The 57,671-nt window shown below is 72.4% G+C and carries 43 protein-coding genes; 21 read left to right on the top strand and 22 right to left on the bottom strand.

Annotation, left to right across the window (positions count from 1 at the left end; genetic code table 11):
* The first annotated feature begins 113 nt into the window (after positions 1 to 113).
* The 3 genes from B056_RS0109305 to B056_RS0109295 all read left to right on the top strand — a co-directional run bounded on the left by B056_RS0109305 (position 114) and on the right by B056_RS0109295 (position 4,701).
* Positions 114 to 1,085 (top strand): alpha/beta fold hydrolase, encoded by a 972-nt coding sequence (locus B056_RS0109305; protein WP_018501596.1) that lies wholly within the window; start codon positions 114 to 116, stop codon positions 1,083 to 1,085.
* A gap of 55 nt (positions 1,086 to 1,140) precedes the next feature.
* Complete coding sequence (locus tag B056_RS0109300; RefSeq protein ID WP_026239503.1) at positions 1,141 to 1,803, top strand: HhH-GDP family DNA glycosylase; 663 nt, start codon at positions 1,141 to 1,143, stop codon at positions 1,801 to 1,803.
* Between the two features lie 279 nt (positions 1,804 to 2,082).
* Positions 2,083 to 4,701 (top strand): HelD family protein, encoded by a 2,619-nt coding sequence (locus B056_RS0109295; RefSeq protein ID WP_018501594.1) that lies wholly within the window; start codon positions 2,083 to 2,085, stop codon positions 4,699 to 4,701.
* Here B056_RS0109295 and B056_RS0109290 read toward each other — a convergent pair.
* Positions 4,685 to 6,778 (bottom strand): ABC transporter ATP-binding protein, encoded by a 2,094-nt coding sequence (locus B056_RS0109290; protein ID WP_063826610.1) that lies wholly within the window; start codon positions 6,776 to 6,778, stop codon positions 4,685 to 4,687. The genes B056_RS0109295 and B056_RS0109290 overlap by 17 nt on opposite strands.
* 326 nt (positions 6,779 to 7,104) lie before the next feature.
* Between B056_RS0109290 and B056_RS0109285 the strand changes: the two genes are divergently transcribed.
* The 6 genes from B056_RS0109285 (at position 7,105) to B056_RS0109255 (ending at position 15,496) form a co-directional block, all read left to right on the top strand.
* The gene (locus B056_RS0109285) at positions 7,105 to 10,206 is read left to right on the top strand and encodes an FAD-binding and (Fe-S)-binding domain-containing protein (RefSeq protein WP_018501592.1); all 3,102 of its coding nucleotides are present in this window, start codon (positions 7,105 to 7,107) and stop codon (positions 10,204 to 10,206) included.
* Between the two features lie 71 nt (positions 10,207 to 10,277).
* Positions 10,278 to 11,642, top strand: coding sequence for an ABC transporter substrate-binding protein (locus tag B056_RS0109280; RefSeq protein WP_020572411.1), 1,365 nt, complete (start codon positions 10,278 to 10,280; stop codon positions 11,640 to 11,642).
* Positions 11,643 to 11,943: 301 nt separating this feature from the next.
* Entirely contained in the window at positions 11,944 to 12,489 is a 546-nt protein-coding gene (locus tag B056_RS0109275) for an NUDIX hydrolase (RefSeq protein ID WP_018501590.1), read from the top strand.
* 38 nt (positions 12,490 to 12,527) lie between these two features.
* Positions 12,528 to 13,127: a sulfite oxidase-like oxidoreductase gene (locus B056_RS0109270; protein WP_020572410.1), complete on the top strand. Its 600-nt coding sequence runs from the start codon at positions 12,528 to 12,530 to the stop codon at positions 13,125 to 13,127.
* Complete coding sequence (locus tag B056_RS0109265; protein WP_018501588.1) at positions 13,097 to 13,891, top strand: ferredoxin reductase; 795 nt, start codon at positions 13,097 to 13,099, stop codon at positions 13,889 to 13,891. The genes B056_RS0109270 and B056_RS0109265 overlap by 31 nt, the downstream gene beginning before the upstream one ends.
* Before the next feature lie 531 nt (positions 13,892 to 14,422).
* Entirely contained in the window at positions 14,423 to 15,496 is a 1,074-nt protein-coding gene (locus B056_RS0109255) for an NAD(P)H-dependent amine dehydrogenase family protein (RefSeq protein WP_020572409.1), read from the top strand.
* A 79-nt stretch (positions 15,497 to 15,575) separates the two neighbouring features.
* On the opposite strand, the gene B056_RS0109250 is transcribed toward B056_RS0109255, so the two are convergent.
* Positions 15,576 to 15,944 carry a hypothetical protein gene (locus B056_RS0109250; protein ID WP_230202915.1) on the bottom strand — a complete coding sequence of 123 codons (369 nt, stop codon included), beginning with the start codon at positions 15,942 to 15,944 and terminating at the stop codon, positions 15,576 to 15,578.
* Positions 15,945 to 16,150: 206 nt separating this feature from the next.
* Here B056_RS0109250 and B056_RS0109245 point away from each other — a divergent pair, with 206 nt between their 5' ends.
* Positions 16,151 to 16,858: a GPP34 family phosphoprotein gene (locus tag B056_RS0109245; RefSeq protein WP_018501584.1), complete on the top strand. Its 708-nt coding sequence runs from the start codon at positions 16,151 to 16,153 to the stop codon at positions 16,856 to 16,858.
* Between the two features lie 110 nt (positions 16,859 to 16,968).
* A complete protein-coding gene (locus tag B056_RS0109240; protein ID WP_026239499.1) occupies positions 16,969 to 18,048 on the top strand; it encodes an acetamidase/formamidase family protein in 1,080 nt (359 codons plus the stop codon).
* Between the two features lie 14 nt (positions 18,049 to 18,062).
* Here B056_RS0109240 and B056_RS0109235 read toward each other — a convergent pair whose 3' ends face one another.
* The gene (locus B056_RS0109235; RefSeq protein ID WP_018501582.1) at positions 18,063 to 19,181 is read right to left on the bottom strand and encodes an acyl-CoA dehydrogenase family protein; all 1,119 of its coding nucleotides are present in this window, start codon (positions 19,179 to 19,181) and stop codon (positions 18,063 to 18,065) included.
* A 24-nt stretch (positions 19,182 to 19,205) separates the two neighbouring features.
* A complete protein-coding gene (locus tag B056_RS0109230) occupies positions 19,206 to 20,408 on the bottom strand; it encodes an acyl-CoA dehydrogenase family protein (RefSeq protein WP_018501581.1) in 1,203 nt (400 codons plus the stop codon).
* 370 nt (positions 20,409 to 20,778) lie between these two features.
* On the opposite strand from B056_RS0109230, the gene B056_RS44280 reads away from it, so the two are divergent.
* Positions 20,779 to 21,873, top strand: a complete 1,095-nt coding sequence (locus B056_RS44280) for a collagen-binding domain-containing protein (RefSeq protein WP_026239498.1) — start codon at positions 20,779 to 20,781, stop codon at positions 21,871 to 21,873.
* Between the two features lie 96 nt (positions 21,874 to 21,969).
* On the opposite strand, the gene idi is transcribed toward B056_RS44280, so the two are convergent.
* Positions 21,970 to 22,653: an isopentenyl-diphosphate Delta-isomerase gene (idi, locus tag B056_RS0109220; protein ID WP_195905874.1), complete on the bottom strand. Its 684-nt coding sequence runs from the start codon at positions 22,651 to 22,653 to the stop codon at positions 21,970 to 21,972.
* Positions 22,654 to 23,226: 573 nt separating this feature from the next.
* Here idi and B056_RS0109215 point away from each other — a divergent pair.
* Genes B056_RS0109215 through B056_RS0109205 form a run of 3 tightly spaced genes read left to right on the top strand, consistent with a single transcriptional unit; the run spans position 23,227 to position 27,993 of the window.
* On the top strand, positions 23,227 to 24,387 hold the full coding sequence (locus tag B056_RS0109215) for an alkaline phosphatase PhoX (protein ID WP_195905873.1): 1,161 nt from the start codon (positions 23,227 to 23,229) through the stop codon (positions 24,385 to 24,387).
* Between the two features lie 35 nt (positions 24,388 to 24,422).
* The gene (locus B056_RS0109210; RefSeq protein ID WP_018501578.1) at positions 24,423 to 26,783 is read left to right on the top strand and encodes a serine/threonine-protein kinase; all 2,361 of its coding nucleotides are present in this window, start codon (positions 24,423 to 24,425) and stop codon (positions 26,781 to 26,783) included.
* A 28-nt stretch (positions 26,784 to 26,811) separates the two neighbouring features.
* The gene (locus tag B056_RS0109205) at positions 26,812 to 27,993 is read left to right on the top strand and encodes a glycosyltransferase (protein ID WP_018501577.1); all 1,182 of its coding nucleotides are present in this window, start codon (positions 26,812 to 26,814) and stop codon (positions 27,991 to 27,993) included.
* 22 nt (positions 27,994 to 28,015) lie between these two features.
* On the opposite strand, the gene B056_RS0109200 is transcribed toward B056_RS0109205, so the two are convergent.
* Positions 28,016 to 28,819 (bottom strand): class I SAM-dependent methyltransferase, encoded by an 804-nt coding sequence (locus tag B056_RS0109200; protein WP_018501576.1) that lies wholly within the window; start codon positions 28,817 to 28,819, stop codon positions 28,016 to 28,018.
* A gap of 152 nt (positions 28,820 to 28,971) precedes the next feature.
* Between B056_RS0109200 and B056_RS0109195 the strand changes: the two genes are divergently transcribed.
* Both B056_RS0109195 and B056_RS0109190 read left to right on the top strand, forming a co-directional pair.
* The gene (locus B056_RS0109195) at positions 28,972 to 29,952 is read left to right on the top strand and encodes a hypothetical protein (protein ID WP_230202914.1); all 981 of its coding nucleotides are present in this window, start codon (positions 28,972 to 28,974) and stop codon (positions 29,950 to 29,952) included.
* Positions 29,949 to 30,758, top strand: a complete 810-nt coding sequence (locus B056_RS0109190; protein ID WP_018501574.1) for an SDR family NAD(P)-dependent oxidoreductase — start codon at positions 29,949 to 29,951, stop codon at positions 30,756 to 30,758. Before B056_RS0109195 ends, B056_RS0109190 begins: the two co-directional genes overlap by 4 nt.
* An 18-nt stretch (positions 30,759 to 30,776) precedes the next feature.
* Here the strand turns inward: B056_RS0109190 and B056_RS0109185 are convergent, their stop codons facing one another.
* The 7 genes from B056_RS0109185 to B056_RS0109155 all read right to left on the bottom strand — a co-directional run bounded on the left by B056_RS0109185 (position 30,777) and on the right by B056_RS0109155 (position 40,852).
* Positions 30,777 to 31,511, bottom strand: coding sequence for a response regulator (locus B056_RS0109185; protein WP_020572408.1), 735 nt, complete (start codon positions 31,509 to 31,511; stop codon positions 30,777 to 30,779).
* Positions 31,508 to 33,010, bottom strand: coding sequence for a sensor histidine kinase (locus tag B056_RS35940; protein ID WP_018501572.1), 1,503 nt, complete (start codon positions 33,008 to 33,010; stop codon positions 31,508 to 31,510). The genes B056_RS0109185 and B056_RS35940 overlap by 4 nt, the downstream gene beginning before the upstream one ends.
* A gap of 70 nt (positions 33,011 to 33,080) precedes the next feature.
* Positions 33,081 to 33,989: an ABC transporter permease gene (locus B056_RS0109175; RefSeq protein ID WP_018501571.1), complete on the bottom strand. Its 909-nt coding sequence runs from the start codon at positions 33,987 to 33,989 to the stop codon at positions 33,081 to 33,083.
* A complete protein-coding gene (locus tag B056_RS0109170) occupies positions 33,986 to 34,924 on the bottom strand; it encodes an ABC transporter ATP-binding protein (RefSeq protein WP_018501570.1) in 939 nt (312 codons plus the stop codon). The genes B056_RS0109175 and B056_RS0109170 overlap by 4 nt, the downstream gene beginning before the upstream one ends.
* A gap of 168 nt (positions 34,925 to 35,092) precedes the next feature.
* Positions 35,093 to 37,357 (bottom strand): family 2 encapsulin nanocompartment cargo protein terpene cyclase, encoded by a 2,265-nt coding sequence (locus B056_RS0109165; protein ID WP_018501569.1) that lies wholly within the window; start codon positions 37,355 to 37,357, stop codon positions 35,093 to 35,095.
* An 85-nt stretch (positions 37,358 to 37,442) separates the two neighbouring features.
* On the bottom strand, positions 37,443 to 38,861 hold the full coding sequence (locus B056_RS0109160; protein ID WP_018501568.1) for a family 2B encapsulin nanocompartment shell protein: 1,419 nt from the start codon (positions 38,859 to 38,861) through the stop codon (positions 37,443 to 37,445).
* Between the two features lie 983 nt (positions 38,862 to 39,844).
* Positions 39,845 to 40,852 (bottom strand): expansin EXLX1 family cellulose-binding protein, encoded by a 1,008-nt coding sequence (locus B056_RS0109155; RefSeq protein ID WP_018501567.1) that lies wholly within the window; start codon positions 40,850 to 40,852, stop codon positions 39,845 to 39,847.
* A gap of 799 nt (positions 40,853 to 41,651) precedes the next feature.
* On the opposite strand from B056_RS0109155, the gene B056_RS0109150 reads away from it, so the two are divergent.
* Together B056_RS0109150 and B056_RS45995 are read left to right on the top strand one after the other, a co-directional pair.
* Positions 41,652 to 43,220 (top strand): ABC transporter substrate-binding protein, encoded by a 1,569-nt coding sequence (locus B056_RS0109150; RefSeq protein ID WP_035750956.1) that lies wholly within the window; start codon positions 41,652 to 41,654, stop codon positions 43,218 to 43,220.
* A 517-nt stretch (positions 43,221 to 43,737) separates the two neighbouring features.
* Complete coding sequence (locus B056_RS45995) at positions 43,738 to 44,322, top strand: superinfection immunity protein (protein ID WP_407672333.1); 585 nt, start codon at positions 43,738 to 43,740, stop codon at positions 44,320 to 44,322.
* 55 nt (positions 44,323 to 44,377) lie between these two features.
* Here the strand turns inward: B056_RS45995 and B056_RS0109140 are convergent, their stop codons facing one another.
* The 7 genes from B056_RS0109140 to B056_RS0109110 form a co-directional block, all read right to left on the bottom strand.
* Positions 44,378 to 47,227, bottom strand: a complete 2,850-nt coding sequence (locus B056_RS0109140) for a patatin-like protein (RefSeq protein ID WP_018501564.1) — start codon at positions 47,225 to 47,227, stop codon at positions 44,378 to 44,380.
* Positions 47,228 to 47,476: 249 nt separating this feature from the next.
* On the bottom strand, positions 47,477 to 49,138 hold the full coding sequence (locus tag B056_RS0109135) for an MFS transporter (protein ID WP_018501563.1): 1,662 nt from the start codon (positions 49,136 to 49,138) through the stop codon (positions 47,477 to 47,479).
* Positions 49,135 to 49,944, bottom strand: a complete 810-nt coding sequence (locus tag B056_RS0109130) for a ribonuclease BN (RefSeq protein ID WP_407672335.1) — start codon at positions 49,942 to 49,944, stop codon at positions 49,135 to 49,137. The genes B056_RS0109135 and B056_RS0109130 overlap by 4 nt, the downstream gene beginning before the upstream one ends.
* Before the next feature lie 438 nt (positions 49,945 to 50,382).
* On the bottom strand, positions 50,383 to 51,063 hold the full coding sequence (locus B056_RS0109125) for a class I SAM-dependent methyltransferase (RefSeq protein WP_018501561.1): 681 nt from the start codon (positions 51,061 to 51,063) through the stop codon (positions 50,383 to 50,385).
* A gap of 84 nt (positions 51,064 to 51,147) precedes the next feature.
* Positions 51,148 to 51,276, bottom strand: coding sequence for a hypothetical protein (locus B056_RS45345; RefSeq protein ID WP_268258364.1), 129 nt, complete (start codon positions 51,274 to 51,276; stop codon positions 51,148 to 51,150).
* A gap of 43 nt (positions 51,277 to 51,319) precedes the next feature.
* On the bottom strand, positions 51,320 to 53,380 hold the full coding sequence (locus B056_RS35930) for a prolyl oligopeptidase family serine peptidase (RefSeq protein WP_018501559.1): 2,061 nt from the start codon (positions 53,378 to 53,380) through the stop codon (positions 51,320 to 51,322).
* 138 nt (positions 53,381 to 53,518) lie between these two features.
* Positions 53,519 to 54,301, bottom strand: a complete 783-nt coding sequence (locus tag B056_RS0109110; protein ID WP_018501558.1) for an SDR family oxidoreductase — start codon at positions 54,299 to 54,301, stop codon at positions 53,519 to 53,521.
* A gap of 207 nt (positions 54,302 to 54,508) precedes the next feature.
* Between B056_RS0109110 and B056_RS0109105 the strand changes: the two genes are divergently transcribed.
* On the top strand, positions 54,509 to 55,381 hold the full coding sequence (locus B056_RS0109105) for a helix-turn-helix transcriptional regulator (RefSeq protein WP_018501557.1): 873 nt from the start codon (positions 54,509 to 54,511) through the stop codon (positions 55,379 to 55,381).
* Between the two features lie 70 nt (positions 55,382 to 55,451).
* Here the strand turns inward: B056_RS0109105 and B056_RS35925 are convergent, their stop codons facing one another.
* Both B056_RS35925 and B056_RS0109095 read right to left on the bottom strand, forming a co-directional pair.
* Complete coding sequence (locus tag B056_RS35925; RefSeq protein WP_230202913.1) at positions 55,452 to 56,300, bottom strand: transposase; 849 nt, start codon at positions 56,298 to 56,300, stop codon at positions 55,452 to 55,454.
* A gap of 164 nt (positions 56,301 to 56,464) precedes the next feature.
* A complete protein-coding gene (locus tag B056_RS0109095; protein ID WP_035750976.1) occupies positions 56,465 to 57,280 on the bottom strand; it encodes a class I SAM-dependent methyltransferase in 816 nt (271 codons plus the stop codon).
* Positions 57,281 to 57,502: 222 nt separating this feature from the next.
* Here B056_RS0109095 and B056_RS40500 point away from each other — a divergent pair.
* Positions 57,503 to 57,671 (top strand): transposase domain-containing protein (locus tag B056_RS40500; RefSeq protein WP_195905872.1); only part of this gene is annotated, 169 nt, incomplete at its 3' end.

The raw sequence follows: 57,671 nt of genomic DNA, 5'->3' as shown, positions 1-57,671 counted from the left end.
GGCCGGTACGCGTCGCGCCGATGAGTCCTACATTCTCCCTTGGCGACCTGTCCGCCGCCGCGTCAGGCGGTACCGGGTGGGCGAACAGGCGGTGACGAGAGCGAGGCGGGATCATGGGCGATCTGCCGGACGTCGAGACCAACGAGATCCAGGACGACAACGAGATCCAGGACGACCGTGCCGACTACGACGAGTTCGGGCTGCTCCACGAGAACGCGGAGGAACTGGGCATCCCCTACCAGGGCCGGCCGGAGGTCACCCGCGGCCACGTGGAGGTCGGACCCGGGCGGCGGCTGAGCCACATCCGGTGGGGGGCGGCCGACCCGGAGATCGTGTTCCTGCACGGCGGCGGCCAGAACGCCCACACCTGGGATTCGGTCGCCCTGGCCCTCGGCCGGCCCGCGATCGCCTTCGACCTGCCCGGTCACGGTCGCTCGTTCCGGCATCCGGAGCGGAACTACGGCCCGTGGGCGAACGGCGCGGCGGTGGCGACGGCGCTCGACGAGCTCGCCCCGAAGACGGCGGTCGTCGTCGGCATGTCCCTCGGGGGCGCCACCACCATCCACCTCGCCGCGACCCGGCCCGACCTGTGCCGGCGCGCGGTCATCGTGGACGTCACCCCCCAGTCGGCGGACCGGAGCCGGGCGATGGGCGTCGCGGACCGCGGCGCGGTGGCGCTGGTCGGCGGCCAGCCCACCTACGACTCGTTCGAGCAGATGGCCGACGCGGCCGTCCGGCTCAGCCCGAACCGGCCGGCCTCGGGCGTGCGCCGCGGCGTGCGGCACAACGCCTACCAGCGCGCCGACGGCCGGTGGGCGTGGCGTTACGACCTGGCCGGTCCCGGGCCGGCGGCGAGCGAGATGACCAGCATGGACCGCCTGTGGGAGGAGGTCGACACGATCACCGTCCCGCTGCTGCTCGTGCGCGGCGCGCTGTCCCGGTTCGTCCATGACGACGACGTCGAGCAGTTCCGGCGCCGGCTGCCCGCGCTGCGCACCGCGGTGGTGGACGGCGCCGGTCACGCGGTGCAGAGCGACCGCCCGCTCGAACTCGTCCGCCTGATCCGGGAGTTCGCCTTCGCGTAGCGCTCCGCCGATTTCGGCCGGGAGTGCGGGGGAGCGTCGCGGGTAGCCCAGTCCCATGGCTGGAACTGACACCGGCGCGATTGTGCGTGAGCTGCTCGCCCGGCACGGCCGCACGTACGCCGAGGAGATCGACGTCGACGTACCCGCCGACACGGCCGAGGCGATGTTCGGGCTGCTGGTGTTCGCGTTGCTCGCGAGCGCCCGCATCCGCACACCGACCGCGGTCGGCGCGTTCCGCGCGCTGCGTGAGCAGGGGTGGACGTCCGCGGCCGTGCTGGGCGAGGCGCCATGGGCGGACCGGACCCGCGTGCTCAACCGCAGCGGGTACGCCCGCTACGACGAGAGCACCTCGCGCACGCTCGGCGACGCCTGCGCCTATCTGCTCGACACCTACGACGGCGACATCCGGCGCCTGCGTGACGCGGCGGAGCACACCCCGGACCGCGAGCGGGCCCTGCTCCAGAAGATCAAGGGAATCGGGCCGGTCGGCGCGGACATCTTCCTGCGCGAGGCCCAGGCGGCCTGGGACGAGCTCGTGCCCTACGCGGACCGGCGGGCGCTCGCGGCCGCGGCCGAGCTGGGCCTGCCGACCGATCCCCGGGATCTGAGCGACCTCGTCGAACGGGAGGACGTCCCGCGCCTGATCGCGGCGCTGGTGCGCACCCGGCTCGAACACGACGCCGACGACGTGCGGCAGGGCGCCGCACCGGGCGGGTGACCGCTGCCCGACCGCCCGGACGTGGGGCGGGCCCGGCGACCGTCACGCCGCCCGCCGCCCGCGGGACGCCGGGCTGGACGTAGCCTGGGTGGTCGAGAAGTAGCCGTGGCCGGCGGAACGCCCGTCCGGAACACGCGGCAGGCCGACAGCGGGACACGTCGTGGTGTGCGCTCCGGCGGGCGGGATGATCCGAGTGTGGTGGGCTGTTGGGCGCCCGTGGCCGCGCGTCAGGATCCTCTCCCGACCCGTCTCCGCCACCCGACCTGAAGGGACATCCCGGTGCCGACGACACGTGACGCAGAGCTCGCCCGTGAGCAGGCCTACGTCGACACCCTCTACGGCCGGTTGGACGAGGTCCGGGAGACCACCAGGGGACAGCTCCGGCAGGTGCTGCTCGAGGCGGGCACCGGCACGCCACAGTCGATCGTGGAACGCGACGTGTTCGCCGCGACACATGCCGACCGGCTGGCCCGGCTCGACGCCGCCGAGGGGCGGCTGTGCTTCGGCGCGATGGACCACGCGGCCGGGGGGCGCACCTACATCGGCCGGATCGGGCTGTCCGACCAGGAGCAGGAGCCGATCCTGGTCGACTGGCGGGCGCCGGTGGCCACCGCGTTCTACCAGGCGACCATCGCCGATCCGCGGGGCCTGACCCGCCGCCGCCACCTGCGCACCCGCGGCCGGCGGGTCACCGGCATCGCCGACGACCCGCTCGACCCACGCGCCTACCTCGCGCGGGCCGGGGCCGACGACGGTGCCGCCGACGACGCCGCGGCCGCCGGGAACGCCGCGGCCGCCGGGAACGGTGCGGCCGCCGGGAACGGTGCGGCCGCCGGGAACGGTGCGGCCGCCGGGAACGGTGCGGCCGCCGAGAGCGGTGCGGCCGCCGAGGCCGGGCTCGGCGCGACCGGGGACACGATGCTCCTGGAGGCGCTGTCCGCCCCGCGTACGGGCCGGATGCACGACATCGTCTCGACGCTGCAGGCCGAGCAGGACCGGATCATCCGGGCGGCCGCGAACGCGGTGCTGGTGGTCGACGGCGGACCGGGGACCGGCAAGACCGCCGTCGCCCTGCACCGCGCCGCCTACCTGCTGTACACCCACCGTGACCGTCTCGTCCGGTCCGGGGTGCTCGTGGTCGGGCCCAGTCCGGTCTTCCTCCGCTACATCGAGCAGGTGCTGCCCTCGCTCGGCGAGACCGGGGTGATGTTCGCGACCCCGGGACGGCTCTTCCCCGGCGTGGACGCGACCGGCGAGGACCCGGTAGCCGCCGCGGCCCTCAAGGGCGACGGGCGGATGGCCGACGTCATCGCCGGCGCGGTCCGGGACCGCCAGCGGGCCCCGGGCCGTGGCGTGCGGATCCGCCACGACGAGCATGACCTGCACCTGGACCGGGACACCATCGTCCGGGCCCGGACCAGGGCCCGGCGCAGCCGCCGCCCGCACAACTCCGCGCGCCGCGTGTTCATCCGCGAGCTGCTCGGTGCGTTGACGAACCAGGTGGTCTCCCGGTTGCCCGGCGGGTTGTGGGAGCCCGAGGAACGCTCGGAGGTCACCTCCGGGCTGTGGGCGGACCCCGGTGTGCGTCGGGCCCTGAACGACCTGTGGCCGCTGCTCACCCCGGCCCGCCTGCTGGCCGACCTGTACGCCTCGCCGGACCTCCTCGCCCGGGCCGCCGGCACCCGGCTCACCGCGCAGGAACGCGCCCTGCTGCGGCGGGCCGGCCCGGTGGACGCGCCAGGGCGGCGCACCGCCGGAACCGGCCGGATCCACTGGACTCCGGCGGACGTCCCCCTGCTGGACGAGGCCGCCGAGCTGCTCGGCGACCCGGAGGAGGACGCCCGTCGCGACGAGGAGCGCCGCGCCGCGGCCGAGCGCGCGGCCGAGCGGGAGTACGCCCGCGGCGTGCTGGAGATGCTCGGCCTCGACGACCGGCTCGACGCCGACACGGTGGCCGAGCGCTGGACCGCGCCCCGGCAGCGCCGCGGCGCCGCGGAGTACGCGACCGGGGACCGGACCTGGACGTTCGGCCACCTCATCGTCGACGAGGCCCAGGAGGTCTCGCCCATGCTGTGGCGGCTGCTGTGGCGACGCTGCCCCGGGCGCACCGCGACGCTCGTCGGTGATCTCGCCCAGGCGGCCCGCCCGCGGCCGCCGGCGAGCTGGGGCGAGCTGCTGGGCCCGGCTGTCGGCGCCCGCTACACCGTCGAGCGGCTCAGCGTGAACTACCGGACCCCCAGCGAGATCATGGACGTCGCGGCCGACGTGCTGGCGGCGGCCGATCCCGAGGCCGCGCCGCCCCTGTCGGTCCGGTCCGCCGGCCGGCGCCCGGACGCCGTCCGGACGCCCGCCGCCGCCGAGGCGCTCGTGCGGGGCGTGGTCGACGAGTCCGTGCGGGCCGCGGGCGAGGCGGCCGGCGGGCGGGTCGCCGTGATCTGTCCGCCGGGGCGGACCGCGGCCATCCGCGCCGCCCTGCGCGCGGCCGCGCCCCAGCTCGCGCTGCCGCGCCAGCCCGACGACCTGGACGACCTGAACGCCCCCGCCGACCGGCCGACCGGGGGCCGGGAGCCGGCGGAGGCAGACCTGCTGCTCGACGCGCCCGTCGCCGTGCTCACCGTCGCGGAGTCCAAGGGCCTCGAGTTCGACGCGGTGGTCCTCGTCGAACCGGCCGAGATCCTGGCCGGCCCGACCCGGGGCCTGGCCGATCTCTACGTGGCGTTGACCCGGGCCACCCGTGTGCTCACCGTGGTGCACACCGGGGAGCTTCCCGGGGTCCTGCGCCGGATGCCGGCCCGCGCCGGCGGGCCGGGGGCCGACGCCGAGCTCGGTGAGCCGGGGGCCGACGCCGAGCTCGGTGACCCGGTGGCCGGCGGCCGGCAGCTCAACCTGCTCTGGTGACCTCTCGGCGGAGCTGCCGGTGGTACAGACGGGCGTAGGCGCCGTCGGCCTTGATCAGTTCGGCGTGGGTGCCGTGCTCGACCACGGAGCCCTCGCCCATCACGTAGATGCGGTCGGCGTCGACGATCGTGGACAGCCGGTGCGCGATGACGAGGCGGGTCCGCCCCGCTCCGAGGCGGGTCAGCGCCTCCTGGACGGTGTGCTCGGTCGCCGCGTCGAGCTGGGAGGTCGCCTCGTCGAGGATGAGCACCGGCGGGTCGGCGATCAGGACCCGGGCGAGCGCGAGGCGCTGGCGCTCCCCGCCCGAGAGCTGGTAGCCCCGGGCACCCACCTTCGTTCGGATGCCTCTGGGTAGGCGCTCCAGCATCGGACCGAGGCCCGCGTCGACCACCGCCGCGGTGATCGCCTCGTCGGTGGCGTCGAGCCGCCCATAGCGGACGTTCGCGGCGATCGTGTCGTTGAACAGGTGGGGATCCTGCGGGACGACGCCGATCGTCGCCCGTAGGGCGCTCCAGGTGAGGTCCGCGAAGTCCGTGCCGTCGAGCAGGAGGCGGCCGCGGTCGGGGCGGTGCACCCCGGACAGGAGATAGCCGAGCGTCGTCTTGCCCGCGCCGCTCGCGCCGACGATCGCCGTCTTCTCGCCGGCCCCCGCGGTGAGCTGGACGTCGCGCAGCGCCCAGTGCTCGGTTGGACCGGGGCCGCCGGCCGGGGTGGCCTCGCCCGAGGTCGCCCGCCGGGATTCCTGCTCCTCGTCCTCCTCCTCGTCGTCCGCGACGTACCACCAGCGGCGGCGTACGTCCCGGCCGGCCGAGGACCAGGCGTTCTGCCGGCTGCCGGCATAACGGAACCAGACAGCGTCCACCACGATCTCGGGCGCGCTGGCCGCCCCCGGTGTCGTGGCGCTTCCCGCGCCCGCGCCCGGCCCGGTGGCCTCCCGGGGAGCCGGAACCCCGACCGGCCCGGCGCCCGGTCGCGCCGCCTCGGGCGCCCCGGTGGTGGTGGTGGGGAGGTCCCGCGGGTCGGGCACCAGGTCGAGCAGCCCGAAGATCCGGTCGAAGGCGACACCCGCCTCGATCAGGTCGGCCCGGCTCTCGGCCAGGCCGGTGACCGGGCGGTAGGCGAAAAGGAGCGCGCTCGCGAACGCGACCAGTGTGCCGACGGTCGCGCGCTGGGTGCTGACGAGCCAGATCCCGACGCTCATCACGGCGACGATGGCGAGCGCGGCACCAGCCGACGACATGAGCTGCGCCAGCGCGGAGACCCTGATCCGTTTCAGGGAGATCCGGCGGGTCTGGTCGGCGATCGTGGCCAGCCGGCCGGACTCGTGCAGGCTGCGCCCGAACAGCCGCACGTGCAGGGCTCCCGAGACACTCGTCGTGTCGGTGATCAGGGCGAAGTGCGCCGAGCGCAGTTTGATGTGCTCCCTGGTCAGCTCCCGGCCCCGGCGCCGGCCCAGCGTCATCAGGCCGAAGACCAGCGGAGACAGGAGGACGGCGACCAGCGCGAGCCGCCAGTCCAGCAGGACGACGCTCACCACGCCCACCACCGCGGTGACCCCGGCGCTGATCGCGCGCGGCACGGACAGTGACACCGCGCTGCGGACCTCGGCGATGTCCCCACCGAACAGGGTCAGGACGTCGCCGTGCCGCTGGCCGGGGAAGAACGAGAACGGCAGGCGGAGCAGCTGGTCGTGGATCGCGACCGTCGCCCGCATGTGCACCCGTTCACCGACACCCGAACCGACGAGGGTCGAGACGGCACCCAGCATCGCCTGGAGGAGGAAGGCGGCCAGCAGCAGCGCCACCTGGCCGATCAGCGCGGCCCTGTCCTGGGGGGCGGACCGGTCGATCAGCCCGTCGTCGACGACCGCGCGCAGCACGAAGGGCGTGACGGCCACGGACACGGCGCCGACGAGATCCAGCGCGACGATGGCCAGCAGCCGCCCGCCCTGGTCGTCGAAGAAGCGGACCCCGCGCCGCGCGGTCCGACTCGCGGTGAGGCGGGCGAGCAGGAGCGCCATGAGAGTGGGAACCAGCGGGGCGCCGCGATCCGCCCCGCGGCGGTCTTCGGACGACATGTGCACCTCCCGCGGACATCCGATAATCGCCTGGCCGAGTCGGCGAGATCCTGACTTCTGGCGGTGAGTCGGGGCCTCGCCGGCCGCCGCCGGCACTCGCGGTGCCGGCACTCGGCGATCGTCTCCCAGACCTACGACAGATCCCGGCCCACCGCCGGGACGACAACACGCGGACACGCGCCGTCCGCGCGGCACCGATCGAAGGAGGCGGCCGGGGGCGGGGACGATCTGGGCGTACAGGGGATAGAGCAACCGAGGGCCGGGGCGCCCCGACTCTCGGGCCGGCTCTCGACACGGGTGCGGGTGCGGTGCGGACGGGAGGCACGATGCGCGACGGCGCGGCGGGGCAGGGCCAGGCCGGGGCGGAGGTCCGGGACCTGGTGGCGCGACTGCGGGCGGCCACGGGCTCCGCGGCGGCCAGCCCGGCGCGCGGCGCCGCGCGTGGCCTGACGCCGGTGGTCGACCACTCGGCGCGGCGGCGCGCCGAGTACTCCTCGGACGCCTCCAACTACCGGGTCACGCCCGAGATCGTCGTCCTGCCACGCGACGTCGACGAGGTCCTCGCCGTCGCCGCGGTCTGCCGGGAGACGGGCACCGCGCTCACGGTGCGCGGCGCGGGGACGTCCATCGCCGGCAACGCGGTCGGCCCCGGGGTCGTCATGGACCTCAGCCGGCATCTCACCGCGACCCCGACCATCGACCCGGACTCCAGAACGGCCCAGGTCGCCCCCGGCCTGATCCTGGACGACCTGCAGGCCGCCGCCCGCCCGCACCGGCTGAGGTTCGGCCCCGACCCGTCCACCCACGGGCGCGCCACCCTGGGCGGCATGATCGGGAACAACGCCTGCGGAGCGCGCGCGGTGGCCTACGGGCGGACCGCCGACAACGTCGTCTCCCTCGACGTCGTCGACGGCACGGGCCGCCGCTTCACCGCCGCCGCGGCGGCGACCGGATCACCCCGGCCCGGATCACCCCAGCCCGGCACGGGGCCGGTGGTGCCGGGCCTGGACGCCTTCGTCCAGGCCAACCTCGCGGTGCTCCGGACCGAGTTGGGGCGGTTCGATCGGCAGATCTCGGGCTACTCGCTGGAACACCTGCTGCCCGAGCGCGGCGCCCATCTCGGGCGTGCTCTCGTCGGCACCGAGGGCACCTGCGCCGTCGTGCTCGGCGCGACGGTCCGGCTCGTCGAGGTACCGCCGGCGACCGCGCTCGTGGTGCTCGGCTACCCGGACATGGCGACCGCCGCCGACGCCGTCCCCGGGCTGCTCGGCCACCGCCCGCTCGCCCTCGAGGGCATGGACGCCCGCCTCGTCGACGGGGTGCGCCGGCACCGGGGGAGCAGCGCCGTCCCCACCCTGCCCGACGGCGGGGGCTGGCTGTTCGTCGAGGTCGGCGGGGTGACCGGGCCGGCGGCCGCGGCCGCGGCGGCGGCGGTCGTGGCCGACGCGGGCGCGGCGGCGTCCATGGTGCTGCCGGCCGGGTCCGCGGCGGCGGCGCTCTGGCGGCTGCGGGAGGACGGCGCGGGCCTGGCGGGGCGCACCCCGGACGGCGCCCCGGCCTGGCCGGGCTGGGAGGACGCCGCCGTCCCGCCCGCGAACCTCGGCGGGTACCTGCGTGAGTTCGGCAGGCTGATGCTGGCCCACCGGCTGGACGGCGTCGCCTACGGTCATTTCGGCGACGGCTGCGTGCACGTGCGGATCGACTTCCCGCTCGCCGAGCACCCCGGCCGGCTACGGACCTTCCTCACCGAGGCGGCGCACCTGGTCGTCGCGCACGGCGGTTCGCTGACCGGCGAGCACGGGGACGGGCGGGCCCGCGGCGAGCTGCTCCCGATCATGTACTCGCCGGACGCCCTGGCGGCCTTCGCCGCCTTCAAGTACATCTTCGACCCGGACGACCTGATGAACCCCGGGGTCGTCGTGCGCCCGCGGCCGCTCGACGCCGACCTGCGCCGCCCGCGGGCCCGGCCGCTGCCGCGGGTGGCGGGGGGCTTCGCGCTCACCGCGGACGCGGGGGACCTCACCCAGGCCGTGCACCGCTGCGTCGGGCTGGCGAAGTGCCGAGCGGACACGTCGGCGTCCGGGGGCTTCATGTGCCCGTCCTACCTGGCCACCCGGGACGAGAAGGACAGCACCCGGGGCCGTGCCCGGGTGCTGCAGGAGCTCGCCGCCGGCGGCCCCGCCCGCCCGGCCGCCGGCCCGGCCACCCTCGACCTCGACCCCGCGACCACCCACGCGACCGCGACCGCGACCGCGACCGCGACCGCGACCGCGACCGCGCCCGCGCCCGCGCGGCGGGAGTGGCGCGACCCGGCGGTCCGCGAGTCGCTCGACCTCTGCCTGTCGTGCCGTGCCTGCGCCCGGGACTGCCCGGCCGGTGTCGACGTCGCCCGGTACAAGTCCGAGGTACTGCACCGGGCCTACCGCCGCCGCCCCCGCCCGGCGGCGCACTACGCCCTCGGCTGGCTGCCCCGGTGGACGCGTCTCGCCGGGCGGGCGCCCCGGGTGGTCAACGCGGCGCTGCGCACCGGCGCGATCCGCCGTCCACTGTTCCGGCTCGGCGGCCTGGACGCCCGCCGCGGCGCGCCGGAGTTCGCCACCGAGCCGTTCCGTCGCTGGTGGCGGCGAACCAGCCGGGACACGGCGTTCGCCGGCGCCGGCGAACGGACGAACCCCCCGGTGCTGCTGTGGGTCGACACCTTCACCGACGCGTTCACCCCCGGCGCCGCGCGGGCGGCGGTGGAGGTGCTCGCGGCCGCCGGCCACCGGGTGCTGGTCCCGCCCGGTCGGCCCGCCTGCTGCGGCCTCACCTGGATCACCACCGGCCAGCTGGACGGGGCGCGCCGCCGCCTGCGCCGGACCCTCGACCAGCTCACCCCCTACGCGCTCAGCGGGATCCCGATCGTGGGGCTGGAACCGTCGTGTACGGCCGTGCTGCGCGACGATCTCGTCGAGCTGTTCCCCGGAGACCACCGGGCCGAGGCCCTCGCTGCGGGCGTGCGGACGCTCGCCGAGTTCCTGACCGACGACGGCCCGCCGACCACCGGGGGCGGTCCCGAACGGCGCCCGGCGGGTGGGCGGCGGGTCCCGCGGCTCGACGGCGTGCGGGTGCTCGCCCAGCCGCACTGCCACCAGCACGCGGTCATGGGCTTCGAGACCGACAGCGCGCTGCTGCGGGCGGCCGGCGCGCAGGTTGAGACGCTGGCGGGATGCTGTGGCCTGGCCGGTGACTTCGGGATGCGACGTGGGCACCACGATGTCTCGGTCGCCGTGGCCGAGCGGGCGCTGCTGCCCGCCCTGCGCGCGGCGGACGAGGACACGGTGCTGCTCGCGGACGGTTTCTCGTGCCGCACCCAGGCCGCCCAGCTCGGCGGCCGGACGGCTTATCACCTCGCCGAGCTACTTGCCAAAAAGTTGCGTCCCGGCTGACCCAACGGTCGAATTTCACAGAAACAACGGATAGCTGTGGCGCGGTGACCCTCCTGGGTCACTGTGGTGCTGTGCGCATCTCACCGGTCACGGTAGCGGCAGGCGAATCGTCCGCCGCCGTGCGCCGTCGGTGTGCCCGGCGCCGGCCCCGTGCGGCGAGCCGGCAGGGGACGCGCCGGTGCCCGCGCCTGCCGACCCGCCTCCGGACCCTGCCGACCGTGCTCGCGGCGCTGCTCGTGGCCGCCGGGTGCGTCTCGTGTGTGTCCTGGAACGGCTCGTCCGATTCCGCCGACCCGCACGGTTCGGGTGCCGGGTGCCCGGCCGTGCCGGGAGTCACGGCGGACGAGGTCCGGCTCGGTCTGCTGTTCCCCAACACCGGCAACGCGGCGTCGCTGTTCGACCCGTTCCGGGCCGGTGTCGACGCCCGCCTCGGGGCGGTGAACGAAGCCGGCGGTGTGCACGGGCGGCGTGTCGAGTACACGTGGCGCGACGACGAGTCCCAGCCCGGCGTGAACGAGACCGCGGCCCGCATGCTCGTCGACCAGTACCAGGTGTTCGGGATCGTCGAGTCCACCTCGGCGGCGTCCGGCTCGGCGGAGTTCCTGCACGGCCGCGGCATTCCGGTGACCGGAACCTCGCTGGAGGCCTCCTGGACCACCTTCGACAACATGTTCAGCTATTCGAACATGATCGCGGACGGGGTCTCGGTGTCCACCTGGGGTGACTTCGTCGCCGAGCACGGAGGGACCACGGCGCTGATCGCCACCTCGAGCCTCTCGGCCGCCTCCGGTGCCTTCGGCGCGGAGCTGGCGGCCAGCCTGGAGGCCGCCGGGGTGCGGGTCGTCGGCACGGTCGACGCGACCGGGCCGATCAACTTCGCCGACGTCGGCGCCCAGGTGCGTGACAGCGGTGCCGACACGCTCGTCGGGGCGGTCACGGGGGCCGCGTTCGGCCAGGTCGTGCTGGGCGCCCGGGCCGCCGAAGCCAACCTGCGGGTGATCCTCTCGCCCTCCGGATACGACCAGAGCCTGCTGGACGTCTTCGGCCGGGTGCTGAGCGGCGTCTACATCTTCGTCGACTACCAGCCGTTCGAGCTCGACGCGCCGGGGCACCGCGCCTTCCTCGACGCGATGACGCGGTACGCCCCGTACCTGCAGCCGCCGAACAAGCAGGCCGCGCTCTCCGGCTGGATCTCGGCCGACATGTTCCTGCGCGGTCTGACCGAGGCCGGTGCGTGCCCCACCCGGGAGCGCTTCATCGAGGGGCTGCGCGCCGTCCGCGACTATGCCGCCGACGGGCTCCTGCCGGCGCCCATCGACTTCACGGCCTCCTTCGGTCAGCTCGGCCGGTGCTACACCTTCCTTCAGGTGGCGCCCGACGCGAGCCGTTTCGACGTGCTCCGGCCGGCCCCGCGCTGCGGCCGGCTCGAGGGCTGACCCACAGGCTGACCCGGGGCCCGGCCAGCGGTGCCCGAGTCCGTATCCCGACAGCCAGCCCGCTGGCGGCCGACCGTTGCGAAAGAGTCCGGGTGGCGAGTAAACAAGGGACGTGTGACGGGCCGCCCTGGGACCTTGGGCCTGGGACCAATGTCCTAAGTGACGGGACCACACCTGTCCGTCATTGCTGATGTGTGGTCGGCAGTGGAAAGATCTCCCTGTCGCCCGGGGACCCCCCGACCCCGGGCGACGTCCCGCCCCGTCCACGCCGCCATCCGCCGCTCGGCACGAGGGAGGAAACGTGCAGAGCCCCGGCCTCGGCCCCGCGTCCATCGGCACCGCGTCCATCGGTACGACGCCCAACGACACCGAGCCCATCGGCGCCGCGTCCGACGACATCGGACCCGACGGCCCCGCGCCCCGCTCCCTCCGGGTGGCCGCGTACGCGGTCTGTGTCCGTGACGGCGACCTCCTGCTCGCGCGCTTCAGCCCCGGTGACCCGGCGGGGGTCAGGTGGACGCTCCCGGGCGGCGGCCTGGACCACGGTGAGCACCCCGAGCAGGGCGCGATCCGCGAGGTCCGGGAAGAGACCGGGTACGACGTGGAGCTCACCGGCCTGCTCGGCATCGACTCGATCCACTACCAGCAGCGGGACGGCACCGACTTCCACGGCCTGCGCGTGCTGTACTCGGCGCGGGTCGTCGGCGGCGCGCTGTGCCACGAGATCGGCGGATCCACCGACCTGGCCGCCTGGATCCCGCTGGACAGCGTGCCGGAGCTCGACCGGATCGGGCTCGTCGACATCGCCCTCGACCTCGCCCGGGCGGCCGGCGGCCGATCCCGGTAGCGGACGTCGGCCGACGCGATTCGTGGTAAGAGTCTTCAGTGGGCATTGTGTCACCGGGCTTCCAGGGCAGACCGCGGTCCGCCGGGTCGGACCTACCCCCGGGGCAGTACCGCACCGAGGACTTCCCCGTCCTCTCCGCCGGTCCCACCCCGCGGGTCCCGCTGGAGACCTGGGAGTTCACGATCACGACCGAGGCCGGCGTCGAGCACCGCTGGGACTGGCCGGCCTTCCGCGCGCTGCCCGGCGAGTCGCCGACAGTGGACATCCACTGTGTGACCCAGTGGTCGAAGTTCGGCACCCGCTGGGAGGGGGTCAGCCTCGACCTCCTGCTCGGTGAGGTCGACACCGCCGCCGAGTACGCGCTGGTGCACTCCTACGGCGGCTACACCACCAACCTCCCGCTCACCGATCTCCTCGACGGCCAGGCCTGGGTGGCGCACCGCTACGACGGGGCCGCCCTGGAGCCCGAGCACGGGGGTCCGGCCCGCCTTCTCGTCCCGCACCTGTACTTCTGGAAGTCGGCCAAATGGGTGCGCGGCATCCGCCTCCTCGAACGGGACGAGAAGGGGTTCTGGGAGGCCGGCGGCTATCACGACCGGGGTGATCCGTGGCTGGAGCAGCGATACCAGGGCGACTGAGGGAACGCCTCGCCTGGCGCGTCGCCCGCCTCGCCGAGGTCCGGGACGAGACGCCGAGCGCGCGTACCCTCGTCCTCGACGTCCCCGGCTGGCCCGGGCACCTGGCCGGCCAGCGGGTGGACGTCCGCCTCACCGCCGCCGACGGTTACAGCACCCGCCGCAGCTACTCGCTCGCGGCACCGGCGGCGGGTGAGCGGGTCGAGCTGACGGTCCAGCGGGTGCCGGGCGGCGAGGTCTCCCCGTACCTGACGGAGATCTTCTCGGTCGGCGACCCGGTGGAGCTGCGCGGGCCGATCGGCGGCTGGTTCGTCTGGCGCCCCGCCGACGCCGAGCCGGTGCTGCTGGTCGCCGGCGGATCGGGCATCGTCCCGCTGATGGCGATGGTGCGCGCCCGGCGGTCGGCCGGGAGCCGAGTGCCGTTCCGCCTGATCTGCTCGGCGCGTTCCCCGGCCGACCTCTACTACGCGGACGAGCTGCGCGAGGCCGCCCGCACCGACCCCGGCCTGGACGTCACCCGCTTCTACACCCGGGTCGCCCCGGAGCACTGGACGTCGCCGCCGCGCCGGCTGCGCCCCGCCGACCTGGCCGAGGCCGGCTGGCCGCCCGACTTCGCGCCGACCTGCTACGTCTGCGGCCCGACCGGCTTCGTCGAGGCCGTCGCGGACGCGCTGGTCGAGATCGGCCACGATCCCGGGCGCATCCGCACCGAACGCTTCGGCCCGAGCGGTTCGAGCGGTTCGAGTCATCCCGCCGGCACCGCCTGACCTACGCCGGCCCGTCCGGACTTCGAACGTCCGCCCGGTCGGACGTGAGCCCGGTCGGACCGGGCGATATCAGTCCGATGGAGACGGAGCCGCCGTCGTCGCCAGTCGAGCGAATCGAGCGAATCGAGCGGGAACGGGATGTAGCCGGTACCGCTCTTCACCGAGACGAACCCCGGCGTCGGGTAACGCTCGCGGACGCGGCCCAGGATCAGTTCCGAGACGCAGCGGGTGTCCGCCCGCGATTCGCCCTCCACCGGACGCTCCTTCTCCCCTTCGGATTCTTTTCTCCGAACCCGGGGCATCATTCTGTGACACTGGTGAGTGCTCCTGAAACCCGTGGCACGGCGTGCGGGCGAGTGGAGATTCTCCCATGTTTCCAGGCATTCCCGGTCTCTCGGATGCGCCCATCCATCGATCCTGGGCGTCGGAGTTTTTTGGCTGTTACTGTCATTTTCAGTGTCAACCGGCCGGCGGGCTCGGTTGAGGGGCGGCGACCGGGCGACCCGGTCAGGCGAGAGGATGTCGATGGGCATGGGGCAGTCGAACCGGCGTCAGCACTCGGACGAGACGTACCGCGTCGTCCAGTGGGCGGCGGGGCGGATGGGGAAGAAGGCCATCCGCGACGTGGTCGAGCACCCGCGCTTAGAGCTGGTGGGGCTCTACGTGTACTCGGACGGCAAGGTGGGCCAGGACGCCGGCGTCCTGGCCGGGATCGACCCGGTCGGCGTCCTCGCGACCCAGGACATCGACGAGATCGTGGCGCTCCAGCCCGACTGCGTGCTGTACATGCGGGAGGGCTTCGACCTCGACGACCTGACGCGGCTGCTCAGCTCCGGCATCAACGTCATCACCACGCGTAGTGAGTTCTTCTACGCCTCGACGATGGACCCAACCATCCGTGCCCGCGTCGAGGAGGCGTGCCGGCAGGGCGGAACATCGATTCACGCCACGGGCAGCAGTCCGGGCTACAGCACCACCACGATGCCGCTGACGCTCCTCTACCCCATGCGGCGCCTGGACGAGCTGACCATCGACGAGTACGCCGACATCCCGGCCTCGGTGGGGCCCGACATGATCAGGTTGATGGGGTTCGGCACGTCGGTCGTCACCACCGAGGTGCCCGCCGAGCGGATGGGAACCGCCTTCGTGGGCTACCAGCAGTCACTCGCCGCTCTCGCCGACGCGATCGGGCTGCCGCTCGACGGCTTCGAGGTGCGAGCCGAGGTCGCCCGCGCCACCGAGCCCCACACCCTCTCGGACGGCTACGTCATCGAGAAGGGCACCATGGCCGCCCAGCGGGTCACCGTCGCGGGCATGCGCGACGGCAGGCCGTTCATGACCTTCCGGGCGCACTGGTTCTGCACCCAGCATCTTGACCAGGGCTGGAACATGGGCGGCGAGGGCTGGCTGTTCACCACCAGGGGCGACGCGCCCATGCGGGTCCGGGTCACCTACGGGACGACCGGCGAGGGGTACTCCGAGCAGCTGGCCGGCTACACCGCGACTCCGGCCGTGAACACGATCCCCTACATCGTCGACGCGGAACCCGGCATCCGCACGATCTTCGACCTCCCGCCTGTCGTCCCCGTCCTGGGGGCGGAGTAGGCCGGCATCCGGGCCGCCAGGCCGGGCCGAGGCGCGAGGTGAGTGTGGGAGCGCCCGGGAGCGGGCGTTCCCACCGCGGTCAGGACAGCTTGACCCAGTAACCGCCGCACACCCTGAGGTAGGGGACGTTCCTGACGACCTGACGAACTCGGCCGAGCCAGATCTCGGTCGTTGTCACCGTCTTGTAGAGCGCGGAGATGGGCGCCGAACCCGTCACGAGCACTCCATTGGCGTTGTAGACACCGCGGTAGACGCCGTCGAACCAGAAGTTGACATATGTCACGCCGCCGGAGATTGTTCCGCGGAACTGCGCGGAATGCCGGCGGTCGACTCCCAGGTACAAGGCGTTCGAGGAAACCGGCAGTTGGCGGTCCACGCAGGTGGCCGCATGCGCGGTCCCCTGTTCGAAACCGACGACAGCCACCGCCGTGACGACGGCGAGAACCATGGCCACCAGATTTCTGGGCAGCCTTCGAAGAACAAACATGAATTTACCCCCGACTGCACGTCTCGCGCGAGACGCCCCCTTGCGGGCACTTCGGCCCGGAAAAGGGACTATAGCACCGGCGGAACTGTGTCATAGGTGGGTGTCTCTCCCGGTGGCTGTCGTTCATGCGTCGTCACGGTGTCCGCTTCGTTCTGTAGACAGGTGGCGTGGAACCGGACCTGCCGACCTCGCTGCCCGCCCAGCTGTACCTCCTCGCCTACAACCTCGAGAAGGACCGGATGTACCCGAACCGGCGCCTCGGCCGGGCGCTGCGAGCCGCCGCCCTCACCGAGCTGTGGGCGGGCGGCTGGCTCGCCGACGATCACGGCCTGGTCCGGCTGGCCGCCGGGCCGACCCCCGCCGCCGGGCCGGGTGGCTCCGGGCCGGGCGGCGGGTCCGGCCGGGTGGCGCCGACGCCGCGTGGCGGGGTGGGGCGGGCCGATCCGGTGGTCGCGGCGGTGTACCGGCAGATCACCGCCGCGGATGCGCCGCACACCTGGGCGGCCTGGATCGACCTCGACCACCGGGCGGCCGTGGTCGAGACCCGCGACGATCTGGAGGCGGCCCGGTGGGTGCGGGTCGCCCGTGGGCAGGTCCTCGTCGTGATCCCGACAACCGCCGTCGCGCTGCTCGAACGGCCCAGGGTCCGGGAGCTCAACCGGGCGGCCGGCCGGGTCCTGCGGGGCGAGGTCGAGCCCGGGGACGCCGCGCCGGATCTCGTCGCGCTGGTGGCCCTCGCCGCCGCCGGACAGGTGATCACCCTGGTGAGCGCTGGCGAACGCAGGGCGTTCCCCGACCGGCTGGCGGACCTCGTCACCCGGACCGGCCCCGCCGCCACCGCGCTCGCGGGCCGCCGCGAGTCCCCCAAGGTGTGAGACAGCGCGTCCGAGTTGGGCGTGACCAGGTGTTTCCTGGTGAGATGGGCGGTGACGGCCGCGGTCGGCACGGACGGTCCCGGGGCGGTCGGAACAACGAGGAGTGCGACATGTCCGTCCTGCAGTGCGGGTCCGGAGAGGTCCCGGGGGAGCACTACCTGCCCTCGTCGCCCAAGACGGTCACCTGGGGCCGGCTGCCCAGCGCGGCGACCGACCCGGTGCTGGAGGTGGCGGCGGGCGCCACCGTGACCATCGACACCGTCTCGCACGAGGGTCTCATGGAGGACCAGGGCCGCGACCCGGTCGCCTTCTGGGCGGAGCACGCCGTCCCGGCGGAGTCGGTTCTGCTCGACGCGATCGACATCGCCCGGGACGTCTCCCACTACCGCGGGCTCGACGGCCCGCACCTGGTCACCGGTCCGGTGCGGGTGGACGGCGCGCGGCCCGGCGACATCCTCAAGGTGGAGTTCCTCGAGCTGCGCCCGCGGGTGCCCTACGGGCTGGTCTCCAGCCGGCACGGCCGGGGCGCGCTGCCCGGTGAGCTTCCGGTCGGCCCCGACGGCGCGCTCGCCGACCGCTACAGCCAGTTCTGCGCGGTGGACGTCGCCGCCGGGCGGGCCGTGATGCGCTACGGCGAGGACCGGCAGATCGGCTTCCCGATCGCGCCGTTCATGGGCCTCACCGGCATCACCCCGGCCGGGGACAAGGCCCTCAACACGATCCCGCCCGGCGCGTTCGGCGGGAACCTCGACGTCCGCGACCTCGTCGCCGGGGCGGTGCTCTACCTGCCGGTGCAGATCCCCGGCGCGGGCTTCTACACCGGTGATCCGCATCTGGCCCAGGGCCACGGCGAGGTGTCGCTGACCGCCCTGGAGGCCTCGCTGCGCACGACCGTCCGGCTCACCCCGCTTCCGGCCGCCGCGGCGCTGCCCTTCGGCGCGGGTTCCGGCGGCCCCTTCGGTGAGACGCCGGAGCACTGGATCGCCATCGGCCTGCACAACGATCTCGACGAGGCCATGCGGCTGGCCGTCCGGGAGGCGCTGCGGGTGCTGCGCCAGGTCCGGGACGTCCCGGTGATGGTCGCCTACAGCTATCTCTCGGCCGCCGCCGACTTCGTGGTCAGTCAGGTCGTCGACGACGTGAAGGGTGTGCACTGCCTGATCCGCAAGCGGGACTTCCCGGCCTGGTAGCCGCGGCGCGGCCGTCAGACCTGGAGACGGTCGGCCAGCAGGCCGCGGTGGTGCACCGGGTCACCGAAGAGCAGCTCGGAGGTCTTCGCGCGTTTGAAGTGCAGGTGCGCGGAGTGCTCCCAGGTGAAGCCGATCCCGCCGTGGATCTGGATGTTGTCCGCCGCCGCGGCGAAGTACGCCTCCCCGACGTACGCCTTCGCCATGGAGGCGGCGCGGGCCAGCCGGTCGGTGTTCCCGGCGGCGGCGACCTGTGCCGCGTGGTAGGAGACCGACTTCGAGCCCTCGACCGCGACCAGCATGTCGGCGCACTTGTGCTTCACGGCCTGGAACGAGCCGATCGGACGGCCGAACTGCAGGCGGTCCTTCGCGTGCCGCACCGCCTGTTCGAGGACGGCCCGGGCGCCGCCGGTGCTCTCGTTCGCCAGCGCGACGCAGGCGAGCCGGAGCACCTGGTCGATCACCGGTCCGGCCTCACCCTCGGCGCCGATCAGCCGGGCCGGGGTGTCGCTGAACGTGAGATCGGCCTGTTTGCGGGTCAGGTCCATCACCGGCAACCGGGACCGGGTAAGGCCCGCCGCGTCGCCGGGGACGGCGAACAGGGAGAGCCCACCCTCGGCCCACGCCGTGACCAGGATGAGATCGGCCAGCGCTCCGTCCAGGACGAAATGCCGGGTGCCGCGCAGCGTGTACCCGCCGGCGCCGCGGGACGCGAGCAGCCCGGGACTGGTGGGCTCCGTCCGGCCGGTGGGGCCGGCGAGCCCCAGGGTCCCGATGGCCGTCCCGCTCACGAGACCGGGGAGCAGTTCCTTACGGGCCAGGGCGTCGTCCACCGCGAGCAGCGCGCCGGTGGCGAGCACGGCGGAGGAGAGGAAGGGCGCGCACAGCAGCCGGGCGCCCATCTCCTCCAGCACGATGCCGAGCTCCACGTACCCGAAGCCGGAGCCGCCGTACTCCTCGGGGACGTGCAGCCCCTGCAGCCCGAGCTGGGTGGCCATCTGCCGCCAGACGGCCGGGTCGTACCCGTCGTCGGACTCCATCAGGCGGCGCACCTCCGACTCGGGGGAGGCGTGCTCGAGGAACGACCGCACCGTGCGGCGCAGCTCTTCCTGTTCGTCGGAGAACACCAGGCTCACGGAGCTCCTCTCGGCGACGGGCGGTCAGCGCGGTATGTCACGCCAGGACACATCCTTGTCGACGCGGATGTCGCCGGGCAGGCCGAGTACCCGCTCGCCGAGTATGTTGCGCAGGATCTCCGACGTCCCGCCTTCGATCGTGTTGGCGCGTGATCTCAGGAACGCGGCCGCGGTGTCGCGGGGGCCGTCGCCGCCGAGGGGCAGGCCCGGGCGGGTCACCCGGTAGTCCGGGATGATGGTGCCCGCCGGGCCCAGCAGGTCCACCAGGTACGCCGCCGCGCGGCGGCTGTGCTCGGCGCCGGCCAGTTTGAGCACCGAGCCCTCGGGCCCGGGCCGGCCGCTGTTCCCGCCGGCCGCCGCGCGCGACGCGGTCAGCGCGTTGACGTTCGCCTCGATCCACAGCCGGACGGCCTGGTCGCGGCGCACCGGGTTCCCGTCGCCGCGGTCGGCGGCCTCCCGGTAGGCGGCGAGGACCGTGGCGCCCGGGTCGGCGCCGCCGCTGCCGCTGAGCCCCCCGCCGAGGGAGACCCGCTCGTTCATCAGCGTGGTGGTGGCGACCCGCCAGCCCGCGCCCACCGGGCCGAGGCGGTCGGTGTCCGGGATGTGGGCCGCGGTGAAGAAGACCTCGTTGAACTCGGCCTCGCCGGTCAGCTGCCGCAGCGGGCGCACCTCGACCCCGGGCGCGCTCAGATCCACCACGAAGGCGGTCAGCCCGGCGTGCTTGGGCACGTCCGGATCGGTGCGGGCGATCAGCAGGCCCCGGCGGGCGAGGTGCGCGTAGGACGTCCACACCTTCTGCCCGTCAATGATCCACCCGTCGCCGTCGCGGCGGGCCCGGGTGGCGAGGCCGGCGACGTCCGAGCCGGCGCCGGGCTCGCTGAACAGCTGGCTCCAGACCTCGGTGCCGGCGAACAGCGGGCGCAGGTAGGCCGCGCGCTGTTCGGATGTGCCGTGGGTGAGCAGGGTCGGCCCGGTCATGCCGATGCCGATCGGGTTGTACCGGAACGGCGCCGGCGCGCCCGCGGCGGCGAGCCGCCGCTCGACCAGGGGTTGCAGAGCCGGGTCGGCGCCGAGGCCGCCGTCGGCCGGCCCGGCCCAGACCCAGGCGAGCCCGGTGTCGAAGCGCGCGCCGAGGAACTCGTGCGGGTCCGTCGCGGCCGGTGGGTGGCTGCTCAGCAGGTCGTCGACGAGGGCGGTCAGCCCCGCGGCGGTAATGGTCCGGGACATCTCACACTCCTCTCGCCAGCCGGAACGTAACCGACTCCGCCGGATGCGGCAATCGGATGTCATCTGGACAGTGAATCCGGTGGCGGTGCGGCGGCGGAAATAGTCGAACGAGTGCGTGCATCGCTTCGGCCGGACATGCGTGGTCACCTTCTCCGTTTCTGTGACTACGCTGTGTAGCTATCGGCTCGTTCCGGGTGCCGTCGGCCTCCCGACCGCGGTGCCCCCGCCGCTCCTGGAACTGTCCATCCCTTTTGCCGGCCAATCGCCGCGGCCATTTGGCGCGCTGCCGCGGAAGGCCGGTTCTAGCTGCTGTGGTGTCCGGTTCGAGGAGCGAGCGTGTTCAGTTCGGGCTTGCGCGACGCGCGTCGTCGTGAAGCATTCCAAAACCGTCGGGGGAGATGGCCAGAACTATCGCGTCGGGCTGAACAATCCCGGCAGCTACGTCCTGCCCGGGGACAGCGCGCCCACGTCCTTCGTCGTCGGCGGCCAGCTCGACTTCGCCGGCAGCCCGGCGGGCGGCACGGTGACCGTGCTCGGGAACTCGTACGCCAAGGTCGCGAACCTGGCGAACGCCACGGGGCTGCCGCAGGGCGGGGTCACCCAGGTGGTGCCGGCCGGCGGCGGCGCGGGTACCACTCCGGCGCTGTTCATCAACTCCTCGCAGCCGGCGGCCTCGGTGGCGGGCACGAGCGGGTTCAACCTGCCGAGCATGTTCGCGACCTACCGTGATCTCAACTCGCACATCGCCAGCTGCGCCCTGACGATCAGCCTGCTGGACCGGAACGGCCAGGCGCCCTGGAACGGGACCGATCCGACCGCGACGATCCCGCTGCGCACCGGCCAGAACATCCTGAACCTGACCGGCGCTCAGCTCGCCCGGTCGCGGAACATCAACCCGGCGCCCGGCAGCGTGCAGCCGTCCGCGTCCACCACGCTGGTCGTCAACGTGGTCGCGCCGGGCAGCTACTCCTTCGCCGTCCCGAACGTGAGCTGGCAGGGCAACGAGCCGTCGCGGCACGTGCTGTGGAACTTCACCGCCACCGGCACCCTCACCCTCCCGTCGGGCAGCAACACCGTCTGGGGCACGATCTACGCGCCGAACGCGGCCCTGGTCGACCTCAGCTCGTCCAACATCGAGGGCAACGTCGTCGTCCGCACCGTCCAGGAGGGCACCTTCGGGGGGGTGAACGGCGGCGAGATCCACTCCGCCCCGTTCAGCAACCTGGTGACCTGCGCGGCCGCCCCGGCCCCCGCGATCACCGTGACGAAGTCGGTCGCGCAGAGCTCGTTCAGCGCCGCCGGCCAGACCCTGAACTACTCGTACCTGGTCACCAACAGCGGTAACACGACCCTCACGGGCGTCGTCGTGAACGACGCCCGTTCCGGCGTCTCGGCGGTCACCTGCCCGGTGACGATCCTGTCCGCGGGCGCGTCCACGACCTGCACCGCCACCGACGCGATCTGACCCCACGGGCCGACCCACGGGCCCGCCACCTCCCCGCGCGAGCCACCACGAAGGTCATGGCGCTGGCGCGGGGGAGATCGTGGCGCTGGCGCGGGGTCAGCCGGCGTAGTCCGCGCGGTTCTGCCGGGTGGCCGGGGGGAGCTGGTCATCCGGCGCCGCGGGCCAGTGCCGGGGCGACGGCCCGAGCTTGCGCAGCTGCTCCACCTGGAGCCGGCACCACGGCGAGATCGCGAGGGCGCCGCTCAGCACGTCCTCGACGAACTTCGACCACGGGAGCCAGAACGCCTCGGCGACCTCGTCCGGATTGATCCGGAACGGCCCCGACGCCCGGGTGAAGAAGACCGGACAGATCTCGTTCTCCACCATTCCGTCGTCCATGACGCAGCGGTAGCGGAACGCCGGCAGGGCCAGGTCGATTCGCTGGACCCGCAGACCCAGCTCCTCCTGAAGTCGCCTCGAGATGGCCTCCCGGAAATCCTCTCCGGGGGCCGGGTGGCCGCAGCAGGTGTTGGTCAGAACGCCGGGCCAGGTCGGCTTCTCCAAGGCGCGGCGGGTGACGAGGATCCGGTCCATGTCGTCGAAGACGTACGAGGAGAATGCCAGGTGCAAGGGTGTTTGCGGTCCGTGGACGGTGGCTTTCGGGGTGGTGCCTATGATATCGCCGGACGGGCTGAGTAGTATGACGAGCTCCGGCGCCTTTACTGCCGCCCCGCCCGACCTGTGTGAATCACGTGGACGAGAAATCATGTCCTGGGGCCCAGGATGATTCGCGGTAGCCATGCACGCATTTTATCCAGGCCGTGCTGTGGAGCCGCGTGACATTCCGCACCGAGGCCGTCCGAGGGGTGGCGGCAAATAGGCATCCTGCTTCGCCTCGGACGTCGAAGGTCGATGTTTCCACCCACGGGAACCGTGGGTGTGCCCGATGTGTCCGGTCCCGCGGCCAGTCGTGCCGGGTGCTACGCGGAGAGTCAGCACAGGTATCGCACTGGGAGCAGATGAGTGGCACTGCGTGGCCCCGGCTCGCTGGGAGAGGGGCGCGCCGCGCGAGCGTCAGATACCCGACACGGGACCGTGGCCAGCCCGTCGCCAGCCGGTAGCCGGCACCTGACGGTGGTCGGGCACCCGTCGGTGGCCCGGCACACTTGTCGGCGGCCCGGGCCCGGCCGGCTTTCCGCCGCCGGTGCCCGCGCGTCCGGGCGGCGGGGCGAATTAGCGCGATGTTCCGGTTCTCGTCGTCGGCGGTCCTCCAACGTTCACCGAGCTGTGGCTGGTCCGGTCACATTGGTGTCGCTATCGTTCGTCAGTGCGCTCGGCGCTGCGCCGGGAAAGCGGCACGAATCTCTGGGGGTAATGGTGGACAGGCGTCTGTTTTTGCGGTCCGCATTTGTCGGCGTGGGTGTCGCGACCCTTTCCGGCGTCGTTCTGGAAGCCGCTTCGGCGGTTCCGGCGCAGCCCGGGGCCAGCCCCTATGGCTCCCTTCTGGCCGCCGATGCGAACGGAGTGGCGCTGCCGGCCGGATTCACCAGCAGAATTGTCGCCCGTTCCGGGCAGGCAGTGCCCGGAACGAGCTATGTCTGGCACGCCGCGCCGGACGGCGGCGCCTGCTACCCGAACGGCTCGGGCTGGATGTACGTCTCGAACTCGGAGGTGAGTGGCAGCGGCGGGGCCTCCGTGGTGCGCTTCGACTCGGCGGGCACCGTCACCTCCGCGCAGCGCCTGCTCTCCGGCACCAGCTCCAACTGCGCCGGCGGGGCCACACCATGGGGCAGCTGGCTGTCCTGCGAGGAGGCCTCCACCGGCCGGGTCTGGGAGACCTACCCCGCCACCGGCGCCGCGGCGGTCGCCCGGCCCGCGATGGGCCGGTTCACCCACGAGGCCGCCGCCTGCGACCCGGTCCGTCAGGTGATCTACCTGACCGAGGACCAGACGAACGGCTGTTTCTACCGCTTCCGCCCGACCACCTGGGGCAACCTGGCGGCCGGCACCCTCGAGGTTCTGTGCGCGTCGGCGTCGGCCACCTCGGGCACCGCCACCTGGCAGACCGTCCCCGACCCGGACGGCTCCCCGACCACGACCCGCACCCAGGTCGCCGCGGCGAAGCACTTCAACGGCGGCGAGGGCGTCCACTACGCGAACAACACCGTCTGGTGGACCACCAAGGGCGACAACCGGGTCTGGAAGCTGAACTGCGCCACCAACGCCTTCGAACTCGCCTACGACGACTCCCTGGTGAGCGGGACGGCGCCGCTCACCGGCGTCGACAACATCACCGGCTCCAGCTACGGCGACCTCTACGTCGCCGAGGACGGCGGCAACCTCGAGATCTGCGTGATCACGCCGACCGCCGTCGTGGCGCCGATCCTGCGCCTGACCGGGCACAACTCCTCGGAGATCACCGGGCCGGCGTTCTCCCCGGACGGCTCCCGGCTGTACTTCTCCTCCCAGCGCGGCACCACCGGATCGTCGTCCGGCGGCATCACCTTCGAGGTCCGCGGCCCCTTCCGCACCTGACCCAGCTGCGTCACGATCCCCCTATTATCCGGTCAATGCGGACGCTTGACCTTGATCATGTCGCGGCGGTCCTCCCCGGCTACGAGATCGGCGCGGAGCTCGGCCGCGGCGGTTTCGGCACGGTGCTGGCCGCCCAGCACCGCCTGATCGGCCGGAACGTCGCGGTGAAGGCGTTCCTGGACCTGTCACCCGAGGCCGACCCGCCGGGCGGCCCGGGGGCCTCGGCCGGCACCGGGGAGAGCCAGAGCCTCCGCTCCCGGTTCCTCGCGGAGGCCCGGGTCCTGGCCGGTCTGGACCATCCGCACATCGTGCGGGTCTTCGACTACGTCGAACGGGACGGGCTGTGCCTGCTGGTGATGGAGCAGCTCACCGGTGGCACCCTGCGCGCCCGGGCCGCCACCGGGCTCCCGCCGCGGGCGACCTGCGCCATCGCGCTCGCCGCCGCCGCGGCGCTGGACGCGGCGCACGGCCACGGAGTGCTGCACCGCGACGTCAAGCCGGACAATCTGCTCTTCACCGCGGACGGCGTGCCACGGGTCACCGACTTCGGCATCGCCAAGATCGTGGAGACCGCGGCGGCGTCCACGACCGGCATGGTCGGCACCCCGCGGTACATGGCTCCGGAGCAGATCACCGGCGCGCCGCTCGGCCCGGCCGCCGACCTCTACTCCCTCGGCGTCGTCCTGTACGAGCTGCTCGCGGGACGGCCGGTCTTCCCCCGGGGGCTGCCCCTCCCGGCGCTGCTGCACCACCATCTGTCGGTGCCGCCGTCGCCGCTACCGGAGGTGCCGCCGCCGCTGGCGGCCGTGGTGCTGACCGTGCTGGCGAAGGACCCGGCGCTGCGTCCGGCGACGGCGGGTGACTTCGCCCGCGGGCTCGCCGCGGCGGCCACCGCGGTGTTCGGCCCCGGCTGGCTCACTGGCGCCGGGATCCCCGTGAAGCTGCCCGACGACGTGCTCGGCGCGGCCGGGCACCGGCTCGGTGACCCCCTTCCCGGCCCGGTCGCCGGGCACCGTTCCACTTCCGGAACCGGCCCGGGGCCGGCCTCCGGCCGGGGCCCCGGCAGCGTCCCGAGTCCGAGTCCGAGTCCCGGCAGCGGCTCCGGCGGCCCCGGCCCGAGACCCGCGCCCGCGTCCGCTCCCGTGGCGGTGCCGGCTCCTGCCCGGGGGCGGGGCCGGCCGCGGGCCGGGGCTCTGGCCGCCGCGGCCGTGGCGGCGACGGCGCTCTGCGTCGGCGTGCTGACCATCGGCCTGATGATCGCGCTGCGCGGTACCGGGCACGACGGTGCCGCGGTCGCCGGCCCCGGCCGTGCGGATGCCGCCCGGTCGGCCCCGCCGGCCCGGCCCGCGTACTCCGGGCCGGGCCTGACGATCCCCGGCCAGGACTACCTCTCCCGGGTCGCGCTCGGCCGGGACGGCTCCCTCTACGTCACCGCCCGGCGCAAGGAGGTCGGCGAGATCCTCCGGCTGCACCCGGACGGCACCGTCTCCCAGCTCGTGGGCGCGGCGGCGCGCAACACCACCGGCGGAGCGGCCGGCGGGCGGGCACCGGCCGTCCCGGCCGAGGGGGTCCCGGCGGCCGACCTGGCCCTGCGCGGGCCGCACGGCATCGCCGTCGGACCGGACGACACGGTCTACGTCGCGGACAACTTCGGCGGCCGGGTCTACCGGATCACTCCCGAGGGGCGCGCCTTCGTCGTCGCGGGCACCGGATCCGACGACGAGGGCTTCACCGGCGACGACGGACTGGCGGCGCGGGCCGCCCTCACCCCCCTGGGCCTGGCCCTGGCGCCCGACGGCAGCGTCTACATCGGCGACGGCCCGCGGATCCGGCGGGTCACGCCCGACGGGAAGATCTCCACCGTGGCCGGCAGCCGGGACCGGTCGGGCACCTCGGGCGACGGCGGCCCGGCCCGGGACGCGCTGCTCTCGGACACGAACGGTCTCACCGTGGCCCCCGACGGAACGCTCTACGTCGCCGACTTCCAGGCGCACACCGTCCGGAGGATCGCTCCCGACGGGACGATCAGCCACGTCGCCGGGATCCCGGGAAAGGCCGGCTACGACGGCGACGGCGGCCCGGCCGCCCAGGCGACGCTGCGCAGCCCGCAGGCGACGGCCCTCGGCGCGGACGGGACGCTCTACATCTCCGACGGCACCAACCACGTCCGCCGGGTGGGCCCCGACGGGATCATCACGACGGTCGCCGGTTCCGGCGGGACGGACGGTGATCCGGACGGCGCCCTGGCCACCGGCGCCGATCTCGAGGATCCCGCCGGGCTGGTCTCCGATCCCACCGGCGCGCTCTACGTGGTCCTGCTGCGCGGCGCGACCCTCGTCCGGGTCGACCCGGCGGACAGGATCGTCCGGACGATGCTGTCGCCGGCGGCCGGCTGACGGCACCCGTGGTGCCAGACTGGCCGATGTGGACGTCCTCTTCGCGTCGTTGCCGGCCTACGGGCACCTGTATCCGCTGGTCCCCCTCGCGGTGGCCTGCCAGGAGGCGGGGCACCGGGTCCGCCTGGCCACCGGCGAGCCCTTCCTCGGGGCGCTGCCCGTGCCGACCGTCCAGGGCACACCGGCCGACTGGACGCTGCGGTACGTGGAAGAAGAGACCGCCCGGCGCCACCCGGACGCGACCGGTGTCGAGTTCCCTGTCGCCATGTTCGCCGACGTGGCGGCTGAAGGGGTACTGGGCGTGCTCGAACCGCTGTTCGCCGCGGATCCGCCGGACGTGGTGGTCGCCGACAGCGCCAACCTCGGGGCCGTGATCGCCGCAAGCCTGGCCGGTGTCCCAGCCGTGGTCTTCGGTGTCGGGCAGTGGAGCCCGTTCGGTGAGATGACCTTCCCCGCCGCTCTGGCGGCGCACCGCTCCCGCTGGACCGCGGCCGGCCGCGCCGCTCCGGCCGGGCCGGGCGAGATGATCGTCGCCTACCTCGAGCCGTTCCCGCCGGACCTGCGCCACGGGCCCGGCCCCGACGGCGTGCCGGTACTGCCGATCCGCAGCACAGCCTGGGCCGACGCGCAGGCGCCCGTGCCCGGCTGGCTGACCGCGCCCGCCGAGCGGCCCCGGGTGTACGTCACGCTCGGCACCGTCTCGTTCGGCGCCGTCGAGGTGATCCGGGCGGTCGTCGACGACCTCGCCGCGCTGGACGTCGACGTGCTCGTCGCGGCCGGCCCGGAGGGCGACCCGGCAGCCCTGGGCCCGCTGCCCGAGCGGGTGCGGGTCGAGCGGTTCGTGGCCCAGAGCCGCGTGCTCGGCCTGGTGGACGTCGCCGTCCACCACGGGGGTTCCGGCACGGTGCTCGGCGCGCTGGCGAACGGCGTCCCGCAGGTGCTGCTGCCGCAGGGCGCGGACCACTTCCACAACGCGTGGCTGCTCGCGGAACGCGGCGCCGCCCGGGTGTTCCACAACGAGACACGGCAGCCGGGTGACGTCGCCGCGGCCGTCCGCGACCTGCTCGGCGACGCACCCGAGCGCCGGGCCACCGCCCTGCTCGCCGCCCAGATCGCCGCGAGCCCGACCCCCACCGAAGCCGTGGCCGCGATCGCCGCCGTTGCCGCGGCCGCCACGGGAACCCCCGTGATGACGGTGCCCGGGGACTGACCCGTCCGCCGGTCCGCGGGGGCTACTCCGGGGCCCGGCCCCAGGCGATGGCCGTCGCGAAGGAGAGATCGAAGAAGGCCGGGTCGGCGAGCCGGTCGAGGGCTTGGTCCACGGTCTCGGCGGTGGCCAGCCCGAGGCTGAGGATGTGCGGCCGGAGCCGGCTGAGGGTGAGCGCCCAGCAGCACGCGGAGGCGTTCGCCCCCCCGGTGGTCGGCAGGTGGGTGGAAGCGCCGACGTCGACCAGGCGCCGGCTCAGCAGCGGGCCGGGGAACTCGCGCGCCCAGGTCGAGTCCGTGCCGATCGTCCGCGCGAGGGCCTGTTCGACGGCGGTCATCGCCTGGCGGAACGCCGGGTCGGGGGAGGAGGCCACCGGGAAGCTCGCGATCGACTCGACGACGATCGTGCCGCCCGGCCGCAGCCAGGACACCAGCCGGTCGAGTACCTGCTCACGCTCGGGAAGGTGCTCGAGGACGAAACGGGCGTGCACGAGGTCGAAGGGCGCGCCGGGCGGCGGCGGGTCGCGGGTGACGTCGTGGCGCAGGACGGACAGGCCGGGCGCGCGCAGGCCGGCCAGATGGCTGAGGTCGAGGTCGGTCGCGATGACCTGGCCGGTGGCGGTGGCACGGTCGGCCAGCCAGGCCGCGACCGATCCCGCGCCGGCGCCCACCTCGAGGCACCGCCATCCGGCGGCGACGCCGAGCTCGTCGAGGAGACGGGTCGTCACCGGGTCGCACACCGCGGCCATGGCGGCGAGCCGCCGCCGCTCGTCGCCCGCCGCGCCGCCGAGGACGTCGTCCGCGTACCGACGGGGCCAGGTGTCGTTCATCGTGGCCGGCTCCCGCTGGAGTGAGGGTGGCGCGTGGCAGGTACTTGTCGCGTTTCTGACAGGGAATGATGCGCTACGCGACTGATCTTATGCTTTCGGTGTCAAGGGTTGTCCGAGGCGCGGGGGCTGGCATGGCGTCGAAGCGTTGCCTGATGTTGTCCTTGGCCGTAGCCGTCGTCCTGGTCGGCAGCCTCGCGGCCTGCGGCGGTGACGGAGACTTCTTCCCGCGGGCTCCGGCCCGCAGCGGGACGGGGACCTTCGCCACGCGGTCGGCCGCCCCGCCCCGCGCCCCGGTCGCCACGCCGACCCCGGCCAGGGTCACACCCGAGGCCTACCAGCGGGTTCTGACGGAGCTGGACACCGCGCTCGGCCCCGGGTTCGGTGCCATCGGCTCGGCGCAGACCCCCGAGGATCTCGCCGCCGCGCTGTCGGCCGTCGCGCTGAACCTGACCATCCAGGCGGACGGGCTCGAGGACGTCCGGCCCCCGGCGGCGGTCGCGACCGCGCACACCGGCCTGTCGGACGCGCTCGGAACGCTGGCCGCCGAACTCACCTCCCTGGCCGGCGACGCGCGCGACCGGGAGGTGTGCACCGGCGGCTCCGGGCTGCCCAGGGCGGCCAGCGGCAACGGCGGCCACCTGTTCCGGCTGGCCGTGCTGGGGCTGGCCACCGCGGATCCGGCGCACCACTACACGGTCGGGTCGTTCCTGCCGCCGGGCGCGCCGGACCAGACCCGCCGCGCGGGCAACGGCAGCCTCCCCGGCGGGCGACGCGGCGGCTACGGTGAGCTGACCATCACCGCGTCCGGCGGCACGGACGCGGTCGTCAAGGTCCTCCAGGGCGCCGACGTCATCCGCAACGTGTACGTCCAGGCGGGCGCCTCGGCGAAGGTGGACGGGATCCCCAACGGCACGTTCGACGTCTTCTACACCGAAGGCACCGACTGGGACGACGCCAACCATCGCTTCACCCGCGACTGCGCCTTCAGCCGGTTCGACCAGCCGATCACCTTCAGCACGACGAACCACCCCGGCTCGATCGAGTACACGACCTACACGCTCACGCTGTACGGCGTCGTCGGCGGCACCGCCTCGAGCACGGACGTGCCCCCGGGGGCGTTCCCCGGCGGGTGAAACCGGCTGCCGATCCCGGGCCCGGTGTCGGGCCCGGTGTCGGGACCGGGAAGGCGACGGCGATCGTCCTGGCCCAGGCCGGCGCGAGCGTCCTGCTCGTCGACATCCACCCCGAGCGGGCCGCCGAGACCCTGGACCTCATCGAGAAGGAGGGCGGCACCGCGGCCGTCTTCGCCGGTGACATGACGAGCTCCACCGACGCCGAAGGGGCGGTGCGCGCGGCGGCCGACCGCTTCGGCTCGGTGGACATCCTCGTCAACAACATCGGCGTGGCGATCGCCGGGACGGTCGCCGACACGTCCGAGGCGGACTGGGACAGGTCGCTCGCCCTCAGCCTCCGCACGGCCTTCCTCGTCTCGAAGCACGCCGTCCCGGCGATGGCCGCCCAGGGCGGTGGGTCGATCGTGAACATCGGGTCGATCGCGGGGTTCCGCGGAACCACCAACGCCGGCTACTCGGCGGCCAAGGGCGGGCTGCACGGGCTCACCGTCGACATGGCGTACTCGCACGGCCGCCAGGGCATCCGGGTCAACGCCGTCGCCCCCGGCCACATCACCACGCCGCTGATGTACTCCGTGCTCGGGGAGACCCCGGAGACCGGGTACCGGCAGCGGCTCGCCGCCGAGTCCACGATGCTCGGGACGGAGGGCACCGGCCGGGACGTCGCGTACGCCGCCGCGTTCCTGGCCGGCGACGCCGCCCGCTGGATCACCGGGGTGATCCTGCCCGTCGACGGCGGCGTCACCGGCGTCACCCCGCTGATCATGGCCGACCGCCTGCGCGCCGTCCCGGCCCCCTCGGCCTGACGCCCGGCCGAACCCGACTCAGCCGGGGTGGTGGGGTGGTTTGGCCGAGGGGCGGATGAGGCCGACCTCGTAGGCGAAGACGACGGCCTGGACCCGGTCGCGAAGTTCGAGTTTGCCGAGGATCCGGCCGACATGGGTTTTCACGGTTGCCTCGGAGAGGACGAGCCGGGCGGCGATCTCCGCGTTCGACAGGCCGGCCGCGACCTCGCCGAGGACGTCGTGCTCGCGGTCGGTGAGCCGGGCGAGCCGGTCCGCTCCGACCCGGCCGGCGGCCGCCCTGGACGGGCGGTCACCCGCGCCGTCGCCGGACCCGCCGCCCAGGTCGGGCAGCCGGTGCGCGAAGCCGTCGAGCAGCCGGCGCGTGGTGCTCGGCGCGACGACCGCGTCACCGGCGGCGACAGTGCGGATACCGGCGAGCAGGTCGTCGGGCGGGACGTCTTTGAGCAGAAATCCGCTGGCGCCCGCCCGCAGCCCGGCGAAGGCGTAGTGGTCGAGGTCGAACGTGGTCAGGATGAGCACCCTCGAGAAACCCCCGGCGGCGACGATCCGCCGGGTCGCCTCGATACCGTCGACACCTGGCATCCGCACGTCCATCAGGACGACGTCCGGGGTCAGTTCGGCGGTGAGCCGCACGGCGGTGGCACCGTCCCCGGCTTCGCCGACCACGGTCAGGTCCGGCTGCGATTCCAGCACCATGCGGAAACCCATCCGCAGCAGTGGCTGATCGTCGACCAGGAGCACGGTCGTCGTCATGGGCGCCCCGCTTCCAGCGTTTCCCGCGCCGCGTTCCGCGTCGTTCCCTGTGCCGCGTCCGGCCGCGTCGGTGGTGGCTCCGGTGGAACGGCCGCCGTGGGGGTGTCCGTGATCGCGGGGTGGGCCGGGCTGGAGCTGTCCGCGGCCCTGATCCGAGCCGTGACCCGCCAGCCGTCGCGCCGTCCGGGGACCGGCCCGGCGGTCAGTGTCCCACCATGCAGGGCGGCGCGTTCCCGCATGCCCTGAACCCCGCGTCCGCCGGCCGGCGGCGGCCCGGTGGCCGGTACGCCGCGGCCGTCGTCCACGATCTCGATCTCCACGCCGGCGGCGTCGTAACGCAGCAGCACCCGTGCCCGCGTGCCGGGCCCGCCGTGCTTGAGGACGTTGGTCAGCGACTCCTGGACGATGCGGAACACGGTGAGCTCGGCGTCGGCGGTGAGCGTGCGGCGCGGTCCCGCGCTGGTCAGTCTCACCGTCAGCCCGGCCTGCCTCACCTGGTCGATCAGGTCGTCGAGATCGCCGGTCCCCGGTTGCGGCGCGGTCGCCGCGGGGCCGGTCGGGTCGGCGCGGCCGGCCCCGCCACCCGGGCCGCTGCCGACACCGGCCGCGGAGGCCGCGGAGGCCGCGCCGGGCGGCGGCTCGTTCTCGGTCCGTTCGTCGCGCAGCACGCCGAGCAACCCGCGCATCTGCGCGAGCGCCTCGCGGCCGGTCGCCGAGACCGACTCGACAGCCCGCGTCGCCCGTGTCATCCGCTCGTCGACGGCCGCGCCCGGATGGGAGACCGAGGCCGGATCCGGCCGCCCCGGCCCGCGCAGGGCGAAGGTCGCCCCGTCCGCCAGCGCGATCATGACGGAGAGGTTGTGCGCCACGATGTCGTGCATCTCGCGGGCGATCCTGGCCCGTTCCCGGGCCGCGGCGAGTCTGGCCTGCTGGTCCCTGTCCCGTTCCAGCCTGGCCGCGCGGTCGGCCAGGGCGGTGAGGTAGGCCCGCCGGGTGTTCACGTTGACGCCGAGCACGCCGGCGGTGACCCCGAGCGCCCCGAGGAAGACCGCGGCCCCGACCTGGTCGTAGAGCCGGGCGCCGTGCAGGCTGACGCAGAACCAGACGATCAGCGCGGTGAGGGCCGCCGCGGCGACGGCCACCTGCCGCCGCGGCCGCCGGGCGGCGACCGTGTAGAACGCGATCAGCAACGACCCGGTGCCGAAGCTCGGAATCCACAGCAGGAGCTGGACGGAGCCGGCCGCCGCGCAGACGGCGAAGACCGCGATCGGATGGCGCCGCCGCAGGCACAGCGGCGCGATCGAGGCGACGGTGAGCAGCAGTGTCCGGACGGACGGATGCGGCAGGTCGACGCTGGGCGGCAGTATGACGAGGCCCAGCGCCGCGGCGAGGGCGGAGTCGACGAGTACCGGGTGGGCGCGCAAAGCCCGCCCGACCGGCCCGTGCCGCATCCGTCCGAAGACCACACCCGGGACGTCCGGCGGCTCCGCCGTGCTCATGCCGCTCATCCTCCCCGCACCCTTCTCCTCGTCCTCGCGGCCGGTCGCCGCCGGCCGTGGTGGCCTGTGTTCAGACGTCCCGGCGGGCCAGGACGACGGCGGCCGCGGTCAGGGCCACCACCAGGTAGACGGTCATCATCACGGCGGCGGGGCCGGGGGAGAACACGTTGTCGCCGTCCCGGGTGGAGATGAGGACCTCACCGATCGAGGCGGGCAGGTACCGGCCGACCGACTGCATGCCCGGGGGCAGCAGGTTCATCAGGATCGGCAGCCCGAGCAGGACGGCGAGCAGCGCCGACACGGCACCGGCGGTGCTGCGCAGCAGGGTGCCGATGGCGAGGCCGAGCAGTCCCACCTCGGTCAGGAAGAACGCGCAGCCGAGGATCGCGCGCATCGCGCCCGGTGAGCCGATCGAGATGTCGAGATCCTCGCCGGCGAGGATCGCCTGGCCGACGGTGAACGAGACGAGGCTCGTGACCAGCGCGAAGGCGAACGCGACACCGGCGAACACGATGGCCTTGGCCCAGAGCACCGGCAGCCGCCGGGGGACCAGGGTGAGCGTCGCGCGGATCATCCCGGTCGTGTACTCGCCCGTGATGACCAGCACGCCGAGAACACCGATCGCGATCTGGGCCAACAGCGCGCCGCCCAGGCCGTGGACGGCCGCGTCGAAGCCGGCGAGCTCCGGGTCGCCGCCGTCCCAGTCGGCGGCGGCGGTCGCGCACATCAGTACCGCGAGGCCGACCATCGCGACGCCCCCGAGGGCCAGGGTCCACCCGGTGGACCGCAACGACCGGAACTTGGTCCACTCGGATCGGATCACGCCGAGGAACACGACGTCACCGGCCGGGCTCGCGGTGTTCGCCGAGCCGGTCGCGTCTGCCGAGCCGGTCGCGCCCGTGGCGCCCGTCGTGCCGCCGCCGTCAGCCGGGACCGTGATCGCTCGATGAGCCCCGCGACCTGTGAGCTGGCTGTTCATCGGTTCCCTCCGATGCCGGCCGGCGCCGCGTTCGTGAACTCGACGGCGTCGCGGGTGATGTCCATGAACGCCTCCTCGAGGGAGACGAGACGGGGAGTCAGTTCGTGCAGGGCGATCCCGCCGACGCGGGCCAGCTCGCCGATCCGCGCGCTGGGCAGACCCGTGACCTCGATCGTCCCGGCTGTCGGGTCGGGCGTCGCGGTGACCGCCGCGCCCTCCCGGACCAGCAGCTCGGTGAGCGCCGTGGCCTGCGGCGAACAGACGTGCACCCGGTTGCCGGACGCGGCGCGGACGAAGTCGGCGACCGACGTCTCCTGGATCAGCCGGCCCCGCCCGATCACGATCAGCTCGGTGGCGGTCAGCGCCATCTCACTCATCAGATGCGAGGAGACGAGCACGGCGCGGCCCTGCGCGGCGAACCCGCGCAGCAGGTCGCGGATCCAGCGGATGCCCTCCGGGTCCAGCCCGTTCACCGGCTCGTCGAGGATCAGCGTCGACGGGTCGCCGAGCAGCGCGGAGGCGATGCCGAGCCGCTGGCCCATCCCGAGGGAGAAGCCACCGGCGCGTTTGCGGGCGACCTCACGCAGGCCCACCAGCTCGATCACCTCGTCGACCCGCCGCCGGGCGACACCGTGCGTCCGGGCCAGGGCGAGGAGGTGGTTGGCGGCGCTGCGGCCGGTGTGGATCGCCCGCGCCTCCAGCAGCGCGCCGACGTGGCGCATCGGCGCGGCCAGCTCCCGGTAGGGCCGGCCGTCGACGAGCGCGGTGCCGCCGGTCGGCCGCTCCAGCCCCAGGATCATCCGCATGGTGGTCGACTTGCCGGCACCGTTCGGCCCGAGGAAGCCCGTCACCACCCCCGGCCTGACGGTGAAGGAGAGGTCGTCGACGACGACCTTCTCCCCGTAGCGCTTGGTGAGCCCACGCGCCTCGATCATGGTGTACCCCGCGTCTGTGGTCGACGTCCGGCCGACTGCCGGCTGACGTCCCAGAACGCTAGGGATCTTCGGGGGCGCCGCCGACCGCCGTGCGACCGATCTTCGCCGGTGGCCGCGTACCGCTCAGGTCGCGGCGCCTACGCCTCGGGAGGTACACCACCCGGTCGATCAGGATCCGGAGCCGCTCGGCGTCCCCGCCGGGGCGACCGGCTCCTTTCCCGGCATCAGCCGGCGGATGTCGGCCGCCGACGTGCCGAGCCCCGTCGGGCCCCCGAAGGGCCGCACCCCGGCCGCCGGGTGGTGCCGCAGCTCCGCCTCGTCGTAACGCCGCGTTCCCCGGTGCCAGCGCAGCACCCCGGCGAGCCAGTTCTTCAGCTCCTCCACGTATCCGCGCAGGACGTCCCGAGACTCGGCCGTCAGCTCGTAGGTGTCGAAGAGGGCGGGCAGCTCGACGTCGACGACGTGCTCGAACTGGCGCAGCCGGGCGGTCATCAGATCGTTCACGATGCCGACGGCCCGCTCGGCGCCGCAGTCGAGAAATCTCTGGAAGACGAGAACGCAGTTGTGGATCTCTCCCTCGAACTGGATCTCCTTCTGGTAGGAGTAGATGTCGTTGAGCAGGCAGGCGTAATCCGCGGCCGAGCTCTCCAGCGCCCTGATCGGCCGGGTGCCGTAGATCTCCGGCGGAACGGACCGCCCGTGCCCGAGCCGGGACAGACTCATCGTCAGGTCGGAGCCGAAGGTGCGGCGGCGCATCTCGATGTAGTCCACCGGGTCGGGAATCCGGTTCTGCGCCTGGTTCGCCAGCTCCCACAACCAGCTGTCGAGCATGGTGCAGACCGTCCGGCGGAACGCGCGCCGGGAGTCGGGCGTCATGTCCCGGGTGGTGCGCGGCCACAGGTCGGCGAGGGCGCGTTCCAGCCCGCCGACCGGGCCGGGCGGCGGGCCGGGCTCCACCGGCATGAGCTCCTTGAGCCGCTCGGTGCAGGCCCGCGCGCCGGCCAGGTCGCGGGTCCGGCCGTACACGACCGGGTAGAAGTCGTCGGCGTAGGTCCCCCAGGTGAGCCAGCCTGTCGTCAGGTCCAGTTCCGCGGCGCTCGCGTCCGGGTGGATGGCCGCGGAGCACAGCGCGAAGTCGGCCGCCCGGAGCTTGTGCTCGTCCCAGATACCGGGTACCGGATCGAGCAGCCCGACCGCCGCCGACCAGTCGACGATGTTGTCACGGGCCGCCGCCAGATGGCGGCTCTCACGGGTCGCGAACGGCATGTAGAAGGCGGGGAGCTTCACCGGCCCCACGACCCGGTACGGGACGTGGGTGAAAGCGCGCGCCCGGGCGGGCGCGGTGGCCAGCAGTGACGCCGCGATCCGCATCGCCGACGTGCCGAGCCCGGTGACATCCCGGGGAAGGCCGCCGGGAACGGGCCCGGCCGGCCCGGACTCCGCGTTCATGTAGCGGCTGGACCGGGTGTGCCACTCATGGCCACCGGCCTGCCAGTCCTGCAGCCCCTTGACGTAGGCCAGGACGTCCCGCCGGGCGGTCGGGGTGACGCCGTGCTCGTCGAGCACCGGTGGCAGCTCGGTGAGCGCGGTGTGCTCGAACTGGTGCAGCCGCGAGGTCAGCAGGTCGTTCACGGCGTCGGCCGCCTGCTGGGTCGGGCAGTCCAGGAACCGCTCCAGCACCAGGACGCCGTTGCTGAGCTCGCCCTCCTCCTGTACCTCCCGCTGGTAGGAGAACAGGTCGTTACGCAGGTGGACGGCGTCGGAGAAGGTGTCCCGCAGCACCTGCAACGGCCGGGTCGCGGCGATCGCGTCGGGCACCTCGGCGTCCGCGGCGTGTTCGACCAGGTTCGCCGACCAGGGCGCGCCGCCGACCTTGCGCCGCATCTCGATGTACTCGACCGGGTTGGCCAGCCGGTTCTCGTCGATGTTGGCCAGTTCCCACAGGGACTCGTCCAGCAGGTGCCGGGTGCTCGTCGCGAACCGCCGCCGCCAGGCCGGCGTGCGGTCCGGGACGGTACGGGACCACAGGTCGGCGAGGCCACGCTCGACCGGGTTGCCCGGCTCCGCGGTGACGGCGCCCTCCACCGGCATGAACAGGCGCAGCCGGTCGAGGTAGCGGCGGGCGCCGGCGACGTCCCGGCCGCGCTTGTAGACCTCGAGGAAATGGTCGTCGAAGTAGAAGACCCAGACGTACCAGTCCGTGATGAGATCCAGCCGTGCCTCGTCCGCGTCCGGATGGGTGTACGCGCACAGCAGCGCGTAGTCGTGGGAGTCGAAGTCCTGCCCACTCCAGATCGCCACGCCGTCCTGGGGCGCGTCGATCATCTCCATCTCGCCGGCCCATGCCCGGCTGTGCCCGCGGGCGTGCTCCAGGTTCGGATTCAGCCGGGGTGGATAGGGCAGGTAGAACTCCGGGAGCGTGAAAGGCTGCATGCGCCGGTCAGAACCTTCCTCTGCCAGAGATTGCCGGTTTCCCGGGGGAACGACGCCGATTACGAGGCCGCTTGCTGGCGCCCGCTTACTGGCGCCCGATCTCGACGTTCTCGAGGACACCGAGCGCGTCCGGCACGAGGACGGCCGCGGAGAAATAGGTGGTGACCAGGTAGGAGATGATCGCCTGCTCGCTGATACCCATGAACCGCACGGACAGGCCGGGCTCCAGCTCGTCGGGCAGCCCGACGTGGTGCAGGCCGATCACACCCTGGTTCTCCTCGCCGGTCCGCAGGGCGATGATCGACGTCGTCCCGGCGGCACTGACCGGGATCTTGTTCACGGGCAGCAGCGGAACCCCGCGCCAGGCCGGCACGTGCTGGTCGTGGAACAACGCGGTGGCCGGGTAGATCCCGCGGCGGGTGCACTCCCGCCCGAACGCGGCGATCGCCCGCGGGTGGGCGAGCAGGACGTGCGTGCTGCGCCGGCGGCTCAGCAGCTCGTCCAGGTCGTCCGGGGTGGGGGCGCCGTCACGGGTGTGGAGGCGCTGGCGGAAGTCGGCGTTGTTCAACAGGCCGAAGTCCCGGTTGTTGACCAGCTCGTTCTCCTGCCGCTCCCGCAGCGCCTCGACGGTGAGCCGCAACTGCTGCTCGACCTGGTTCATCGGCTCGTTGTAGAGGTCGGCGACCCGGGTGTGCACCCGCAGCACCGTCTGGGCGACGCTGAGCTCGTACTCGCGGGGCGCCAGCTCGTAGTCGACGAACGTCCCGGGCAGGGTGGGCTCGCCGGAGTGCCCCGAGGAGATCGCGACCTCCGCCTCGCCGGCCCGGTTGCGCGGCGGGTGCGGGCGGGAGAGGTAGTCGTCCACATGCTGGCGCAGCTCCGGCGACCGGTCGAGGAGCTCGGTGAACTGCTGGCGCGGCAGCACCAGGACCGTCGTGCCGGTCACCGCCCGCGCCGTGTACTCCCAGGTGGCGCCGTCCTCGACCAGCACGTCCTCGCCGAAGTAGGCGCCGTCGGCGAGGATCCCGAGCGAGCGCGGGTCGTCGTAGTGCCCCGGTGCGACCTTGTCGACCTTGCCGTGGGCGATGACGAACAGCTCGTCCGCGGCGTCCCCGGCGGTCACCAGCGTCTCCCCGGCGGCGAACTCGCGCTGGGTGAACCGCCCGGCGAGCGCGTCGAGCGCGTCGCCCTCGAAGCCGCGCAGCACCGGCAGCTCACTGAGCTCCGCAGGGACGACCCGTACGTCCGAGCCGGTGTTGACGACGGTGATGAGGCCGTCCCCGAGGACGTAGCTCAGCCGCCGGTTGACCCGGTACACGCCGCCGGCGGCCTGCACCCAGGGGAGGACACGCAACAGCCAACGCGACGAGATCCCCTGCATCTGGGGGACGGACTTCGTCGTCGTCGCGAGGTTGCGGGCCGCGGCCGTGCCGAGGCTCGACAGCGGCTGGCCGACGGGGGCGCCGTCCTGGGCGTCGGAGCCGGCCTGCGCGGGCGTGGTCATATCAGCCACCTAATCTCTGGTCTTTCAGGGGACTCTGGTCATTCGGATGACGGCGGGACTCCAGTACCGGCGCGCGCACGGGGGAGCTCCTCAGCCACGATGAATCCCCCCGGGACCGCGACGTGCGCGGTCGTCGTCCTGTTCGGAGACCCAGGCGCTCGGTCGAGGTCGGGATCCCGGCGCGGACCGGCGCCACGGACAGAAATAAAAGTAGAATTGCCGGTCGAATTACCGACGGAACGCAGGACGAAGTGCAGGTGGAACACGGAAAGGACGCGTGGGCTTGCGGCGGCACGCCCGGAGGCGCGATCGGTTTTTGTGGTAAAGATGCGCGTGCAATGAAAGATCTGGTGATCGTTCTCGGATTTGTCACCCCGGCGCGCCCGGGACCGTTGTCAGCCCGCAGTGCAGTCTCCGCCGCGGTGCGGCGCGCAGCGGAAGCCTTTCGCATCGGTCACCCCGATGGCAAGCACTCCACAGAACCAGTCGAATCTGGTCCCGAGTGATTGTCCTTCATGGTCCTTCGAAATTGTCCCGTCGATCACTCGGTGTCACAGAGGCGATCCGCTGGCGATCCGCGACCCGCCAATTTTCACTGCCTACTGTCGTCTTATGTCAGGAAATTTTCGGGTGTCGGTGATTCGTACCCGACAAATCCCCAGGGGAGTTTCTGGTGCACGCTCAGTAATTTCCCTGGCGGTGAACTAGTCGTATCTGTTCAGCGATGTCGGGTCGGTGGTGGGCCGTTCTAACCAGGATTCGCCTTTACCGGTGGTCACAACGGCAGGCCCGCCCGGTGCCCGTGGCCCCGGAAGGCAGTGGCGGACCATGACCCCGGCCACGCGGCGGCCACCCGTTGGCCGACAGTCGCCGGCCGACAGTCGCCGGCCTGATCGCTCGTACGCCGGCCTGCCGCGGCGCGGCGTCGCCAGTGCGCCGCGCCGCGGTCCCGCCGTGGGTCGAGCGGTCCTGTCGTGGGTTGATCAGTGCCGGACGAACTGGCTGCCGGTCGTCTGCACCGCGGCGGGCGCCAGCTTCACGGTCTCGACCAGCCGCTCGCCGTAGATGTCGGTGACCCGCACGGTGAACGGCCCCGGGCCGAGCCCCTGCGGTGCCACGAAGTAGTTCCACATCTCCCGCGGCAGCGCCGTCCAGGCCCCGTTCACCTGGACCTCGAGCGCGACGACGGGATTGCGGTGGTTACGGACCTGGATGGCCAGCCAGTAGGCCGAGGACCCCTCCTTGATCCGGAACTGGACCGGTCCGATGTCGGCCGGGCTGACCAGCCGCCAGGAGACGTCGACCAGCCCGGGTGTGCCGCCGGCGATCCGGGCGAAGGCCTGCTGACTCAGGTCGAGATGACCAGGGCCGCACTCGGGGCACCGGTCGGTGACCTTCACGACCGTGGTGCCACCGGGTCCGGTGACCTCGATGTACGCGCCGCAGGCGCGGGCCGTCTCGTAGTCGGTCTCGTTCATCGCCACCACCGGCATGGCGGGATCGGTCAGCGGGTCGAACATGCAGTTGCCGCCGCCGTCCGCGCCGTAGTGCGTCGCCGGACCGGTGCGGACCACACCCGGCTGGATCCGGCCGGGTGTGACCGGCACGGTTGTCGGCCCTGCCGGTGCGCCCGGCGCCGGCACGCCTGTCACCGAAGGCCGGCCGGGCGGCGCCGACGGACCGGTGGGCGCGGTCGAGGCACCGGTACCCGGCCCGGCGGTGCCGCCGATCGTCGGTCGGGCGGAAGGAGCGGGGCTGATCGGGGGCACTGGGGTGACCGAGGGCGCCGAGCCGGCCGTGGGCCCCGAGATGGGCGTGGACGACGGACCGGGCGTAGCCGCCGCGGTCGCGGTGCTGACCGGGCCGGGCTCCGGCGGACCACCGCCGACCGCCGGTTGGCAGCCGGTGGCGAGAACGGCGGCGGCGGTCGCCGCCGCCATGCCGAGCAGGGCACGCCGAACCGGCGCGACGAAACCTGGGGCGGGGGACATCGGAACTACCTCCGTGGCCGGAGCGCCGACGACAGCCGGCGCCGCTCTACCCCTCCCCGGACCTCGCACGCTAGCGGGTGTCGCGATCAGCCGTCGAGCGCCCAGGGTAGTTACGAGAACACTGTGGCGATCGCGAGGCCGCATGTTGTGTCGCGTTGATTCTGGTATGTCCATTTGTTCGGAGATCTGTGTACTGTGCAACCGCCGTCGGGCGGTGTCCGGCTCGGCCGCGCAGGATCGGCTCGCGCCCCTGCCGCCGGTCGCCGCGGGGGCTCCGGCCCGGGTGGCCCGGAGGGCGCCGTGGTCAGACCGGCCCGTTTTCGTCGTCGTCGGGTATTGCCGAAACACAGATATTGGTGGCATCCTACCGACACTCAGCCGGCGCCCTGGGGAGGACGAGGTGGATTCTGGTATAGCCGGGGGCGCCGTGGCGGGGCGGGTTGGTTCCCGATATGCGGGTGCGGTTACCGGCGAGTGCCTCACCCTCGATGGTGTTCCAAAGTCACCATGGTCGAGTACCGGCATGAGCCACGGCCCACCCGGTTCACGGAAGTAAGTCCCGCTAAATAACTCGTACAGATCGGTCGATGGCCCTCCGTGCGCACGGAGGGCCTGACTTTCCGGCTCGACGAACCTGACGGAATGCGTCGCGATGGCGGGTCGCCCGCCCGCGAAGCACTGCCTTCTCCGCGGCTGCCCGGACCCTCTCTGGCCGGCCGATCCGTCGTCCCAGCGTGCCCTGAAGGGCGTTGACCGATCGATTCCCTGATTTCGCCACGTACATAACGAGAGGTCACTGATGGCGCGTAAGAAGCGATTACTCGGCGCGGCCGTGGTCTGCGTCGCTACCCTTGTTCTGGGAGCCTGCGGGGGCGGTGATTCCGACACGGCCAGCCCGGCCAGCGATGCCTCCGGCAAACCCGTCTCGGGTGGCATCGCGCGGATCCTCATGGTCAGTGACCCGAACAGCCTGGACCCGGCGTTGCTGTCCAACCAGGCGGCGATCACGGCGGTGCTGGGCAACGCCCTGTACGGCACGTTGCTGACCACGGACGAGACCAGCAAAGTCGGCTACTCGCTGGCAGAGTCCTTCAGCACAACCGACGGCGGAGCCACCTTTGAGCTGAAGCTACGCCCTGACTTGGTCTTCTCCGACGGTACGCCCCTGAACGCCGCGGCTGTGAAGTTCAACTGGGACCGCGTCAAGGACCGGGCGACCGCGTCGCCGAGCCTGCCGGAAGCGTCCATGGTCGCCTCGTCCGAAGCGGTCGACGACCGCACGCTGAAGGTCACAATGACCACGCCCATCGCGGCGTTCGCGCAGGCGGTCGTCAGCACGTCCCTGAACTGGGTGGCCTCCCCGGCGGCCCTGCAGAAGGGCGCGCAGTCCTTCGACAGCGAGCCGATCGGCGCGGGCCCCTTCACCCTGCAGAGCTGGACTCGTCAGGCCGAGATCAAACTCACGAAGAACCCGCGCTACTGGGACACGCCGAAGCCCTATCTCGACGGGCTCACGATACGCACGGTGCTCGAGTCCGACCAGCGTTACAACACGCTGAGCAGCGGCGGCGCCGATGTATCCATCGAAACGAACTGGGTCAATCTCGGGAAGGCGGAGAGCGCTGGTCTCCCCACCAACCTGCTGCCGCTCAGCGGTGGCAACTTCCTGGCGATGAACTCGCGTCGGGCCCCGTTCAACGACATACGGGCGCGGCAGGCCGTTTCCGCTGCGCTGGACATCGATGCGCTGAACCTCGCCGTCTACGCCGGGAAGGGCAGCGTCGCCGACACGCTGTTCGCGAAATCCTCCCCCTTCTACTCGAAGACGTCGCTGAGATCCGTAGACCGGGCGAAGGCACAGAAGCTTTTCGATGAGCTGGCGGCCGAGGGCAAACCGGTGTCGTTCACCTTCTCCAGCTTCCCGACCAGCGAGAACAGGGCGATCGCGGAGAACGTCCAGGCCCAGCTAAGCAGCTTCAAGAACGTCAAGGTCGAGGTTGCGGTCATCGACTTCGCGAAGGGCGCCGCGCTGCGCTCGACCCACGACTTCGACGTCGTCGTGTCCTCGGTGGCTTTCCAGGACCCCGAGCCGCGGCTGCTGGCGAACCTCACCGGGAACTCGCCGGCGAACATGACCGGTGTCGTGGACCCGGAACTGGACGCGGCTCTGCTGGCCGGCCGGACCGCGACCTCGGTGGCGGAGCGTAAGGCGGCCTACGACAAGGTACAGGCACGACTCACCGCGGTGACGCCGTTCGTCTTCCTCATGCGGTCGGCCCCCGGTGTGGTCGCGGCCAAGAACGTCGGTGGCCTCAGGCAGTACGGTGCCGGCTCCCTGCTGCCCGAGGAGTTGTGGATCGAGAAGTAGCCCCGACCCCCGCGATGACGCCCCAGGGCCGCCGTGCAGCTCGGTGCCCTGGGGCGTCGACGGTGTGCCGGCCTCCGCCACTGCCGGCGACGTCCAGGGCAGGCTCGCCAGGGCTGGCCGCGGCGCAAGGCGCCCGCCAGCCGCTCGCCGGCCGTGCCGGTGGTTGCCTTACACCGTGACACCGTGTCCGCACGACGGACATCCAGGAGCTTCGGACGCCGCGTGCCGACACGCCGGGCAGTGGAAGACCACGGGGCCTCGCCAGGGAACCGTCGGCGGAACCAGCAGCACGGGGCGACGGGCGTTCACCCGCCGCACCCATTGGTGAAGTGGAAATCTCACCGGTTCAGCGTGCCACGGACGCGGCTCCGTGGCGACGGCGCCCCGTGGCCCTCTCGTTCCCGATGTGCTGGCTATGTCGGGCCCGGCCTGATGCCTGCTTCAAAGCAACTAACGGGCGTGGGCGTCGCCGGCCCGTAATATCGCGCTTGCAGCATCGGAGTGGGATGTCGTCATCGTGCTACTATCCGGTCAGGCTGCGCTGTGTCGTTGCTCCGGGGGAGCGGGGGATTTAGTGAAGGCTGTCATCTGGTTTTATCTGCTTATTGGTGTCCCATCGTATTTCCTGCCGAGCATCATTGCGATGGTGCGCAAGCGGCAGGTCGCGTCGGTCATCGTGATCAATTTCTTTCTCGGCTGGACAATCATCGGATGGGTCGGGTCTCTGGCCCTGGCGGTGAGCTCCGGGAACAGGGACACGTCTTCGCAGGCCGTCGGAATCGCGTACTACCCGCCGCCCCCGCGATCCCGGGCCCACCGGGCGATCCGTCGTGGTACCAGCAGCCGGGCCCGTACGGCCCTCCGGCGCAGCATCCGATCCCCGACTCCGGTGGCCAGTGGACGCCGCAGCAACTGCCGGGGGGGCCACCGCCGCAGGGGTGGCAGCCGCCCCCGCCCTCGGGCCCTCACCCCAGGCTTCCCGATCCCGGCGGCCCGAGCGGCCCATATCCGCAGCCCTGATCACCGCAGGTCGGCCGGGGGTACCGGGCACCAGAGGCGGGAATCGCGAGGTTCGGTCTCGGTGCCGACATCCCGGCACTGAAATCAGGAGCTGGTCTTCGGCGGTCGGCGACACGGGCGGGACTCTCATTCCCGGGTCATCCGCCGATACTTTCCCGGATCCTCGCGGTGGTTTGCCGGCCGGCCCATCTCATCACCGCGGCGGGCAGCATCAGCACGCTACCGGCCTCCTTCCGAACGACGTCGAAGGCCAGTCCCAGTGTCCGCGGCATCGGGGTATGGGCCGGCGGGACCGGGGCGAACAGACCCGCGGCAAACCGTGTGGCGACGGCAGCCGATCTCCAGAGGAGCCCCGCTGAGACCGCCTCGGCGCATGACTCCGTGGCGATCTCGGCGTCGGCGAACATGGCGAAGAGCTCGTCCAGGCCGGGGTCGGGCGTGGCCGTCCACACCCGCAGGAAACGTGCCCCCGCGGTGAGAAGGCCGCCTTCTTCCCGATCCTCCTCGATCGCGACGGCGAGGCGGGGCAGCTCCTCGGTGAGGATGTCGGCGTGCAGCCGCCGGGCGACCGCGAGCGCAGTCGTCACGAGGGGTTCTGCTCTTGCCTCCGGATCGTCGAGGAAGGACAGCTCCGCGAGGATCGCCTCGCTCTGCGCGTCAAAGTGCTCGCCCAACCGGGTCTGATGGCTGCCCCCGACGGCGAGCTGGCGCAGCTGGTCGTGAGTGTCCTTGGCCGACAGGCCGAGCTGGCGCAGCCGGCCCGGGTCGAGGACGGCCTGGACCATGCGCGTGGCACCGTCCAGCCGGCCCCAGATCCAGTCGTTGACCCGCCAGGACCTGCTGGAGAACCCGCCGAACCAGAACAGTTCCGTTCCGGCGATCTTGGCCGGGGTGGTGGGCCCGCCGAACGAGTTGGGGGTGAAGCCGCTGATCTGCTGGAGCAGCACCTCCTGCTCCACCTCGGGCGGCGCGCCGGAGATCGCGATCTGGCACACCTCTACCGCCAGCAGCCTGCGCAGCAACGATGCCGGGGACGGCTGCGCGCCGTCGGGAAACAACGCCTCGACCAGGTTGTGCAGCAACTCGGCCTCGTCCGCCGCCTCGGGGTCGCCAGCCGCGCCGGGCGGGCCGGCCGGCGGACCACCCGGCGGACCGCCCGGCCGGGCGCGCGCGGCGACATGCCGCAGATCGCCGCCCGCCTCGGCCAGGACGCGCGCGATCCGCTCCGCGACGGCGCCCAGTCGGTCAGGTAGGGAGGCGGCCGGGGCCTCCTTGGCCCTCGGCGGCAGCGGCCAGCGTGACAGCGCGGCCTGTACCCAGGAACGAAGGCACTCCTGGCGCTCCGTCGCGTCCGAGCCCCGCGCCGGGGCAGCCGGCGGCCGGGTGGCCCAGCTCCGCCAGAACACCTCGTCGTCGCGGCCGCATTCACGAAGCTCGGCCAGCGCCTCGTGGAGGCGCCGGCGGTGCCCGCGCAGCCGTCGGCGGGTAGTCGCCTCGGCGGGGTCGGTCGGATCGGCGAGCCACATGGCACGCTTGAAGACGTCGACCGAGAGGGCGCCGATGCGCTCGACCGGCTCGACTCCCCAGGCCCAGCGTGCGGGGTCGGCGTCAGCGGCTGGCAGATGGTCGTCCGGTGGTATGTAGGAGACGCCGCCGGCGTGTGTGCCGACGTCCCGTAGCACCGCCGCGAGCTCGGGACGGCTCCACCAGATCCGGGGCCGCGGGGTGGCCGCCGCCAGCAGCGCACCGATGCGGTCGGCCTCCTGGTACGAGCGTGTGGTCCGGTAGCCGCCCATCAGCTTCTCGGCGAGCTTCTCGTTGAGGTGGTGGACGATCCTCGCGCGGTCAGGGCGGTAGCGGCGGACCCGGTCGTTCGTCGCCTGGATCTCGGTGAGCTCGGCGTCGACCGACTGCGCGTAGGGCAACGTGGCCAGCGTCCGCAGCACCGCGGCCGGCGTCGGCGGCCGGTCGTCGGTATCGCTGCCGAGGCTGTAGACGTCGCCGAGGCCGGCGACCTCGGCCGGGGCGGGACTGCTCGGGTCGGGGTTCACCTGCACCAGGAGCCGTCGTACCTGTCGCTCCGCCGGCTGGGCGTAGATCGCGGCGAGCGCCGGTTTCACCGGCTGGTTCAGCAGCACTCCGCCGTCCATGACATACCGGCTCCGGTCGAACCGCGCCACCGCCGGCCGGCCCGCGCCGGCGCCCATGTCCGGATGGTGGGAATCCCTCCCCGCTTCCCCCACCGGGACGAAACTCGGTTCGAAGGCGACCGGGAACGACGCGGTGCTCCGGCTCGCCAGCGCCAGCCGGCGGGTGATTCCCGGATCCCGGAACGGGTCAAGCCCGGGTGACGCGTCGGCGGCCCGGGTGAAGCGGAGAACTCCGGCGTGGGCGGACTCGATGATCTCCGTCCCGAAATCGTCGACATACTGTTTCGGCTGGCCGCGCAGCAGCGTCGTGTTGATGATCAGGTCGATCGGCCGCTCGCTCGGCGGCACGTACCGCTGGGACCGTTCGCCCGCGGGCACGATGCGCTCGAAGGCACTGACCAGCTCGGGCAGGAAGTAGTCATCACCGCGCAGGAGGGACACCGGCCGCGGTTCACGAGGGTCGCGCAGCAGCGTGTCGAACGAGCCCAGCTCGGCCCACAACTCGCCGAGCGGCCGTAGATCGGCCCCGTACGCCTGGGCGTACGCCAGGAAAGCCCCGTTGACGCCCCCGGCCGACGTCCCCGCGATCACATCGGCCCGCGCCCGTCCGTGGACGAGATCAAGAAGCCCGCCGTAGACCGTCGCCGACTCCGAGAAGCGCGGCTCCGCCTTACCCGCGCCCTGGTCACCCGGACGGCTCCGGGTCAGCGCGTTGATCTCGTTGACCACCCCGCTCATCCACACCGCGAGGCTTATCCCGCCATTGAGAACAACCGCGAGCCGAATGTCCTCCAGGTCGTCATGGTCGACATTGAGCTGGTTGCCGCTGCGGCTCATCGCTCTCCTTGAGGAAAACCCCGCGCGCTGGGAACAGAGGCCTGGTTTCGGTGGACTTACCGGCAGTCCTCACCGCGTCCATCCGGCCGCGGGTGGCTGTCACCGTTCCGCGCATGTAACCACTGACCCGGGCCGGCGGTGCCCGTGCCACGCCGACGTGACCCGGGCCCCCCGCCCCGCCCCGGCGTGGCGTGGCGGGGCACGGTCACGGGAACGGCGCATGTGTCTCTGGCCAGCGGCGCTGAGCGATCAGGTGACCGGGCCGGGCACCGGTACCGGCGCGGACTGCCGAGCCGGGAGCCGGCGGGTGAGGAAGAGCGCGGTCAGGGCGATCGCGGCGAGCAGCGACAGGGCCGCCCGCAGACCATCGATGCGGGCGTCCGCGTTGGTGGCGGTGATCGCCCTTGCGGCGTCCGGCGGTACTCCGGCCTCGTCGAGCCTGATCTTCAGATCCCGGTCCGACAGGAAGGGGACGCCCTCGCTCAGCCGCACCTCGGCCTGTGCGCCCAGCTCGGCCGGTACGGCGGGGTCGTGCCGTATGCCGGTGAGGAACGACGAGGTCAGCGCGGAGATCAGCACCGCTCCAGCCGCCGCGGTACCGATCGACGCACCCAGGTTCGTCACCGTGTTCTGCACCCCACCGACCTCGCCGGTGTGCTCGTCGGCGACGGCGGAGACGGTGACGCTGCCGAGCTGCGACGCGAGCGAGCCCACCCCGAGGCCGGCGAGAAGCATCGGCCAGGTCACGATCTCCGGTCCGGCACCGACGTCCAGAGCGGCAATCATGATTGCTATTCCGGCGAACAAGGCGAGGAAACCGCCGCGGATGACGCGCCGCGGTGAGGCATGTGGGAAGACCTTGGGGATGCCGACGGCGGCTGCCAGCAGGGCGACGGACAGCGGCAGCAGGCGGACGCCGGTAGCGACCGCCGAGAGCCCGAGCGCCACCGACAGATACAGCGGGACCACGAAGAAAAGCCCCGCCTGGAGCAGATACTGGAAGAAGAACGAGGTGAGCCCGGCCCGCAACGTCCGGCTCCGCAGCAGCGCCGGATCGAGCAGCGCGGCGGCGCCGTGGGCCAGCCGGTAGTCCTGCCACCGGACAAAAAGCAGCAGGATGGTTCCGCCCGCGAGGGCCAGCCAGATCACGGGTGAGAGCCCCAGCCAGGCGGGTGCTCCGGGTGCCGGGCGGACCAGGCCCCAGCTCCCCGAACGAAGGACGCCGTACACGATGAGCGCCAGGCCGGTCGCGGACAGCCCGGTACCCACGAGGTCGAGGCGTCCCCCCGCGGTCGGCGGAGTGTCCGCCATCCCGCGGGTCAGCCACAGGATGACGCCCACCACGAGAACCTCGCCCGCGAAGACCCAGCGCCAGGACAGATAGGTGGTGAACAGGCCGCCGACGAGCGGGCCCGCCGCGACCGCGATCGCGCCGGCGGCGGCGACCAGCCCGTAGGCGCGCGGTCGCTGCGCCGCCGCGAAGTTCGACGCGACCAGTGCGACAACCGCGGGCATGATCAGCGCCGCACCGACCCCTTCGAGGAACGACCAGCCGAACATGAGGGCGGCGAGATTCCCGGAGACGGCTGTCGTCAGCGACCCACAGCCGTAGACGACGCAGCCGATGGTGAACACCCGCCGATGCCCGAAGAGCTGCCCCAGCCTGCCGCCCGTAATCATGAACGCCGCCATCACCAGGGTGTAGAAGGTGATGGCGGTCTGGATTCCGGTCACCGTGGTGCCGATGTCCGAGGCCACGGTGGCGATCGACACGTTCATCACCGAGCTGTCCAGGGTCATGAGAAACTGCGCCGCCGCCAGGGTGGGAAGAACGGCCAGGCTGGCCGAAGCGGTCTCCGGCCCGGCTCCGGGGCCCTGGATCCCGGCTGTCCCGGGGGTCCGTGGTGTCATCGTTCACGCCCGGGCCGACGCCTGGTGACGTCAGGGTCTCCGCCTCCGGCCGTGTCGCTGACGCCTTTGTCCGCTCGCCTTTCCGCTCTGGTGTGAGCGGCTGCCCTGCGTGTCTCATTGTACCACATTCCGACGATCGCCCCTCCGGTGAGAACAACGCCAAAACCGATCAGCCAGGAAAGGATCGTGAAAACGACGCCGATGCTCCCGTAGTTCCGCTCGTTCGTGACGATGGACGCGGAGAAGGTAAATCTGCTCACCACGCCAAGACCGGTCAGCCCGACCGTCGTGAACGCGGCGGCCGGCCAGGCCTCGCGCCACCCGAGCCGTCCGAGGGTGAGGACCCTGATGCCGATCCAGAGAAGGAACAACAGACCCGTGGTACTGAGCAGGCCGTAGCAGATCTGGCCGGTAGCGGTGCTGGTGAGCAGCGCCCCGGCGCCGGTGGCACCGGCGAGAAAGACAATGAGCGCGCAGAGCCAGATTACCTGGGCCGGGATGCCCCGAAGCCCGAGCGGCTGGACCCGGAAAACCTGGACGTACACGGACTGCACCGTCGCGGCCAGGGTGAGGCCGCCGAGGATCAACCAGAGCGCACCCACCACCGTCCAGCCGTTGTGGACCGTCCCGTCCTGTGGCGCGAACAGCCGTTCGACGGCCTCCGCGGCATCCTGGTTCAGGCCCATCCGCCTGATGATTATTTCTGCCGCGCCTCCGGGGCGTAGCGGCGACAACGCGGCCAACGCGATAATAAAGGGGAAGAACATCATCAGAATGAGTGCGGCGAGACTCATCGAACTGTTGATCAGATCACCCTGCCGCAGTCTGGATGTCAGATCCTCCGCCGCGGTGTTCCGGAACCGTGCCCGGATCGGCCGGGTCTTTTCCGTCAGATGCCCGGACCATCGCCGCGGCCGGTCCGCGGCGGAGCCGATGGATTCGCCGGATGGTCGAGATATGCGCCGATCGCCGGGCGCGCGTCGGCTCCCGGGCATAAATCTCCTCCGACCGCGAGTTCCCGCCCGTTCGGCTGGCTGCCAACCGGGCCGTGCCCCTCAGCATCCCGGCGCGCGAGCGTCCTCGCATCTGCGGTGTCCGAAATGGCGGAGCATCCTCCTCGCGACGAAGAGGCGAAAAGGTTCGAGATCACGGTAAGCTGCGAAGAAGCCAATTGTAGTTTGTGCTGAAATTTCCTAGTTCCTCTTTAGGTCGACTCCGGGTTTTTCCAAACGAGCAGGAGGATCTCAACGTAGCCGGCGTGCGCGGAGCACCAGGTCGTCGACGGGGTGCGCGCCGGCTCCGCTGTCGGGTGCGACGCGCGGCCGTTGCTCGTTGAGCTCCACCTCCCAGTCGTCGTCGAGCAGTGCGGAGACCATCGCGGGCCAGACGTAGTCGGCCGGGTCGAATCCGCTGTCGTGTACCGGATGGGTGTCCATTCCCGCGTGGTGCACGAGCAGGAGCAGGCCGCCGGGGGTGACGGCGGCGAGCAGCGCTCGTTCGGCCGCGGCGTCGGGGGTGCGCAGCAGGGCCGGGTACTGCGCGGAGACCAGGTCGAAGGACGCGGGCGGGAGCACGGCCTCGGTCAGTTCGGCGTGGACCCATCGGACGGCGACGCCGGCGTCCCGCGCATGCCCGGCCGCCCGCTCCAGTGCCAGGCCGGAGACCTCGAGCGCGGTCACGTCCCAGCCGCCGCGCGCGAGCCAGACCGCGTCCGCGCCCTCGCCGCAGCCGACGTCGAGCACCCGCCCGGGCGTGAGCGCGGCGACCTCGGCCACGAGCGCGCCGTTGGGCCGGCCGCTCCACAGCTGCTCTCGTTCGGAGTACCGCGTGTCCCACTCCGCCTGCACTGCCGGATCTCCGACGTACCCGTCGAGAGCGGAGCGGGTGTCGGGCACGGGTGATCCTGTCGCGATGTCGTCGATCATTGGGCCACTCTCGCCCAGGACGTGGCCAGCCACCAAATCTGTTTGCTGATGTGGCAAACAGATACTCGGGTCTGGCGCCGGCTGTCAGGTCCTCGGCCCCACGGGCGCCCAGGTGACGCCGCTGTGCTCGACCCATCCGGTCGGGTCGGCGAGGACGGCGTCGACCTCGCCGCTGAACAGGCCCGAGGCCGACCAGCCGCTGTCCCCGAGCACCGTGAGGATCCTGCCGGGTGCGGAGAGGCGGCGGAAGGCCCCGTCAGTCGGCCCGATCGGCCCCGGCGGCAGGGCGGTCTCCGTCCGACAGCGCACCGGTGCCGAGGGTGCGCCAGAGGAACTCGTAGGTCAGAGCCGACTTGTGGGCCAGCTGTTCGTTGTCGGCGGCCCCGCCGTGACCGCCTTCGATGTTCTCGTAGTAGCGGACGTCGTAGCCGAGCTCGCGAAGCCGCGCGACCATTTTGCGGGCGTGCCCGGGGTGGACCCGGTCGTCGCGGGTCGACGTGGTGATGAACGTCGGCGGGTAACGACGGCCAGGACGGACGTTCTGGTACGGCGAGTATTCCCTGATGAACGCCCAGTCGGCCGGATCGTCGGGATCGCCGTACTCGGCCACCCACGAGGCTCCGGCCAGCAGCTGGTGGTAGCGGCGCATGTCGAGCAGCGGCACCGAGCAGACGACGGCTCCGAACAGCTCCGGATAGCGGGTCAGCATGACGCCCATGAGCAGCCCGCCGTTGGAACCGCCCTCGATGCCGAGCTGGGCCGGCGTGGTGATCCCACGGTCGACCAGATCGCCGGCCACGGCGGCGAAATCCTCGTAGGCGCGCAGCCGGTTCTCGCGGAGAGCCGCCTGGTGCCAGTCCGGCCCGTATTCGCCGCCGCCGCGGATGTTGGCGACGACATAGGTGCCGCCGCGCGCCAGCCAGGCGCGCCCCACAGTACCGCTGTAGCCGGGGGTGAGTGAGACCTCGAAGCCGCCGTACCCGTAGAGCAGCGTGGGCCCGGGTTTTCCGGTACCGACGACAAAATAGGGGACGCGGGTGCCGTCCTCGGACCCGGCGAAGTACTGGCTGACGGTCAGGCCGTCGGCCGGGAAGAACGCCGGCGCCTGTTTGAGGATCTCGGGCTCCGCGCCGACGTCACCGCGGTACAGGGTCGCCGGCTGGGTGTAGCCGCTGGCATTGACGTAGTACTCGTCGTCGACGTCGGGGTTGGTGTCGAGAACGTCGGCGGAACCGGCGTCCGGGAGGCCGGCCAGCGGCGCCGACACCCAGCTGCCCGCGGCGGTCGGCGTGAGCACGGTGAACTGGCTCTTCACGTCCCGCAGCGTGGCTAGAACCAGATGGTTACGGGTCCACGCGTGGTAGGAGAGCGAGGTGTGCTCGTCCGGGGCGAAGAGGATCTCGAGTTCTCGCCGCCCGGCGAGGAACGCGTCGAAGTCGGCGGCGAGCAGGGCGCCCGCCGGATGGACGTCGTCGCCGACGACCCACTCCGACCGGGTCGTGATGAGCAGCCACTCCCGGTGCACCGAGGCGTGCGCGTCTTCCGGGACGTCGATGCGCACCAGCCCGGTCGGAGCACGCAGGAACGTGTCAGTGCGGTAGAAGTCGACGCTGCGGCGGACGAAGTCACGCTCGAAACCCTCGGTCGAGTCGTGGTACGCGCCGACCGAGACGTCGTCCGGCTCGCCTTCGAAGACGGTGACGGCGTCGCCGAGCGGAGTGCCGCGCCGCCATTCTCTGACCAGCCGGGGGTAGCCGGAGGAGGTCAGCGAACCTTCGCCGAAGTCGGTGCCGACGTAGACCCGGTCCGCGTCGATCCAGCCGATCGTGCTCTTGGCCTCGGGCAGGAAGAAGCCGTCCTCGACGAAGGTCCTGGTGACCAGGTCGAACTCCCGGACGACGGAGGCGTCCGCCCCGCCGCGGGACAGCTCGACCAGAGCCAGCCGGTACCCGGGGTGCAGCACGTCGGCGCCGTGCCACACCCAGTTCTCCCCCTCGCGGTCGGCGAGCGCGTCGACGTCGAGCACGACCTCCCACTCCGGGACGGCGTCGCGGTACGAGGCCAGCGAGGTGCGCCGCCACAGGCCACGCGGATGAGTCGCGTCCCGCCAGAAGTTGTAGAGGTACTCGTCCCGCGTGACCGGGTACGGAATCCGGTCATCCGAGTCGAGCACCTCGCGGATGTCCGCGCGCATCTCGGTGAACCCGGGGGACTGGGTGAGCTCGGCGAACGTCTCGGCGTTGCGCTCCCGCACCCAGGCGAGAGCGGCTTCCCCGGCGACGTCCTCAAGCCAGCGGTACGGATCATCGTCGGCCACCTCCCAAGTCTGCCCGATCGCGGGCACCACGGGCGGCGGGAGCGAGGATCGGAGGAGACCGACGAACCGAATCGGGGGAGACCGACGAACCGATCAGAGGGTCGGGCCCGACGTGGGTCAGCCGGGTTGACCGGTCGGTCAGCTGGGCTGCCCGGTCGGCATGATCGTGAGCTGCTGGATGTTGGCGCGCGGCGGCAGGGCGGCGATGAAACCGACCGTCTCGGCGAGGTCCTGGGCGGTGAGCCACTCCGTCGTCTCCCTGGAGCCCGCCAGCCACTGGAGCGCGCCCTCGTCGGTGACGTGGCTCTGCAGCTCGGTGGCGACGATGCCCGGCTCGATGGCCGACACCCGCACGTGCTTGGCGCCCAGCTCGACCCGCAGGTGACGGGACAGGTGGGTCACATAGGCCTTGGTAGCGGCGTAGACGGCGAAGTTCGGGAAGATGTTCTGCGCCGCGATCGACGAGGTGTTGATCAGATCGGCGACGCCGCTCTCACCGGCGGCGGTGACCAGCTGCGGGATGAACGCGCCGATCACGTTCATCAACCCGGTGATGTTGAGGTCGATCTGGTGCTGCCACTGGTCGACGGCCAGTTCCTCGATCGGGGCGGGAAGCATGACGCCCGCGTTGTTGAACAGCAGGTCGGCGCCGCCCAGCTCGGCCGCCACCCGGCCGGCGGCGGCGTGAGCCGCGGCGGCGTCGGTCACGTCGACAGCGATCGCGACGGCGGTACCGCCGTTCTTCCCGATCCTGGCGACCAGCTCGTCGAGCCGGTCGGCCCGGCGGGCCAGGACGGCGACCCGCGCGCCGAGCTGGGCCAGGTGCTCGGCGCAGGCCTCGCCGATTCCGCTGGAGGCCCCGGTGACGACCGCGACCCGGCCGGTCAGCGGCTTGGTGGTGATGTTCGTCGTCGCTGTCATGCTGCGCACCTTCCGATTGTGGCGAGATGGGGCGACGTGGCCGGGGACGGTTCAGGGTCGTGTCCGGCCACGTCTCCAGCGCACCACCACGCGCCTCTGATCGCAGGCTCTGAGTGGGCCCTGACCGGGCAGGTACCGGGAAGGCAGGTACGGACAGGGCCACCTGGCAGGGGTCCGCCGCCGGTCGAGCTGGCAGACACTGGGTGCGTGGACCGTGGTAGCGAGATCGCGGACTTCCTGCGTTCCCGTCGCGCCCGGCTGACCCCCGAGCGGGCCGGGCTGGCACTGGACGGCCGTCCCCGACGGGTTCCGGGCCTGCGCCGGGACGAAGTGGCACGCCTCGCCGGTGTGAGTACCGAGTACTACACCCGTCTCGAGCAGGGCCGGGCGGTAGGTCCGTCCCCGCAGGTCGTCGACGCGCTGGCCCGCGCGTTGCAGTTCGATCCGGCGGAGCGCGAGCATCTCACCGATCTGCTGGCGCGGCCGCCGTCAGCCCGCCGTGCGCCGACCGGTCCGCAACGGGTCCGTCCGGGTCTCCACCTGATGCTGCGGACGTTGGAGCACGTCCCCGCGTTCGTTCTGGGCCGGCGCACCGACGTGCTGGCCGCCAACGGTCTGGCCCGCGCGGTCCTGACCGATTTCGACGCCCTGCCCGCCCCGCGGCGCAACCTGGCCCGGTACTACCTCCTCGACCCGGACGCCCGGGACAGGGTCGGAGACTGGGCTCAGATCGCCGCGGAGACGGTCGCCATTCTGCGGCTCGAGGCCGGCCGCCACCCACACGACAGGCGGCTCGCCGACCTGGTGGGCGAGCTCACCCTACGTTCGCCGGAATTCACCATCTGGTGGAACGACCACCGGGTGCTGCGCCGTACCCACGGGACGAAGCGTTACCACCACCCGGTGGTCGGTGATCTGCACTTCGCGTACGAATCCTTCCAGCCTCCCGGTGACCCGGACCAGACGCTGTGCGTCTACAACGCCGAGCCCGGTTCGGCCACCGCCGAGGCGCTGCGGCTGCTGAGCAGCTGGACGACTGCCGACAGCGAGACGCGTTCACCGCGCGCGGACGCGCGGTGAACGGCGCCGTGCCCGTCACGGCGGTGATGCGTCACCCCCCTAGTGGTCGCGCCCGTTGATTCGTCGGGGTTCATGCGGCCCGCGGGCGTAGCGCGTGCCGGTCGTGGTTCCTGATGCGGGCCAGGAGCTGGTTGAGGTCGGTGCGGGTGAACTTCCAGTCGAAGGGCCTGGCCGCGGCGTTGTGGTGCTTCTCGAAGGCGAGGATCTGGGCGGCGAGCTCGTCCAGGCCCTCGAGGTCGTCGGGGGTGAGGAGCGTGCGCTGGATGACGGAGAAGTAGACCTCGACCTGGTTGAGCCAGGAGGCGTGGACGGGCAGGTGAACCATCCGCGCGTTGGGGTAGGCGCTGTGCGGGCGGTCGGCGGCGGCGGCCCGGTTGCGGTGGGAGGCTCCGTTGTCCACGACCCAGAAAACGCGCCTGGCTGAGGCGTACGGCTCAGCGCTCATGACCTGGTCCACGAGCGCGGTGAACGGCTTTATCCCGGTGGACGGCTCGCACCGGCCCATCACCCTCACGTGGTGGACGTCGTAGGTGGCCAGGTAGGCCGGGGTGCCGTGCCGGTGGTATCCGCTCTCGGCCCGCATCGCCCGGCCGGGGCCGGGCGGGAGCGGCAGGTGCAGGCGCATCCGGGCCTGAACGCCGGGTTTCTCGTCGGCGCTGAGGACGTACTCGTCCGGGCCGAGGGGCTGTCCTTCCCATTCCCGCTGGTAGAGATCCAGCACGCGCCCGGCCTTCACGGCGAACCGCGGGTCGCGGGGGAAGATCCACGACCGGTGCTGCCAGGGTTTCAGGACGTCATCGGCGAGCCAGCGCCGCACGGTAGACGCCGACGGCGCGGGAGTGATGCCGCTGGTTGCCGTCTGGCGGGCTAGCTCAGGACAGATCCAGCGAGCCAGCGGAGCCCCGCTCGCGGCGGGCATCTCGCACGCCAGAGCTTTGACTTCGGCTGCCCACCGCAGCATGATCACAAAAGTCGGTGAACGTATCGGGCCACGGCACTAGCGAGAATTAGCATCCGCGACCTGCGGCGCTAGCTAACCTGCTTGCGGTTGCCAGCGGTGGCCCGGCGGAACCGGGACAGCGATCACGGCAGTGGGGCGTGCAGAGCGTACTCGATAGGGATCTCCTGTCCGGCGAGGAACAGCCGCCACCGGCCGTCCTGACCCCGCACCATCAGCTTCTGGCGTCCTTGGGGGCTCTCGGCGTCGAGGTACTCGGCGAGTGAGGTAACCCGCAAACCGGCTGCCACGGCAGCGGTCACGATCTCGCCCAGGCCGTGGGGGTACTGCACGGTGTGCGTGGTCTGCAGGCGGGTGGCGCTGTCGGCGTAGAACGTCGTCGAGGGCAGCCAGTGTGCCGCTCCACCCTGGTAGGGAAAGTCGAACCGGACCGGCTCCGCGGTATCGATCATCTGCGTCAGCGGATGCCCGTCGATCAGCACCAGGACTCCACCGGGGCGCAGGGCCGTGGCCGCGGAGGTCATCCACGCCGCCACGTCCGCGATCCAGGGCAGCACCCCATAGGAAGCGAACACCACGTCGAACGACGCGGCGAGATCACCCGGAAGTCGCTGCGCGTCCGCCTGGACGAAGCGTGCTTCGAGACCGGACGCGGTAGCCAGGGCGCGGGCACGCTCCACCGCGACACCCGAGAAGTCCAGCCCTGTCACACGGGCACCGAGCCGAGCCCAGGACAAGGTGCCCAACCCGAAGTGACACTGCACATGGAGCAGATCGACATCGGACAGCGACCCGACCGCCGCCGTCATCTCGTCCCGCTCCCGGGCGGACAGCGCGCACCGCCCGGCGAGGAAACCTTCGACGTCGTAGTAGTCGTCCTGCCCGTGCAGACGTGCCAACTCGTCCCACCGTGCCCGGTTCAGCTCCAGTGCCTCGCTCACGGAACATGAACTGTAGCGGCACAGCCCCAGCCAACGGAGTGCCTTGACGGCCATCTGTCCCGTGACGCGAAGCGCCTGGAACACCATCGGCCAGGGCCCAATGCCGTGAAGCTTAAGTCGATCTTGAATAGTTGATGTTCGCTGTTCGTGGCTGGCGGGTGGTACGGCGTGGCGGCGTGGCATCGGTGCCGCTGGGTGGTTTGGTCACGGTTCGTGGCTTCGATGGTGACTCCGGACCAGGTGTCGGTGGGTGTGCTGGTGACGGCGGTGCCGCGGGACGCGGTGGACGAGGCGGTGGCGGCCTGCGGCGTCGGTGAGCGGCGCAGGGGCGGGAAACTCCCACCCCATGTGACGGCCTATCTGACGTTGGCGATGTGTCTGTTCTCAGACG

The sequence above is a fragment of the Parafrankia discariae genome, from assembly GCF_000373365.1.
GTDB classification, from domain to species: Bacteria; Actinomycetota; Actinomycetes; order Frankiales; family Frankiaceae; genus Parafrankia; species Parafrankia discariae.
Note: the sequence above shows the minus strand (reverse complement) of the source record. Positions and strands in the feature narration are given on the sequence as shown.

Excerpts from the sequence above, each read along its gene's own strand:
- B056_RS0109305 (WP_018501596.1), top strand. The coding sequence starts at position 114 with ATGGGCGATCTGCCGGACGTCGAGACCAACGAGATCCAGGACGACAAC.
- B056_RS0109300 (WP_026239503.1), top strand. The coding sequence starts at position 1,141 with ATGGCTGGAACTGACACCGGCGCGATTGTGCGTGAGCTGCTCGCCCGG.
- B056_RS0109290 (WP_063826610.1), bottom strand. The coding sequence starts at position 6,778 with ATGTCGTCCGAAGACCGCCGCGGGGCGGATCGCGGCGCCCCGCTGGTT.
- B056_RS0109285 (WP_018501592.1), top strand. The coding sequence starts at position 7,105 with ATGCGCGACGGCGCGGCGGGGCAGGGCCAGGCCGGGGCGGAGGTCCGG.
- B056_RS0109255 (WP_020572409.1), top strand. The coding sequence starts at position 14,423 with ATGGGGCAGTCGAACCGGCGTCAGCACTCGGACGAGACGTACCGCGTC.
- B056_RS0109250 (WP_230202915.1), bottom strand. The coding sequence starts at position 15,944 with ATGGTTCTCGCCGTCGTCACGGCGGTGGCTGTCGTCGGTTTCGAACAG.
- B056_RS0109240 (WP_026239499.1), top strand. The coding sequence starts at position 16,969 with ATGTCCGTCCTGCAGTGCGGGTCCGGAGAGGTCCCGGGGGAGCACTAC.
- B056_RS0109230 (WP_018501581.1), bottom strand. The coding sequence starts at position 20,408 with ATGTCCCGGACCATTACCGCCGCGGGGCTGACCGCCCTCGTCGACGAC.
- idi (WP_195905874.1), bottom strand. The coding sequence starts at position 22,653 with ATGGCTACCGCGAATCATCCTGGGCCCCAGGACATGATTTCTCGTCCA.
- B056_RS0109215 (WP_195905873.1), top strand. The coding sequence starts at position 23,227 with ATGGTGGACAGGCGTCTGTTTTTGCGGTCCGCATTTGTCGGCGTGGGT.
- B056_RS0109210 (WP_018501578.1), top strand. The coding sequence starts at position 24,423 with ATGCGGACGCTTGACCTTGATCATGTCGCGGCGGTCCTCCCCGGCTAC.
- B056_RS0109200 (WP_018501576.1), bottom strand. The coding sequence starts at position 28,819 with ATGAACGACACCTGGCCCCGTCGGTACGCGGACGACGTCCTCGGCGGC.
- B056_RS0109195 (WP_230202914.1), top strand. The coding sequence starts at position 28,972 with ATGTTGTCCTTGGCCGTAGCCGTCGTCCTGGTCGGCAGCCTCGCGGCC.
- B056_RS0109185 (WP_020572408.1), bottom strand. The coding sequence starts at position 31,511 with ATGACGACGACCGTGCTCCTGGTCGACGATCAGCCACTGCTGCGGATG.
- B056_RS35940 (WP_018501572.1), bottom strand. The coding sequence starts at position 33,010 with ATGAGCACGGCGGAGCCGCCGGACGTCCCGGGTGTGGTCTTCGGACGG.
- B056_RS0109175 (WP_018501571.1), bottom strand. The coding sequence starts at position 33,989 with ATGAACAGCCAGCTCACAGGTCGCGGGGCTCATCGAGCGATCACGGTC.
- B056_RS0109170 (WP_018501570.1), bottom strand. The coding sequence starts at position 34,924 with ATGATCGAGGCGCGTGGGCTCACCAAGCGCTACGGGGAGAAGGTCGTC.
- B056_RS0109165 (WP_018501569.1), bottom strand. The coding sequence starts at position 37,357 with ATGCAGCCTTTCACGCTCCCGGAGTTCTACCTGCCCTATCCACCCCGG.
- B056_RS0109160 (WP_018501568.1), bottom strand. The coding sequence starts at position 38,861 with ATGACCACGCCCGCGCAGGCCGGCTCCGACGCCCAGGACGGCGCCCCC.
- B056_RS0109155 (WP_018501567.1), bottom strand. The coding sequence starts at position 40,852 with ATGTCCCCCGCCCCAGGTTTCGTCGCGCCGGTTCGGCGTGCCCTGCTC.
- B056_RS0109150 (WP_035750956.1), top strand. The coding sequence starts at position 41,652 with ATGGCGCGTAAGAAGCGATTACTCGGCGCGGCCGTGGTCTGCGTCGCT.
- B056_RS0109140 (WP_018501564.1), bottom strand. The coding sequence starts at position 47,227 with ATGAGCCGCAGCGGCAACCAGCTCAATGTCGACCATGACGACCTGGAG.
- B056_RS0109135 (WP_018501563.1), bottom strand. The coding sequence starts at position 49,138 with ATGACACCACGGACCCCCGGGACAGCCGGGATCCAGGGCCCCGGAGCC.
- B056_RS0109125 (WP_018501561.1), bottom strand. The coding sequence starts at position 51,063 with ATGATCGACGACATCGCGACAGGATCACCCGTGCCCGACACCCGCTCC.
- B056_RS0109110 (WP_018501558.1), bottom strand. The coding sequence starts at position 54,301 with ATGACAGCGACGACGAACATCACCACCAAGCCGCTGACCGGCCGGGTC.
- B056_RS35925 (WP_230202913.1), bottom strand. The coding sequence starts at position 56,300 with ATGCCCGCCGCGAGCGGGGCTCCGCTGGCTCGCTGGATCTGTCCTGAG.